Source organism: Bradyrhizobium sp. Bra78, from assembly GCF_024519855.1.
Taxonomy (GTDB): Bacteria; Pseudomonadota; Alphaproteobacteria; order Rhizobiales; family Xanthobacteraceae; genus Bradyrhizobium; species Bradyrhizobium japonicum_G.
This window is the reverse complement of sequence record NZ_JALJRE010000020.1, coordinates 55853-110094: the sequence shown is the minus strand read 5'-3', so window position 1 is coordinate 110094 and position 54242 is coordinate 55853. Positions and strand designations below refer to the sequence as shown.

The window sequence follows — 54242 nt, the reverse complement described above, 5'->3', positions numbered from 1 at the left end:
GCTCCGGACACCAGTCCCACATAGCCCGTTCCGATCATCGCGATTCGCATGAAAATCCCTGTTCTGGCTTGGTTAACGAAACCCCAATTCGGGGCGGTTTAGCATTTTCCCGGTGCAAGGGAACCGTCTGCCCGGAAAAACCGGCACACGAATTGTACCGGTAAAGAAATCGTAAGCCGCAAGCCGCCAAACTGCCCCGCAGCCACACAGAGCCGGGCGGAACACGCCTCGAAAAGGGACACCATGGCACCATCAGGCACATTCGCGAGCGGAGGCATCGAGGCTTCCACTGCCGCACGTGTCGACTGGGTCGACTATGCCAAGGGCATCTGCATCGTCATGGTCGTGATGATGCATTCGGTATTGGGGGTCGAGCTCGCCGCCGGCGAGACCGGTTTCATGCATGTCGCCGTAGCCTTCGCAAAGCCGTTCCGGATGCCGGATTTCTTCCTGATTTCGGGCCTGTTCCTGCCATTGGTGATCGACCGCGAATGGCGAACCTATCTCGACCGCAAGGTGGTGCATTTCGCCTATTTCTATGTCGTCTGGGTGACAATCCAGTTCGGCTTCAAGGCCCCGGCCTTCGCGGCGGAAACAGGCTGGCGCGATGTCGGCCTCATGTACCTGGAATCCTTCGTCGAGCCGTTCGGCACGCTCTGGTTCATCTACCTTCTGCCGATCTTCTTCGTCGTCACAAAATTGACACGGGGAATCCCGTCGCCTGCGATCTGGCTCGTCGCTGCTGCGCTGGAGACGGCGCGTATCTCGACCGGCTGGACTGCGATCGACGAGTTCTGCGCGCGCTTCGTCTATTTCTATTCCGGTTATCTGTTCGCGCCCTACGTGTTCGCGTTGTCGGACCGCGCGCGCAGCCATCCCGCATGGGCGCTCGCAACGCTCACGACCTGGGCGCTGGTCAATGCCGGCCTGGTCGCGTGTGGGGCCAGCGAGTGGAAGATCATCTCACTCGTGCTCGGCTTTGCCGGTGCCTGCGCCATCATCACGATGGGCACGCTGCTCGCGCGAGCGCAGCGGCTGAATGTCTTCCGCTTCTGCGGCGAGCATTCGATCGTGATCTATCTCGCCTTCTTCCTGCCGATGGCCGCCACGCGAACGCTGCTGCTGCGCACGGGAATCATACCGGATATCGGCACGGTGTCGCTGATCGTCACCATCGTCGGCGTGGTCGGGGCGCTCGCGATCTGGCAGCTCGCGTTGCGGCTCGGCGGCAATTTCCTGTTCGAGCGGCCCGATGCATTCTGGATCGCGCCGAAGAAGGCCGGACCCGTGTTGCAGGCGGCTGAATAGCGGGGAATCACAGCGGGGGATAGTCGCGCCAACAGCCCAAAAATCGCCCTCCCAAGGCTGTCAAAGCCCGCAAAAATTCATACATTGCGGCCATGCCCAAGACATCCTCGAAGACCGCCGCCAAAGCCGACACCAAGCCCGCTGCTGACAAGCCCGCTGCCAAACCGGCCGCAGCCAAAGCGGCCGGCAAGGGCGACCACATCTTTCTGGTCGACGGCTCCGGCTACATCTTCCGCGCCTATCACGCGCTGCCGCCGCTCAACCGCAAGTCCGACGGCTTGCAGGTCAACGCCGTGCTCGGCTTCTGCAACATGCTGTGGAAGCTCTTGCGCGACATGCCCGCCGACAACCGGCCGACGCATCTGGCGATTGTCTTCGACAAGTCGGAAGTCACGTTCCGCAACAAGATCTATCCCGAGTACAAGGCGCATCGGCCGCTGGCGCCGGATGATCTGATCCCGCAATTTTCGCTGATCCGTGAAGCCGTGCGCGCCTTCGACCTGCCCTGCCTGGAACAGGGCGGCTTCGAGGCCGACGATCTGATCGCGACCTATGCGCGGCAGGCATCCGACCGCGGCGCGACCACGACGATCGTCTCGTCAGACAAGGATCTGATGCAGCTCGTCACCGACAAGGTCGTCATGTACGACACCATGAAGGATCGCCGCATCGGAATTCCCGAGGTGATCGAGAAATTCGGCGTGCCGCCTGAGAAGGTGGTCGAGGTGCAGGCACTGGCCGGCGATTCCACCGACAATGTGCCCGGTGTGCCCGGCATCGGCATCAAGACCGCCGCGCAACTGATCGTCGAATATGGCGACCTCGAGCAGCTGCTGTTCCGCGCCGGCGAGATCAAGCAACCGAAGCGGCGCGAGGCGCTGATCGAGAATGCCGAGAAGGCGCGGATCTCGCGGCAACTCGTGCTGCTCGACGACAAGGTCGAGCTGGAGGTGCCGCTGGACGACCTCGCCGTGCACGAGCCCGATGCGCGCAAGCTGATCGCCTTCCTGAAGGCGATGGAATTCACGACGCTGACGCGCCGCGTCGCCGACTATTCGCAGATCGATCCTTCCAATGTGGATGCCGACACGGCGAATAGCAGCGAAGCACGCGGCGGGACCTCCGACGGCGCCGACAGGACTAAATCGCCTGAGGCCTCCGGCGATCTCTTCGCCAGTCCTGCGGCAACTGCCAAAGGCGGCGACAAGGGTGACAAGGGAGCGAGCCTCAAGGGCGCGCCGATCTCGCTCGCCGCTGCGCGCGAGGAAGCTTTGCGCAAGCTCCCGATCGACCGCGGCAAATACCAGGCGGTCAAGTCGCTCAAGGAGCTCAACGCCTTCATCGCGCGCATCTACGATGCCGGCCAGGTTGCGGTCGAGATCCGCGCCAACTCCATCGACCCGATGCAGGCCGATTTTTGCGGCATCGCACTGGCGCTGGCGTCGAACGATGCCTGCTATGTGCCGCTCGCGCACAAACAGTCCGGCGGCGGCGCCGGCCTGTTCGATGCAGGCCTTGCGCCGGATCAGGTCAAGCATGACGACGCGATCGAGGCGCTGCGGCCGGTGCTGGAATCGACGGGCATCCTCAAGATCGGCTTCGACGTCAAATTCACCGCCGTCATGCTGGCGCAGCACGGCATCACCTTGCGCAACACCGACGACGCGCAACTGATCTCCTACGTGCTCGACGCCGGCCGCGGCTCGCACGGGCTGGAATCGCTCGCCGAGCGCTGGTTCGGACACGCCATGCTGAAGGAGGGCGAGCTGCTCGGCAGCGGCAAGGGCAAGATCACCTTCGACCAGGTGCCGATCGACAAGGCGGCGCCGCTGTCGGCGGAGGGCGCCGACATGACCTTGCGGGTGTGGCGCGTGCTCAAGCCACGCCTCGTCGCCGAGCACATGACCACGGTCTATGAGACCCTGGAGCGGCCGCTAGTCGCGGTGCTCGCGCGCATGGAACGGCGCGGCATCTCGATCGATCGCCAGGTGCTGTCGCGACTGTCAGGCGACTTTGCCCAGACCGCAGCCCGCGTCGAGGCCGAGATCCAGGAGATCGCGGGCGAGCCGATCAATGTCGGCAGCCCGAAGCAGATCGGCGACATCCTGTTCGGCAAGATGAGCCTGCCGGGCGGCACCAAGACCAAGACCGGTGCGTGGTCGACCACCGCCCAGGTGCTGGACGAGCTCGCCGAGCAGGGCCACGATCTTCCGAGGAAGATTCTGGAGTGGCGCCAGGTCTCGAAGCTGAAGTCGACCTATACCGACGCGCTGCCGACCTATGTCAATCCGCAGACCCATCGCGTGCACACCACCTACGCGCTGGCCGCGACCACGACGGGCCGGCTGTCCTCGAACGAGCCGAATCTGCAGAACATCCCGGTGCGCACCGAGGACGGCCGCAAGATCCGCCGCGCGTTCATCGCGACGCCCGGACACAAGCTGGTCTCCGCCGACTATTCGCAGATCGAGCTGCGGCTGCTGGCGGAGATCGCCGATATTCCCGTGCTGAAGCAGGCGTTTCGCGATGGGCTCGACATTCACGCGATGACGGCCTCGGAAATGTTCGGCGTGCCGATCAAGGGCATGCCGAGCGAGATCCGCCGCCGCGCCAAGGCGATCAATTTCGGCATCATCTACGGCATCTCGGCGTTCGGCCTCGCCAATCAGCTCGGCATCGCACGCGAGGAAGCGTCCGCCTACATCAAGAAATATTTCGAGCGCTTTCCCGGCATCCGCGCCTACATGGACGAGACGCGGGGCTTCTGCCGGAGCCACGGCTACGTCACTACGCTGTTCGGCCGCAAATGCCACTATCCCGACATCAAGGCCTCGAACGCCTCGGTGCGTGCCTTCAACGAGCGCGCCGCGATCAACGCGCGGCTCCAGGGCACCGCCGCCGACATTATCCGCCGCGCCATGACGCGGGTGGAGGACGCGCTCGCCGAGAAGAGGCTGTCGGCGCAGATGCTGCTCCAGGTGCATGACGAACTGATCTTCGAGGTACCCGACGCGGAGGTCGAGGCGACGCTGCCCGTGGTCCAGCACGTGATGCAGGACGCGCCGTTCCCGGCCGTGCTGCTTTCGGTGCCGCTTCACGTCGACGCGCGCGCTGCGAATAATTGGGACGAGGCGCACTGACCACCGCATTGTGCGCTGCGTAAGTATCTATCTCCCCTGCTCCACGCCCCTAGGTTGCTGCCGCCCTGATTCAATGGAATGATGCAGTCATTCCAGGGGGGGGCCACCGATGCGTGCCGCGATTTGCGCCGTAACATTTGTCATTCTCGGGCTGGTTGGATTCGTTGCGACACCAAACCTTTTCAAGGTCATCAATCCAGAATACCTGCTGGCGCTACATCAATATGGCCGGCCGCTCGCCGCGCTGTCCGAGGACGCAAGCAACACCGACATAAAACTCGCAGAACTTCGGACGAAGATATCGAAGCAAGAGCGCAGCATGAAGGAGTTGTCGGCAACGTTGACGGCGAAGCAAGCCAACATGAAGATCGCCGGTGCCCTTGCCGAGGACATTGCAAAGGTTGGGATCGAGGCTGCGACCAGGATGGTTGAGCTGAGCAGCGAATTGGATCAGCTCAATGGCGAATATGGGGATTTGAAGGACAAGAAAGCCTTCGTTGTTTCCAACCAGCTGGACATCCGAAAGAAGCTTGAAACTGCTGCGGCTGATACTTCGAATATCTATGTGGTGGCACGCGCGTTGTCGCTTGGCGCGATTGGAGCGTTGATGTCGATCATCGCAAAGTTCCTTGCCAGCCCGACGAAGCGGGGATTGCTCGAAGATAGCAATTTCATTGGACGAATGTGGGCTTCCATGGCGTTTGGAGGCGTCGCGTCCGTTGTCGTCATTGGGCTCTTCTTCACCGGCTTCATTTCAATATTCGCCAATTCAACCCAGGGCGGCGGCGAAACCGATTTCTGGAAAGTGACAATTCTTTGCCTGCTCGCCGGCGCGTTCTCCGATCGCCTGTTCCAGGCCGCGTCGGGACGAATGGACGCTTATCTCGGAGCCGATCAATCCGCCAGGCAGAAGAGCCGCACAAGCGCGGTCAAGGCGGCGCCGGCGGGCCCAGGGGAATAGGCGCTCCGGGGCCTGTGCTGCGCCAGCGCGGAATCGAATTGTCCTCCGAGCAATTGCGCGATGGCCCAACCGTCCCGCTCATAATAAAACCGTGCCATCCCCCGCACCGGTTCGATCATGCCCCATACCTCCGCCCTGCTCGGTTTCGCTCTCGTCTCTCTCGGTCTCGTGCTCACGCCGGGGCCGAACATGATCTACCTGATCTCGCGCTCGATCACGCAGGGGCCGGCGGCCGGCATCGTCTCGCTCGGCGGCGTGGCGCTGGGCTTCGTGTTCTACATGCTATGTGCGGCCTTTGGCATCACGGCGCTCCTGCTCGCAATTCCCTTTGCCTATGACGCGCTGCGCTTTGCCGGCGCCGGATATCTGCTGTGGCTCGCCTGGCAGGCGGTTAAGCCGGGCGGACGCTCACCGTTCCAGGTCAAGACGCTTGCTATCGACAGCCCGCGCAAATTGTTCGCGATGGGCTTCGTCACCAATCTGCTCAACCCGAAGATCGCGATGCTGTATCTGGCGCTGCTGCCGCAGTTCATCGATCCCGCCGCCGGCAGCGTGCTGACGCAATCGGTGGTGCTGGGCGCAATCCAGATCGCGATCAGCGTCAGCGTCAATGCGATGATCGCGCTCGCGGCAGGATCGATCGCGCTGTTCCTGGCAAACCGGCCGAGCTGGATGCTGGTGCAGCGCTGGCTGATGGGCACGGTATTGGCCGGGCTTGCGGTGCGAATGGTGGTCGAAGCGAAGAAGGTGTGATGGGGGACGCTGTCCCCCGGCTTGACCGGGGCATCCAGCACGCCGCAGCTTCTCGGCTCTAACTCAACCGTCTCTGGAGTACTGGATCGCCCGCCCCAGTGCGCAAGTGCGCGCAAGGCGGGCGATGACGCCGTCAGCTCAATCCAGCTTTGCTTCCATGCCCCGCTTCACCGCAGGCCGCGCCATCAGCGCCTCATACCAGCGCTTGACGTTGGGAAAATCGGCCAGGTCAACCTTGTGGCGAGGATGGCGCCATGCCCAGCCCAGGATGGCAAAATCGGCAACCGAGAGGTCGCCGGCGACGAAGTCACGGCCGTCGAGCCGGCGGTCCAGCACGCCGTAGAGCCGCCGGGTCTCGGCCATGTAGCGCTTCAGGCCGTAGGTGCGGTCCTGCTCGTTCTCGAGCGCGATGAAATGGTGCACCTGGCCGGGCATGGGGCCGAAGCCGCCCATCTGCCACATCAGCCATTCGTAGACCGGGATGCGCCCTGAAAGCGATTTCGGCAGGAATTTGCTGGTCTTTTCGCCGAGATAAAGCAGGATCGCGCCGGACTCGAAGATGCTGACGGGCTTGCCGTCCGGCCCCTCGGGGTCGAGGATCGCGGGGATCTTGTTGTTGGGAGAGAGCTTGAGGAACTCCGGCGCCATCTGCTCGCCCTTGCTGATATTCACCGGGATCACCTTGTAGGGCAGCCCCATTTCCTCCAGCGCGACCGAGATCTTGCGGCCGTTCGGCGTGTTCCAGGTGTGCAGCTCGATGGTCATTTCCACGTTTCCTTGCCGGTTTTCTTGCTCAGTTCTCTTGCCCAGTTTTCTTGCCCGAGACATCCGGCATCCACCTACTCCAGAAGGTTGCACCCCCACAACCGGCGGACCGGGATGGCCGATCCCTGTTGACGGGGGACGCCCCCTCTGGAATGTCCCGGCTGTCGCGGATAAATTCCGCCACTTCCAAAAACGCTCCCGAGGGACCGCCGTGTCGAAATCAGCCTCCCGCGCCCGCCTGTTCGAAATCATCCGCCGGCGCTCCTTCGGCCGCGGCGATGTCACGCTCGCGTCGGGCCGCAAGAGCGATTTCTACTTCAACCTCAAGCCGACCATGCTCGACCCGGAGGGCGCGACCCTGCTCGCCGAGCTCACCTATGAGACGCTGAAGGATGACCAGCTCGATTTCATCGGCGGGCTGGAGATGGGCGCGGTGCCGCTGGCCGGCGCGCTGGCGCAGATCTCCTGGATCAAGGGCCATCCGATCGCGGCGTTCTTCGTGCGCAAGAAGCCGAAGGAGCACGGCGCCAAGCTTGCCATCGAAGGCCTGCCCAAGGGCGAGACGCTTGCCGGCAAGCGCGTCGTGATCGTCGAGGACGTCACCACCACCGGCGGCTCGGCGATGAAGGCGGTGGAATCCGTGCGCGAAACCGGCGCCGAAGTCGTGCTCGTGCTGACCATGGTCGACCGCGAGGAAGGCGCCACCGACACGCTCGGTGCGGCCGGCCTGCCGTTCCGCTCGCTCTACAAGGCGTCGGAATTTTTGAAGGCCTGACGTCTGTCGCGTTGCGGGTGCAACGCAGCGTCCGGGGTCACGAAACCGGCCTCCTCAACCGCTCATTTACCATCCCGCTTTATGGTGAATCCGGTGCCGAGACCTGATGGTCCCGGCCGGTTCGGTAGCGTCCGGTGGAGTAAGCGTTGCGTACAGTCATGTCCCATTCGCGCCGGCGGCGTCGCGCGATGCTTGTGGCCGCCACACTGGCAGCACCGCTGCTTGCGGCTCCGGCCCCGGTTTCGGCCGAAGGCCTGTTCGACTTCTTCTTCGGCGGAATGCAGCAGCAGCGGCCGCAGCGTGAGGTGCCGCAGCAGGCGAACTCCTACGCCGACCCCTTCACCGGCCAGCAGAATGCCCCGCAATACGTCCCGCCGACGCGTTCGGCCGCGGCCGGCGGCTCGGGACCCGCATTCTGCGTGCGCAGCTGCGACGGCAAATATTTTCCGCTGATGCGCGGCCTCGCCTCGCCCGCACAGATGTGTCAGGCATTCTGTCCTGCCACCGCGACGAAGGTCTATTTCGGCTCCTCGATCGACGGCGCCGCATCGCAGACCGGCGAGCGCTACGCCGACAGCGAGAATGCGTTCGCCTACCGCAAGGCGCTGCGCGCCGACTGCACCTGCAACGGCCGCGAGCCGGTCGGCCTCGCTCCGGTCGATCTGGCGCTGGACTCCTCGCTCAAAGCCGGCGACGTGATCGCGACCACCGACGGCCTCGTTGCCTATACCGGCATCCGCGTCGGCAACGACCAGGCTGCGGACTTCACCCCGGTCGCCTCCTATCCCGGCCTCACCGCGCAGGTCCGTGCCCGCCTCGGCGAGATGAAGGTGGCGCCGGTGCGCGCAGAGACGGTCGCCGGGGATGCGCCGGCCACGGAGATCGTGCGCGAGACGCTGCCTGACGTGACGGTGCCGAAGACGCAGAAGCCGGCTAAGAGAGCGGCATTGGATTAAGGCGCGTCTGCAACAAAGCTGTCATTGCGAGGAGCACTTGCGACGAAGCAATCCAGAATCCCTCCGCGGAAGGACTCAGGATTGCTTCGCTACGCTCGCAATGGCGGAGGATGGTGGGTCACCTGCCGATGATCACCCCGATCACGTTCGGCGCCGCCAGATATTTTTCCTCGATCGCCGCGCGCGCGGCAGCGCGGTTTTCCTGAGTCAGCAGGCCGCGCTTCTCTGCCAAAATCATCCAGCAGAACCCCCACCAGTCGGTGAGCATGCCCGTCTCATCGACGAGATCGTAGCCCTGCTCTGCCGCAAAGATGCGCGCTTGCGCTTCGTCCAGCGTGTCGAGGAACAGATGGTCTTCGGCCGCGAACAGATCGTCGCTGATGTCGTCGATGGTGTAGCCCCAGATCGACTGGCACACCGCGTTGAACTCGCGGTCGAACTGGTCGTCATCGACGGCATGGCGCCGCGCCGCCTGATGCAGCCGCGACAACGACCGCGCGAAATCGGCGATCCTGGTAAGGGCAAACTGATCGAAGGCAATGGTGGACATGTAGTCCTCGCGAAGTCTGACAGACCCTAGATATTGTGTCGGCAACGCGCCGAATCACAATGATATATCAAAGACTTGCTAAAGTGTTCTTAATTTGTTCCGATGAACTGGTGACTCTCGCCTCTCAGTAGAGGCAAGGGACAGGAGATCGAGGAATGAGACTGCAAGATGCGATCCGGAAGGCGATCGAGCTTGGTCATCGGACAGGAGCCGTAACCTTTGATCAGCTCAACGAATTGTTGCCGTCAGCGACGACTGAGCCTGAGGACATCGAAGTCGTAATGCAGGCATTGAGCGATGAAGGCATAAACCTCATTGAGGACGATCAATCGTAGCAAGGCAACTGCGCGGATCCGACAGCCCGTCGTCGCGTCGCCAATTTGGCGCGACCTTTCTCTCAATTCGCTGCCGACATCAGCCTATCCCCACACGCGCTCGCATAAAACTTCCCACCGCACTGGCGCTTGATGGCGGCGCAGCGCGCGGCGGGAGATGCATTTTGCGGGACGGCAAAGCCGCAGCTCAGGCCGTCGGCGCTGCGGCCCTGCTTGCCGGCGGCTAAGGCAGCGCTGGGGGCGGCGATGCAGACGACGAGCAGGGCCGCGGCGGCGATTTCGATCGGCAGTCGCATCAGAAGTCTCATGGGACGTCTCCTCCACACTGATGGCTGAATTTGCCGCTAATCTAGCAGCAAATCCTCGTTTCTCCGTGCTCCTCCGGGTTCCCAAATCGGCCCGTTCCTTGCATAATTTTACGCCAGCGCAGTGCACGGCCGCATCAGCGATGGTTCCGGGGCACGGCCAAGATGCGTAGGGTGAGTAGTAGTCTTCGACCAGGAAGTGACGGCTTTGCAAGATTCATCGTTCCAGCCCAATTTCCCCGCCCCCGGGCAGCCCATCGACGAACTCGCGTTGGCTGAGATCAAGGGCGCGATCCTGGCGAAGCTCCGCCTTGCCATCGGCAAGGACGCGGGCATGGCGACCAAGCACGACTGGTACCAGGCCGCAGCGCTGGCACTGCGCGACCGCATCGTGCATCGCTGGCTGTCCGCGGAGAAGCGCAGCTACGATGCCGGACGCAAGCGCGTCTACTACCTCTCGCTTGAATTCCTGATCGGCCGTCTCTTCACCGACGCGCTGAACAACATGGGGCTCCTGAAGATCTTCGAGGTCGCGCTCGGCGATCTCGGCGTGTCGCTCCCTGAGCTGCGCAAATGCGAGCCGGATGCGGCGCTCGGCAATGGCGGCCTCGGTCGGCTTGCCGCCTGCTTCATGGAAAGCATGGCGACGCTGTCGATCCCCGCGATCGGCTACGGCATCCGCTACGATTTCGGCCTGTTTCGCCAGATCATCAATCAGGGCTGGCAGCAGGAATATCCGGACGAATGGCTCGGCTTCGGCAACCCTTGGGAATTGCAGCGGCCGGAAGTCATCTACGACATTAATTTCGGCGGCGGCGTCGAGCATGTCGACGACAAGGGCCGCGACCGCGCGATCTGGCATCCGGCCGAGACCGTGCAGGCGCTCGCCTATGACACGCCGATCGTCGGCTGGCGCGGCCAGCACGTCAACGCGCTCAGGCTTTGGTCGGCGCGCTCGCCCGATCCCTTGAAGCTCGACGCCTTCAACAAGGGCGACTATGTCAGCGCCAGCGCCGAGCAGTCGCGCGCCGAAGCGATCTGCAAATTCCTCTATCCGAACGATGAGAGCCCCGCTGGGCGCGAGCTGCGGCTGCGCCAGGAATATTTCTTCGTCTCCGCTTCGCTTCAGGATCTGATCAAGCGGCATTTGTCCTCCGACGGCCAGCTCCGCAGCCTGTCGTCGAAGGTCGCAGTGCAGCTCAACGACACGCATCCGAGTCTTGCCGTCACCGAGCTGATGCGGATTCTGATCGACCTGCACAATTTCCGCTGGGACGAGGCCTGGAAGATCACGGTCGCCACGCTGTCCTACACCAACCACACGCTGCTGCCCGAGGCGCTGGAGACTTGGCCGGTCGAGCTGTTCGAGCGGCTGCTGCCGCGGCATCTCGAGATCATCTACCGCATCAACGTGCAGCATCTGGCGCTGGCCGAAGCGCGCGCGCCCGGCGACATCGACTTCCGCGCCTCGGTCTCGCTGATCGACGAGAGGAGCGGACGCCGCGTACGCATGGGCCAGCTCGCCTTCGTCGGCTCGCACCGCATCAACGGCGTTTCCGCCATGCATTCCGACCTGATGCGCGAGACTGTGTTCCACGATCTCAACCATCTCTATCCCGGCCGCATCACCAACAAGACCAATGGCATCACCTTCCGCCGCTGGCTGATGCTGGCCAACCCGAAGCTGACCGATTTGTTGCGTGAGACCTGCGGCGAGGCCGTGCTCGACGATCCGACCCAGCTCAGCCTGATCGAGGCGCGTGCCAGCGACGTCGAATTCCAGAAGAAGTTCCGCAGCGTCAAGCTTCACAACAAGACAGCACTCGCGCGCCTGATCGGCGAACGACTCGGCATCAAGGTCGATCCGAGCTCGCTGTTCGACGTGCAGATCAAGCGCATTCACGAATACAAGCGGCAGCTCCTCAACGTCATCGAGACGGTCGCGCTGTACCAGGCGATCAAGGACGATCCCAACGGCAATTGGGTGCCGCGGGTGAAGATCTTCGCCGGCAAGGCGGCGGCAAGCTACCGCTACGCCAAGCTGATCATCAAGCTGATCAACGACGTCGCGGAAGTCGTCAACAACGATCCCGCGATCGGCGGCAAGCTCAAGGTCGTGTTCCTGCCCGACTACAATGTCAGCCTTGCCGAAATCATCATTCCCGCAGCCGATCTGTCCGAGCAGATCTCGACGGCCGGCATGGAAGCCTCCGGCACCGGCAATATGAAGCTGTCGCTGAACGGCGCCCTCACCATCGGCACGCTCGACGGCGCCAACATCGAGATCCGCGACCATGTCGGCGCAGAGAACATCGCGATCTTCGGCATGGAAGCCGGCGACGTGATGATCCGGCGCAAGCAGGGGCTGGATGCCTCCGACACGATCCGCAATTCGCCGAAGCTCCAGCGCGCCATCAATGCGATCGGCGCCGGCGAGTTCTCGCCCGGCGATCCCGGCCGCTTCGAATCCATCGCGCATGCGCTGCGCTATCTCGACCACTACATGGTCAGCGCCGATTTCGATTCCTATTACGAGGCGCAGCGCAATGTCGATGCGCGCTGGCAGGTGCCGCCGGCCTGGACGCGCGCCTCCATCCTCAACGTCGCGCGCATGGCGTGGTTCTCCTCCGACCGCACAATTCGCGAATATGCCGAGGAGATCTGGAACGTGCCGGTCAATCCGACCACGCCGTTGCTGCCCGATCTGCGCGACATCGCGGGCTGAATTTCCGCGGCGTGAAACCGGTTACCCCAGAGGTAATTGCACAAGCCGGCGCCGGACGTGATATGACGTCCGTCATTGGAAGCCGGATGGAAAAATGCACGCCAAGCTCCCGCACCCTTTCGACGACGCCACCCGCGTCACCGCCGGTGACTCCAGCTGGCAGGGGCACACCAGCGACGACTACTGGGCCTTTGTCGGCCCGTTCGGCGGCGCCACCGCCGCGACCATTTTGCGCGCGCTGATCGACCATCCGCAAGCCGCCGGCGATCCGCTGGCCGTGACCGTCAACTACTGCGCGCCGATCGCCAAGGGCCCGTTCGATCTCGACGTGCGGCTGGTGAAGGCCAACCGCTCCAGCCAGCACTGGAGCGTCGAACTGTCGCAGGGCGGCGGCGAGGTCGCGACGCTCGCCACCGCGGTGTTCGCCGAGCGCCGGCCATCCTGGGAGCACAGGGTCGCGCGATATCCGGATACAAAGCCGTTCGAAGAGACGCTGCCGTTCCCCAAGATTTCTGCGTCCTGGGCCAACCAGTATGAATTCCGCTTCGTCGAGGGCGAGATGCGGATCGGTCCGCCGCAGGCCGAGCTCGCCAGCACCTATTCGAAAATCTGGATCAGCGACCGCACGCCGCGCAAGCTCGACATACTGTCGCTGATGTCGATGTCGGACGCCTTCTTCGGCCGCATCTTCCACGCCCGCCGCGAGCTGGTGCCGTTCGGCACGGTGTCACTGACGACGTATTTCCACACCGACGCCGAAGAGCTCGCCACCGAGGACATCACGCGCGTGCTCGCGACCGCCGATTCGAAGATCATGCACAAGAGCTACGCCGACCAGAACGCAGAGCTGTGGTCGCCAAACGGAAGGCTGCTCGCGACGAGCACGCAGATCGCGTATTTCAAGGCCTGAGTGCTTCCACAAACTCGTCATTGCGAGCGCAGCGAAGCAATCCAGGCTGTCACTGCGAAGGGATTCTGGATTGCTTCGCTGCGCTCGCAATGACGGCGGAAAGATATCGCAAGAAACAAAAAAGGGCAGCCTTTCGGCCGCCCTTTCGCATTTCAAGCAGCGCGACCTTACTCAGCGGCGAGCTTCACGTCCGGCGCGGCGGCGCGGACCTCGGCGTCGACCTGGGCTTCGAACTTGGCAAAGTTCTTCTGGAACATGCCGACCAGCGCGCGGGCGGTCTTGTCGAACTCGTCCTTGTCCTTCCAGGTGTTGACCGGGTTGAGGATCTCGGAGGGAACGCCCGGCAGGGCGGTCGGAACCGCGAAGCCGAAATATTTGTCGGTGCGGAATTCGACGTTGCGCAAGGAGCCATCGAGCGCGGCGGTGAGCAGAGCGCGCGTCACCTTGATCGGCATGCGCGAGCCGGTGCCATACTTGCCGCCGGTCCAACCGGTGTTGACCAACCAGCAGTCGACATTGTGCTGGGCGATCAGGTCGCGCAGCATGTTGCCGTAGACGGATGGATCGAGGGGGAGGAACGGCGAGCCGAAGCAGGTGGAAAATTCCGGCTGCGGCTCGTTGCCGAGGCCGCGCTCGGTGCCCGCGACCTTGGCGGTGTAACCGGAGAGGAAGTGGTACATCGCCTGCGCAGGCGACAGTTTGGCGATCGGCGGCAGCACGCCGAAGGCGTCCGCGGCGAGCATCACCACGTTCTTCGGCTGCGGCGCGCGGCCGGTGCGCGAAGCGTTCGGGATGAAGTCGAGCGGGTAGGCCGAGCGGGTGTTCTCGGTCTTGGAGCCGTCGTCGAAGTCCACCACGCGGGTGTCCTCGTCGAGCACGCAGTTCTCGAGCACCGCGCCGAAGCGGGTCGATGCCGCATAGATCTCGGGCTCGGCTTCCTGCGACAGCTTGATGCACTTGGCATAGCAGCCGCCTTCGAAGTTGAAGACGCCGTTCGGGCCCCAGCCGTGCTCGTCGTCACCGATCAGCGTGCGGTTCGGATCGGCCGACAGCGTGGTCTTGCCGGTGCCTGAAAGCCCGAAGAAGATCGCGGCATCGCCCTTGGCGCCGACATTGGCCGAGCAGTGCATCGGCATCACGCCGCGCTCGGGCAGATAGTAGTTCAGCGTGGTGAAGACCGACTTCTTCATCTCGCCGGCATAATAGGAGCCGCCGATCAACACGATCTTGCGGGCGAAGTCGATCGCAACGACGTTCTCCGACTTGCAGCCATGGCGCTTCGGATCGGCGCGGAAGCTCGGCATGTCGATGATGGTGAGCTCGGGCGTGAAGGTCGACAGCTCGATCGCCTCGGGGCGGATCAAAAGCGTGCGGATGAACAGCGAATGCCAGGCGAGCTCGGTGAAGACGCGGGTCTTGATCCGGTAGGCCGGATCTGCGCCGCCATACAGGTCCTGCGCGAACAGCGACTTGCCTTCGGCGTGCTTGAGGAAGTCCTGGTACAGCGTCTCGAACTGCTCAGCGGTGATCGATTGGTTGCCGGCCCACCACATCTTCTTGTCGGTGGTGGCGTCGCGGACCGTGAACTTGTCCTTCGGGCTACGGCCGGTGAATTCACCGGTGTCGGCGCAGAGCGCGCCGTCGGCCGAGAGCACCGCCTCGCCCGCGGAGAGCGAATATTGGTAAAGCTGCGGTGCGCCGAGGTTCCAGTGAACCTGTTTGAGATTCTTTAAGCCGAATTTGTCGGCACCGAAGGCACCGTTGCGCACGCCCGTCTCTTGCACGAAAAATCCTCCTAGAACCCGCGACACTCAGCGCGATCATGCTTTGGCGCCGCCGCGGTCACCGTGAATAGTAGGCCGTCCGGCCTCGGTTGGACGACCTAATACTGATGAACGCTTGCGTTGCCAAGCTGATCCCGCAGGATTTGGTTTATTCAAGGACCGCGCCAAACGTCGCGCATGACAGCTCTGAGCAGGCGCATCAAAAAATTGCGAATGGTCGCGCAACCAAACGCTTGTTTCGGCGTTTCCGAGGGTTATTGCGACGCACAATCGGAGACTAATGCCGGGCCGTTCTATCGTACCTCGCCCTCGCCGATGAGCGCGAACGGCCCCCACATCGCGGGATAGGCGTTGCGCGGCGACGATGCGTCATCAACATACGTCAACATCGCGCGGCGCAAGGCTTCGGCACGGCCGATTTTTGGTTCGTTTTTGAGCAGCTCGAAAGTCGACGTGGTCAAGCGGGTGGCAGCTTCCGAATCCACTGCCCAATGCGAGACCAGGAGTGCGCGGGCGCCGGCATAGAAGAATGAGCGCGCCAGTCCCGACAGGGCCTCGGCGCCGGGCTTGTCGCCTGCGATGGTGTTGCAGGCCGACAGCACAACCCAATCCGCATTGAGCTTGAGCTGGGCGACTTCGCTCGCGGTCAGCAGACCGTCGTCGAGCTCCGTGGGTTGATCGGGAATGGAGAGCGCGAGCGAGGGCTCGCCCAATCCCTTGACATCGCCGGCAACGAGGCCGTGGGTGGCGAAGTAGATGATGCTGTATTGAGCAAGCGCTGCACGCTTGAGTGTCGTTTCGCTGGCGTCGCGGCCGAGATGGATGTCGGCCTCGGCCGCGCCGACGTCCCTCGCCACCGCGTTCAGCTCGTCGGCGGTGTCAGGCAGTTGCGGCAGCGCCTGGGCCAGCCGCGCGCGGTCGACGCCGGCACCGCGCCAGAAATCGGTATAGGCAATCGTCGCGATGCTGCGCGCAGCGACCTTGCCGCTCGCCGCACGACGGTCGGCGGGCGCTTCGAGCGCAGGGTTGAAGACCGGATCGCCAAAGCCGGTCATCGGCTTTATACTCTGGTCCTTGCGCGCAAACGCGCGCAGCGATTTCAGGCTGACCACCGACGGAAGCACCGAGACGGCCTGACGCCGCAACAGCCAGGCGGCGCCGCGATAGCCTTCGAGCGTGTCCGGGATCGCAGCCTGCGGCGTCTCCGTGACCAGCAGATGAAACGGCAATGCGGTCAGCGCAGCCGAGGGCACCACCAGCAGGCTGCGCTTGTCCTTGATCAACGCCTCGACCGGACCGAGCAGCGCGACATAGAGCTCGTGGGCGAGCCCGAGATCGAACAATCCGGATTTGCCGGACGCATCACGCGCCTTGCCGACGTCGAGTCCCTTGCGGAATGAAGTCACCTTCTGCGTCAGCGCATCCGCGCCGAGTGGAATCGCCTTCCAGTCGACGCCCTCGCGCGTGATCGCCATGACATAGCTCTGCTTGTCCACGACGGCGTAGAGCACCATCGCCTCGTCGGCCGACAGCAGAGGCTGAACCTCCTTTACCGTGAGCGGCAGGGGATTGGACAGCGAGGCGTAGTCGGGAAACTCGACCGCGAGCCTCTTCTGCAAGCCCGCGCGCTCGTTCGCGATCGCCGCAATGCGCGCGCGGTTGCGCTGCTCCGATGCGACGTCGCGTTGGGCCGATTGCTTCGAAACCGCGGTCATGATCGCCTTGTCGAGCGCCTCGGACTCGGCCGCGAGATCCTGGTCCCGGCGCACCAGCTCCGCGAGAAGGTCACTGCCGGCAGCGAGGCGCACCGCAAGCTTGTTGACGGCGGAAGCGGCGGAGGATTGCGTGCCGCGCTGGATCGCGGCGAGGGCCTCGTCAAGCGCCGTGTCGCCGGCCAGGAGCGATTGCTGCCGCGCTGCGAACAGGACCGGCAACACGACGCGCAACTGCGCGCGATCGCCCCGAAGCGTCTTTTCCGCTAGCGGCAGCGCGTCCGCGTTCCGCCCGGAGACGTGGAGGAAATAGGCCAGATTGCTGGTCGAGGTCGCGACGTCGGGATGATCGGGACCGAGTGCACGCTCGCGGATGACGAGCGCGCGGCGATAAAGCGGCTCTGCATCGGCGTAGCGCTGCTGATGCTCGTAAAGGCCGGCGAGATTGTTCAGCGAGCGCGCGACGTCGGGATGATCCGGTCCCAGCACCTTCTCGCGGATTGCGAGCGAGCGCCTGATCGGCGCCTCGGCGTCCGCATCCCGGTTGAGGTCGCGATAGACCTGGCCGACGTTGTTCAGGACGGTTGCCACCGCCGGATGCTCGGGGCCAGCGGCCTTTTGGTAGATCGCGAGCGCCCGCTGAAACAGCGGCTCGGCGTCCGCATAGTGCTGCTGTTTCACATAGAGCGTGGCGAGATTGTTGAGGGACTGGCCGACATCGGGATGTTCGCGCGACAGCCCCTTCTCGCGAACCGCGAGCGCGCGCTTGAACAGTGGCTCGGCTTCGGCATAACGACTCTGCCGCTGATCGAGCGCGGCGAGATTCGTCAGCAGGGGCGCGATCTCGACGCTATCGAGACCTGTCCCCTTCTCCATCAGCGCAATGGCGCGCTTGTAGAGCGGTTCGGCTTGGTCGTCGCGTCCCTGATCTGCGTGGATCTGCCCGAGATTGTTGAGCGCGGCCGCGAGATCGCGGATGTTGCTGGTCTTCTCCACGCTCGCGACCATGGCCTGCGCCAGCGGTAGCGCCTCCGAATATTTGCCGGCACTTCTCAGCGCGTTGATCCGCGCGCTCTGCGTGGACAGATCGCCCTTCTGGGCATAGCCTGGCGTGGCCAGCGATGCAGCGATCGCGAGCGCCAAACCCGCAATCAGCGTCAAACGACGGCGTGTCATGAACCCTCTCGCTGCCGACCTCGAACCATTACGGATTTGGGTCGCGGCGATGGGCGGCAGCGTTCAAATTATCGCTAGCCTGTCTTGGCGCGCGCCTCGCCGGCGAGGCGGACCAGCATTTTGCGCAGCGCCGTGCCATCGGTCACCCGCTCCGGGAAGTCCAGCCGCAATGCGGTCTGGCCGTCCTGCATGTCGAGGCCTTCGGGGTCACACCCGGTGCAGCGCCAGTCGCCTTCGGCCGCGCCGAGCAGTTTTGTGGCATAGAGGCCCATGGCGTCGCGGTGATCGGCATTCATGTGCGCGACCGCCCCCTCCTCTGCCGCCAGCAGGTCCTCGGCGCCGATGAGGTCCGTGAGGAACTGCTCCGGCTTGAGATCGACGATGCGGCCGAAGCCGGCGACCAGATGGGTTCCCGTCGGCCGGATCCGGAAGAATGAGAAATCTTTAAAGGAAACAAAGGCTTCCGCCGACGGATGGGCACTGAGATACCGTCGCTGGAGCAGATCCTTGTCGGCATCGGCCTGCTCGGCGTGGCCGGACAGCATGATCCGGGCACCTTCAAGGGGATCGCCCGCCGCCCGTTCGTCCAGCATCAGGGAGACCCGGCTGTCGGCGAGGATGTTCCTGGTGTGCACGGCCAATCCCGAGATCAGCAGGATGGGCGAGCCGTCCGGATGGCTCGCCAGATTGACCAGGGAACAATAGGGATCACCACTGGCCACCATCAACGTTGCGAGAGCGCCCTGCCGCGACCGCCTGAGCAGCGATCTGGCGAGCTTTCCGGGGTCGAAATCGGGGGTTGGTTGCATCGGCTTTCTCGGGTCAGGTGGTTGCAAGGAGGGCCTTTTTTCGAGTAAACCGGGGCCCGGTTATGGGTCGAGATGCGGCGAATCTGCTGCCTTTCGTGGAACTTCGTCACACTTCAGCCCAGCTTGCATTGCTCGGTGACAAGGTTCGAAGGCCAATTCGGCACCCATGTATGCGGCGCATCAGTGGATTGCTCGCCGTTTCAAGCCACGACCCAAACGGAAAGCAGAAAGCAGAGGCTCATGCCCACAATCGCTTTGGTCGACGACGACCGCAACATTCTCACATCCGTCTCGATCGCGCTGGAGGCCGAAGGCTATCGCATCATGACCTACACCGACGGCGCCTCCGCGCTTGACGGTTTCCGCACCACCCAACCCGATCTCGCCATCCTCGACATCAAGATGCCGCGCATGGACGGCATGGAGACGCTGCGCCGTCTGCGGCAGAAATCCGACCTGCCGGTGATCTTCCTGACCTCCAAGGACGAAGAGATCGACGAGCTGTTCGGCCTCAAGATGGGCGCCGACGACTTCATCCGCAAACCGTTCTCGCAGCGCCTGCTGGTCGAACGCGTCAAGGCGGTGTTGCGCCGCTCGGCGCCGAAGGACCCGACCGTCACGCCGAAGGAGAACGACGCCAAGGCGCTCGACCGCGGCCTGCTGCGCATGGATCCAGAACGGCATACCTGCACCTGGAAGAACGAGCCGGTGACGCTGACCGTCACCGAATTCCTGATCCTGCAGGCGCTCGCGACCCGGCCCGGCGTGGTGAAGAGCCGCAACGCGCTGATGGACGCCGCCTATGACGACCAGGTCTATGTCGACGACCGCACCATCGACAGCCACATCAAGCGGCTGCGCAAGAAGTTCAAGGTGGTCGACAACGAGTTCGAGATGATCGAGACGCTCTACGGCGTCGGCTACCGCTTCAAGGAAGCCTGAGGCGCGACGCGCCTTCACGAACGTCGAGAGCGTCTCCGGTTCTCGTTCCATCGGGACCGGGATAGCTCTAGGATGCGGGGACCTTCGCACGAGCTGTCCTAACGCGGGCATGAGCATTGCTTGACCGAACGCAGCCTGACGAGAACCAGAACGCCGGGGATGTCGCATCCGACGGCGTTTCGGAGCACGTCGCCGAAGACAAGCCGCAAGGCTGGCGCCCACTGAACTGGCTGAAGCGCGCCGGGCAATTCTTCTTCGCGCTGTCTTTCTCGAGCCTTACGCGCCGTATCGTCTCGCTCAACCTCGCCGGCCTCGTCGCGCTGGTCGCGAGCATCCTTTATCTGTCGCAGTTCCGCGCCGGCCTGATCGACGCGCGCGCGCAGAGCCTCTTGGTGCAGGCCGAGATCATCGCCGGCGCGATCGCGGCCTCCGCGACGGTGCAGACCAACGCCATCACGATCGATCCCGACCGGCTGCTCGACCTCAAGCCGGGCGAGACCTATGGCGGGTCGGACGACTATTCGCCACTGGATTTTCCTATCAATCCGGAGCGCGTCGCGCCGGTCCTGCGCACGCTGATCTCGCCAACCAAGACGCGCGCCCGCATCTACGATCCGAACGGCAGCCTGCTGCTCGACAGCCGCAACCTCGAGAACGTGTTGCGGTTCCCGCTTCCACCCCTGTCCGCCGAGAAGCCCGGCGTGGTCGAGCGCGGCATGGTCGCGGTGCGCACCTGGCTGAACCGCGGCGACCTGCCGCTCTACCGCGAGCTCGGGCCCGAAAACGGCAATGGCTATGCTGAAGTGAGCGATGCGCTGCAGGGCCAGAAACGCTCGATGGTCCGCGTCAATGCGCGCGGCGAGGTGATCGTCTCGGTCGCGGTCCCCGTGCTGCGCTCGCGCGCCATCCACGGCGCGCTGATGCTGTCGACGCAGGGCGACGACATCGACCAGATGGTCACCGCCGAGCGCCTCGCCATCCTCAAAGTGGGCGGCGTCGCCGCCGCGGTCATGATCATGCTGTCGCTGTTGCTGGCCAGCACGATCGCGGGCCCCGTGCGCCGGCTGGCCGACAGCGCCGAGAGCGTCCGCCGCCGCATCAAGGCCCGCATAGAGATTCCCGACTTCACGCGCCGCCGCGACGAGATCGGGCATCTTTCCGGCGCGCTGCGCGACATGACCAGCGCGCTCTACAGCCGCATCGAGGCGATCGAGATGTTCGCCGCCGATGTGGCGCACGAATTGAAGAACCCGCTGACCTCGCTGCGCTCCGCGGTCGAGACGTTGCCGCTGGCGCGCAACGAGACCAGCCGCGCGCGCCTGCTCGAGGTGATCGAGCACGATGTCAAGCGGCTCGACCGGCTGATCTCGGACATCTCCGACGCCAGCCGTCTCGATGCCGAGTTGCAGCGTCAGGATGCGATCGCGGTCGACCTGCGCCGCCTGCTGACGACGCTCGTCTCCGTCGCCAATGAAACCAAGCTCGGCCATGATGTCGCGGTCGAGACGCGCTTCGAGGGCCGCAGCCCGACCGACGCCTTCGCCGTGACCGGCCACGATTCGCGGCTTGGGCAGGTGGTCTCGAACTTGCTCTCCAACGCACAGTCGTTCTCCGAGCCCGGCAGCAAGGTCCGCCTCACCTGCCGCCGCGTCCGCTCGGAGATCGAGATCGTCGTCGACGACGACGGACCCGGCATCCGCGACGACGCGCTGGAGCGCATCTTCGAGCGCTTCTACACCGACCGTCCACATCAGGGCTTTGGCCAGAATTCGGGCCTCGGGCTGTCGATCTCCAAGCAGATCGTCGACGCCCATGGCGGACGCATCTGGGCCGAGAACCGCGCCGGCCCGGCGGACGAGGACGGAGCGCCTACCGTCGTCGGCGCGCGCTTCGTGGTGAGGCTGCCGGCGCTATGAGCGACGGCGGCCCCAGCGTTCATGCCTCCGCGGTCAGGGTCGGGACTTTGGCGGTGCTGATCCGCGGGCCCTCCGGCTCCGGCAAGTCGCGCCTTGCCTTCGATTTGATCATGGCGGGACGCACCGGCGTGGTCGAAAGGGCCGTTCTGGTCGGTGATGACCGTGTCCATCTGGCGACAGTCGGCCGCGAAATTGAAGTCCGCCCCGCACCGATACTGGCCGGCCTGATCGAGATCCGGGGACTGGGAATCCGCAGCTGCGACTTCGTGGAGCATGCGACCGTCGGCCTCGTGGTCGATCTGGACGCGGCGGACGCGGAGCGGCTGCCGCCGGCCGAATCCCTGAAAACAAGCATTTTAGGTGTCGAAATACCGCGAATCCCGGTCGGCCGCGACTATTCGCCCCTCCCACTGGTTGTTGCGGCCTTGACCACTACCAAGAGTTCATCTTCGGTTAACCCCTCAGGCGATTGTTTGAAGGGAAATGGTAACCATATGAACCCCACTATCGCGACCGAATAGATCGGCGCAGCTCCCCTCATCCATCCGTCTAGATTCAGGGAGATACGCAACATCCCCTCTTGCGCAGGGGCTCTGGATGGTCAAAGTGGCGCGTTCGTGCGGTGCACCAAAAGCGCCCGCGAGGAGTTTTCCGATGATAGGTCTAGTACTTGTGACCCACGGGCGCCTTGCCGACGAATTCAAGGCAGCGCTTGAGCATGTCATGGGCCCACAAAAGCAAATCGAAGCGATCACGATCGGCGCCGAAGATGATTCCGATCTGTGCCGAAGCGACATCATCGAGGCGGTCAACCGCGTCGATTCCGGCGACGGCGTCGCGATCCTCACCGACATGTTCGGCGGCACGCCATCCAACCTGGCAATATCCTGCATGAGCCGGCCGAAGGTCGAAGTCCTCGCGGGCATCAACCTTCCCATGCTCGTGAAGCTTGCCAAGGTGCGCGAGGAGCGTCCGCTGCCCGACGCGATCGCAATGGCGCAGGAAGCGGGCCGTAAATACGTCACCATCGCCAGCCGCGTGCTCGCCGGCAAATGAGCGAGGAGGCGCCGCAAGCCGGGACGGGCGTGCCCGCGGGCGCGATCTCCAAAGAGCTCCTCATCATCAACAAGCGCGGCCTTCATGCCCGCGCCTCGGCGAAGTTCGTCCAGATGGTCGAGCGCTTCAATGCGCAGATCTGGGTGACGCGCGGCGGCGAGACCGTCGGCGGCACCTCGATCATGGGCCTGATGATGCTCGCGGCCGGTCCCGGCACGACGATCACGGTCGCGGCTGCGGGCGATGATGCTGACGCTGCGCTCGCGGCGATCACCGAGCTCATTGAAAGCAAGTTCAACGAGGAAGGGATTTAGCGCTTCGCAGCGCTCGCTCACTTCCCCGGCGCAGCGATGTAGATGTTCCAGCTCATCGACGGGCCGGGCCTGCCGTGGGTGAAGCGGCGCGTCGTCATCACGATGCGCTCGGCGTTCGGTGCGACCTCGGCCACCCATTTCTCGAACGCAGGCAAACGGCCGTCGGTCGGATCGAACACGCCGATGAAGCCGTATCGCTTGACGTCCTCGCGCGAGGTCAGTCCGGAATCCCAGGCTTCGATCGGCACCAGCGCGGCCGGATGATCCGGGCTGTAGAACACCATCGGCTGGATCGATTCCATGGTGCCGGCGACGACCGCCCAGCGCGAGGCAAAACGCGCGTGCCAGACCTGCGTCAGTTCGCGCGCCAGCTCCGAGCGCGCGCCATAGGTCGCCGTGTTGCCGGCATTGGCCGCCATCTCGCGCGCGGCGATCCAGGGCGAGGCCATGAGCGTCGCGACGCTGAGCACGAGCCAGATCGCCGCGATGTTGAACAGGGCCGCACTCTGCACCCGCAACGCGGGGATCGCGACCAGCACCAAAGGCACTAGGAAGAACAGCGAGATGCCCCAATCCGTCTTCATGTAGATGCTGAAGATCAGCGCACCGAGCGGCGGTCCGACCGCGACGATGATCTGGATCATCCAGACGTTCAGCGCCTGCGAAACATTGACGCCCGGATTGGGACCACGCGCCCAGGCGCGCGTGACGAGGCGCAAGGGGGCGCGCGTGAGCAGCGGCAGCCAATGCGGCACCAGCGCCATTGCGAGCGCGGCCAGCGCCACCGGCAGCGCCAGCAGCGCAACATTATGCAGGACATAGCCGGTCACGAGTTCATGCACCTGGCCGCTGTCCTCGAGGCTGTAGGTATCGCCCGCATAGGTCAGCGGCATGAAATGCGCCTGCGCCAGCCAGACGACGTGCGGGATCATCGCAACGATCATCGTCGCGATCGCCGCCCACGGCGCCGGCGACAGCAGGAATCTCATCCGCTCCGGATGGATCAGCGCGGCGAGGCCGATGGCGCCGATCATGGTCAGCACCCAATATTTGGTCATCAGCGCCAGCGCGCCGGCAAGGCCAAGCAGGATTCCGGACTGCCAGCTCCGCTTCTCGAACGCGTTGAGATAAGCGAGCACGACGAGCGGCAGCGTGACCAGCTGGAGCAGGTCGGGGTTGTATTTGAAACCCTTGAAATTGAAGATCGGGTAGAGCGCGATCATCACCACGACCAGGAACGCGCGCCGTGCGTCCACCACGCGCAAGGCAACCAGCCAGCAGATCACCATGCCGACGCCGACGGTCGCCATCGCCAGCGCATAGGTCGCCCAGTCCGTCGCCGGGAATGCCATGAACCAGACCCCGGCCACCCAGCCCGACAGCGGCGGATGCTTGCCATAGCCGAGCAGGAATTTCTGGCCCCAGCCCCAGGCTTCTGCGACGTCCATGTGAACGTCCTGCGCCGCCTTCAGATTGATCAGGATGAAGGTCCAGAGCACCGCATGCAGGATGGCGAACTGGATCACCAGCCACAGGCGGGCCTCCGGGCGGGTCGCGCAGGCGACCAGCCAGGCCCGGAAGCGGCCAAAGCTCACCCGGGTTTTCGCGCGCGCCCTGGCGGACGGGATTGAGGTCGTGGACATCAGGCGTTGCGTAGCGCGTTTTGGACCCGCGTGGAATCAGCTTGGCGTGAAGAAAGCCCCTGAAAATACAGCAATATGGTTGCCGCACGGGGATGTGAGTGGTATCCCGCGCCCATGACGACCGTCCCCATTTCCAACATCCGCAATTTCTCCATCGTCGCCCATATCGACCATGGCAAATCGACGCTGGCCGACCGCCTGATCCAGATGACCGGTGGGCTCACCGACCGCGAAATGGCCGGCAAGGAGCAGGTGCTCGATTCCATGGACATCGAGCGCGAGCGCGGCATCACCATCAAGGCGCAGACGGTGCGGCTCGCCTACCACGCCAAGGACGGCAAGGACTACATCTTCAACCTGATGGACACGCCCGGCCATGTCGACTTCGCCTACGAAGTCTCGCGGTCGCTGGCGGCCTGCGAGGGTTCCCTGCTGGTGGTCGACGCCAGCCAGGGCGTCGAAGCGCAGACGCTCGCCAACGTCTACCACGCGCTCGACGCGGGTCATGAGATCGTTCCGGTCCTGAACAAGGTCGACCTTCCTGCGGCCGAACCCGAGAAGGTGAAGCAGCAGATCGAGGACGTCATCGGCATCGACGCGTCAGACGCCGTGATGATCTCGGCCAAGACCGGCCTCGGCGTTCCCGACGTGCTCGAAGCCATCGTCACCCGCCTGCCGCCGCCGAAGGGCGATCGCGACGCGACGCTGAAGGCGCTGCTGGTCGACAGCTGGTACGACGTCTATCTCGGCGTCGTCGTGCTGATCCGCGTCGTCGACGGCGTCATGAAGAAGGGCAGCCGGGTCCGCATGATGGGCACGGGCGCGGCCTATGACATCGAGCGCGTGGGTTTCTTCACGCCGAAGATGACCCAGGTCGACGAGCTCGGTCCCGGCGAGATCGGCTTCATTACCGCCGCAATCAAGGAAGTCGCCGACACCCGCGTCGGCGACACCATCACCGACGACAGGAAGCCTGTCACCGAGATGCTGCCGGGCTTCAAGCCGGCCATCCCCGTGGTGTTCTGCGGCCTGTTCCCTGCCGACGCCGATGACTTCGAGACCTTGCGCGCGGCGATGGGCAAGCTGCGCCTGAACGATGCCAGCTTCTCCTACGAGATGGAGACGTCGGCCGCACTCGGCTTCGGCTTCCGCTGCGGCTTCCTCGGGCTGCTGCATCTGGAGATCATCCAGGAACGTCTGTCGCGCGAGTTCGATCTCAACCTGATCGCGACCGCGCCCAGCGTGATCTACAAGATGAGCCTGACCGACGGTCAGGAAATTTCGATTCACAACCCCGTCGACATGCCCGACGTGGTCAAGATCGCGGAGATCCAGGAGCCCTGGATCGAGGCGACGATCCTCACCCCCGACGAATATCTCGGCAGCGTACTGAAGCTGTGCCAGGACCGCCGCGGCGTGCAGAAAGAGCTGACCTATGTCGGCTCCCGCGCCATGGTGAAATACGATCTGCCGCTCAACGAAGTGGTGTTCGACTTCTACGACCGCCTGAAATCGGTCTCCAAGGGCTACGCCTCGTTCGACTATCATCTGACCGACTACAAGCCGGCGGATCTAGTCAAGATGCAGATCCTGGTCAACAACGAGCCGGTCGACGCGCTCTCGATGCTGGTGCATCGGACCCGCGCCGAAGGCCGCGGCCGCGCCATGGTCGAGAAGATGAAGGACCTGATCCCGCCGCACATGTTCCAGATCCCGATCCAGGCGGCGATCGGCGGCAAGGTGATCGCACGCGAAACCGTCCGCGCGCTGCGCAAGGACGTCACCGCAAAGTGCTACGGCGGCGACATCACACGTAAGCGCAAACTTCTGGAGAAGCAGAAGGAAGGCAAGAAGAAAATGCGGCAGTTCGGCAAGGTCGACATCCCGCAGGAAGCCTTCATTGCCGCGCTGAAGGTGGATAGCTGAGGCATCACCGCGAGCCTCGCTCCGGCCGCGCAGGCCTCGGCTCGAACAAGAAATGCGAAAACAACCCCATGCACAGTAGCGAGGGGCTTGTCCGCATTACGTTTTTCGATTTTACGAAATCGCACTTGAAGCGTCGGGCAAAACACTGGCATAGTGGCATCATGGCAGCGGTCGGCAGGCGGCGATGAAAACCACCCCAGTCACGCTCGTGCTCATCCCCCGAATCCCCGCAGAGGGTGTCGCGGACTTTCGCGCCTACGAGGATGCGGTTCTGCCGCTCTTGCCCGAGTTCAACGGATATCTGGAGCGGCGGCTTCGAAATCTCGACGGCACCATCGAGATGCATATCGTCAGCTTCGCATCCGATGCGGACTTTCAAAGCTATCGGAATGATCCTCGGCGTGCGGCGCACGCCGGGCTGCTGGAAAAATCATCCGCGAAGCTGGAGCTGCTTCCGATGGCGGACGCTCCCAAGAGCGACTGAGATCTTGCAGTGCCGCAGCATGCCGCACGGGTTCTAAATGCCGCGACGCGCAACCCCGCCGCCGGCAGCCTTGCCCTCTGCCGGCAGATGGGTCACCATCCCCGCGCGCACCATCAACAATACAAAAAGCGCTGAGGAAACGCATGAGCAAGCCATCAGGCTTCGACTATGGCTGGGTCGTTGTCGCCGCGGGCGCGCTGATGACCTGTGTCGGCTTCGGCACCATGCTGTCGCTTGCGGTCTTCCTGCAGCCGATCTCGGAATCGATGGGCTGGTCGCGCGCCGGCGTGTCCGCGGCGGCGACGCTGGATTTCCTCTGCATGGGCATTGCCGCGTTCTTCTGGGGCACGCTGTCGGACCGGTACGGCACCCGCATCGTGGTCCTTGCTGGAAGTATTTTGCTGGGCCTTGGTCTCGTGGCCGCGAGCCAGGCGGCAAGCTTGTGGCAGTTCCAGCTTTTCTTTGGCACGCTGATAGGGATTGCCGCCGGCAGCTTCTACGCGCCGATGATGGCGCTCGCGAGCGCGTGGATCGAGAAGAACCGCAGTCTCGCAGTGGCACTTGTCTCCGCCGGCATGGGCGTGTCGCCGGTGACGATCGCCCCAACCGCAAGCTGGCTGATCACGGCCTATGACTGGCGCACCGCGATGCTGGTGATCGGCGTCGCCGCATGGGCGCTGCTGATCCCGGCCTGCTTCCTGGTGCGTCCGGCGCCCGCCACGGCCGGCCCCGCAACTGCGGACACGGCACCGGACGTCGAGTTGACCGCGGCGCAGGCGCTGCGCACGCCGCAGTTCATCACGCTCGCGGCGGCGCATTTCGCCTGCTGCGCCGCGCATTCCGGCCCGATCTTCCACATGGTGTCCTATGCGATGGTGTGCGGCATCGCTCCGCTCACGGCGGTGACGGTCTACAGCGTCGCCGGCGTCGCCGGCCTCGGCGGGCGCCTGCTGCTGGGCGCTGCTGCCGACCGCATCGGCGCAAAACCGGTACTGGTCAGCGGCCTGTTCGTGCAGGCGATGTGCATCGCGACCTATCTCGCCGTGGCCCAGCTCGGGGAATTCTACGCGCTCTCGGTCGTCTTCGGCCTCGCCTATGGCGGGGTGATGCCGCTCTATGCGGTGCTGGTCCGCGAATTCTTCGGTGCACGCATCATGGGCACCGTGTTCGGCGCTGTGTCAGCCTTTGCCAGCCTCGGCATGGCGTTCGGGCCATGGGCCGGTGGACTCGTGTTCGACAATTTCCAGCGCTACACATGGCTGCACGCCGGCTCCTTCGCGATCGGACTTGCCGCCGTCGCTGTGGCGCTGAGCTTCCCGACCAAACGCGGGCAATCGCTCGACCTGGGCCGCGCCGCGGTCTGACGGGGCAAAACACCGGCATGATGTCATCATCGCGGGGCGTGACCGGTCGGTCGTTGCCGTATCTATCGAACCAACTGCAATCAGGCCTCTCCGGGCTGGCTCGGCATGAGTTGCTTTGGGCCGGTCAGGATAGGCAGATCGAGCAGGAAACGAGTCCCCTTTCGATCTCTTGAAAGCGTGAGGTGGCCCTGAAGCTGCTTCACCATGCCCGTGACCACCTTGAAACCCAGGCTTGCCCGCGGCTGATCGATATCGAACGCTTCCGGAAGGCCAACACCATGGTCGGAGACTTCGACGTGTAAATATCCATTTATGTCCCGGGCCGAGACTTCGATGTCGCCGCCTCCTTCCGGATAAGCGTATTTGACCGCGTTGGTGACCAGTTCGTTGATTAAAAGCCCCAGGGGAATTGCGTGATCGGCCGCGAGCAGCATTGGATCGGCGTGGCAGTGCAGCGTGTGCCTTTCGATGTTGCCCCGCAGCTTCTTGCAGAGTTCGGTCATGAAGTCCGCAAGTTCGACATAGCCGATGTGCGAACTGCGCCAAAGATGATCGTGCACCTCGGCTATGGTGGAGACCCGCAAGCTGGCATCTTCGAGCGCATTTTTGACGTCCTTGGATGGCGCGCTGCGCGCCTGGACTCGGAGCAGGCCCACGACTGACGTGAGGCTGTTCTTGACACGGTGGCTCATCTCCCGGGTCAGCAAAGCCTGGTGCTTGAGCGCCTCTTGAAGTCTGGCGTCGGCCTGCTGACGTTCGATTGCGATGCCGAGCAGGCCGGCAAAGCCGGCAAGAAAATTGGCGTCGTCCTGATTGAACTGGCCGGGATCCGCACTATCGACTTCGAGCACGCCGAAGAAGGCGTTACCTTCTCCGCCCTTTTCTATCAGTACGTTGATGGCGCGCCTGATGCCGTGGTCCGCCAACAGCCGGGGCGTGCGGAAGCGGGCATCTGATTCCAGTTGGTTCGAAATGACGGTCATTCCGGTCTGGTAGGCGTAGCCCGCCGGCGATCCAACGTCGGCGGCGAGTGAGACGGCATCGATGGTGCCCGGCGCCCAGCCGACCCCCGCGCGCACCATCAGACGCTTTTCATCCGGTTCATATTCCAGAACCTTGGCGAACGGAGACTGCAATCCGATTGCGCACAGTTCGGTGGCGCGTTGCAGGATTTCCCGGAAGTCGCGGGTCTGCATGGCGGTGCGACCGAATTCGCCGAGCAGCGACTGTTGCCGCAGCCGATAGCCAAGTTCGTCCCGGCTGAGCCGGGAAGGAGTTTCAATCGGCTCCGGGACCGATATGAAAACCTCATGCATAACGGATGCTCCGAACACGGTCGCGCCCGGCAATGAAGCCAGAAGCCCGCAATGCGCTCCGGTGGAACTGTGGCCGCTTTTCTTCGGAGAAGCTGAGCAAAATTGCTCACCTGCCGGGTTCCAATCGGTCCTTGCCCGTACGGCTTGGGCTCTGTGGTCTGGACCACCGACAACGGCAACATCGGCGTGCGACCACTCACCTCCGGTTTCGGAGGTCGATGCACACCATGCCTGATTCGGAAAACGATAGTAAATTGGAGCTTGAGTGCCTGCGCCTGGCTTCGGACCTCATGCAACTCGCCAAGGAAACACTCGACCCGGATTTGAAGGAACTTTGCCTGCGGATGGCGAAGCATTGGTCTGGCGAGGTGGATGAGCCAGCCACGGACGATACCGGGGTCGATGACGCTTCAGATCAATGACGAGCATCATCACGGCCTGTCGTCCTTGTCGTTGAGGATGAACCGGATGGTCGACCCATCTCAATCGAGCGCGGTGATCCAACACCGGCAAGTGAGCGCTTTTGCTCAGACTCACCCGCAGAATGAGTACAAAAGTGATGATCCCGATCCTACCCGCTCCCATCGACATGCCCGTTGTCCGGATTGCGCAGGAAGCGGAACCGGAACGACATGCTGTCATGGCGAAGGTGCAGACGGACCGTGATCTGCGGAGCAATCGGCTGCTGGGCGCGTTGGAGCCCGCCAGCCGCAGGCGGTTAGATCCTCATCTGGAACCCGTCGATTTCAAGCTTGGCGACATGGTCTGCGACGCGGGAGGCCTGCTCAAGCACGCCTATTTTCCCCGAGGCTCCGTGCTGTCGTTGTTGACCGTGCTGGAAAATGGCGCGGCGATCGAGACCGCGAATATCGGCCGCGAAGGCGCGTTCGGTCTGTTCGCCGCCATGTATAGTCGTGTCTCCTTCAACCGTTGCATCGTTCAACTCGAGGGGCATACGGTCCGCTGTCCCATCCAGCTGTTGCAGCATGAATTCAAGAGCAGCGAGCACGTGCGCGATCTGTTCGTGAGCTATTCGGAAACGCTGCTGTCGCAGGTCCAGCAGACCGTCGCATGCAACGCGATGCATTCGACGGAAGAGCGGATGTGCCGCTGGCTCCTGATGATGCACGACAGGGCCGAGGGAGAAGCTCTTCCCTACACCCACGAATTTCTATCTCAGATCCTCGGTGCCAACCGGAAATCCGTGACGCTTGCCGCGCAGTCGATGCAGGCCGCGGGTCTTATCAGCTATCGGCGGGGGACGATTCAGGTGCTGGATCGTCCAGGCCTGGAGAAGGCGTCGTGCGAATGCTACGCGATCGTGCAAGAACGCTTCGACGCGTTTCTCACGCCGCCGTCGACCGCGGTCCCGGGCCACAACAGAAGCCGAAGCGACCAGTACGAAAAGGACTGAGTATGCCTGCCCTGTTCGGCACGATGCATTCCGCATGGTCCCCATCAACAGCTATGCCCCCATTCGAAGTGTTTGCGAGCCCCGCGAGAATTTACTTCTCTCGAACGGCGATCGAGACCGGTCCGTGCCGACATGGTCGTGTCGTGAATGTCCAGAAAAAGCAAACCCGTCACACTGAAGAGCGAGCAAATTTGCGGTCATGAGGTCCAAGGCATTGTCAGATCATTTCCCGAGCTGTTCCAGCACGGCGGACCACAACGCAAGCGGCTCCCTGAGGGCTCCCGGTTCGGACGGCTTCTGGCGAACGGCGGTGTGCACCATGACGAGCTTCGAGGCCGGATCGACCAGGATGACCTGACCGCGGATGCCGAGCAGGGCAAATCTGCGCTGCTCGCCAGGGAGGAGCCACACCTGATAGCCGTAGCCGAAATAGGGTGTTGCCACTCGCGGAGCGAGATGACTATCGCCTGGTCTGACGGTCGTGGCATCCAACAGCCATTGCCGGGGGATCAACTGACGACCTTCCCAGGCGCCGTCATGTGCGAGCAGCCGTGCGAGGCGGGCATAGTCGCGCAAGACTGCGTTGAAGCAGCAAAAGGCAATCTCCTGCCCGCTGCCGTCGATCGCCCATGAGGCATCCGCTTCGGTGCCGATAGCATCCCAGATCCGGTCGTGGAGATAGTCGGCAACCGGCGTGCCCGTCGCGGAGCGCAGGACCAGGCCCAGGATCTCGGTTTCCACACTGGCATAGTGCCATCGGGTCCCCGACGGTGCGGTTCTTGTATTGAATTGTGCGACGACGACGGCGGGATCTTTCGGCTCTTCAACGAACAAGGCTCGCCCAAGCCGGGCTATGTCGTCGTGCCCGTCATAGACCTCGGAAAATTCGACGCCCGACGACATGTTCAGCAGGGCCCGGATGGAGGTGTTTCCATATTCCGTTCCCGCAAGGCCGGAAACGTAGGTCGAGACCGGGTCGTCGATCGACTTGATCCGTCGCTCCGAGACCGCGATCCCGACCAGCATGGCCACCAGCGTCTTGGCCATGGACTGCGAGAGAAAGCGGTCGTGGTCGGTCCGCGCGTATTGATAGTGCTCGTACAGGATCGTGTCGTCCCTGGCGATCAGGAGTCCCGTCACCGGGTTGCGTTTGAGGTAATCCGCGATGCTCAACCGTTCCGTACCGAAACTGTAGGCGATCGCCGGCTCCGGCGCGCGCTTGAAGTGCCAGGACGTCGTCGCCCGACCGATCGGGCGCGAGGGAAAGATCTCGCCGAAATGGCTGTAGACCCCGACGAGCTTGTCGAGCTGGGTGGTGGTCCCCCGCGTGCCGACCGGATAGCCGGACGCCGCGCCGTAGAGCTCGGCATTGGGGCCGCTCTCCGAAAAGACCGGTCCTGCCTCGCTGGGCGAGCTTCGGACGTCCTGTGCGCAGGCCAGGGACGTCCAGAGTGCGGAGACAAGAAGGACAGGCAAGAAAAGTCCCCGGCAACCGCGGGGCTTGCTGAGAGCTCCCCAATTCATTGCACCTGCCTCCTCTCACGCTCTGGCGGGTGCTTTTATGAGAACAATCCCGCAAGGCGCTAATGAGAGGAATGCTATCATTACGGGTAGAGGGTGTCAGCATGTGGCCGATCGCCGACGTCGGCCGAATTCCGCGCTTCAGATGACGGACCTCTCGCGCCACCGAGACATCCATCATCCGATCGCGAAATCAGCCGCCGTCTCGGCGTGGATCGCAGTCGTGTCGAACGTCTCGACTGTCGTGTCGCCCTGCCCGACCAGCATCGTGATCTCGGTGCAGCCGAGGATGATGCACTCGGCGCCGGCGACGACGAGGGCAGCCATCACGTCCCGATAGCGGCCACGGGAGGAAGCGGAGACGATTCCGAGGCACAGCTCGTCGTAGATGATGCGATTCACGTCGGTCCGCGGCTCGGCGGGAGGAACCAGGACGTCGAGATCATGCGCGCGCAGCCGGTCGATGTAGAAGTCTTCCTCCATCGTGAACCTGGTCCCAAGGAGCCCGACCCGCCGATAGCCTTTCGACCGAATGCGCTCTGCCGTTGCGTCGCCGATGTGAATGAAGGGAACGGTGACGTTCGCCATGATGGCGGGTGCCAGTTTGTGCATCGTGTTCGTGCACAGCACGATCGCACGCGCGCCGGCGCCTTCAAGACGCCGCGCGATCTCCGACAGGCTGGCCCCCGCCTCGTCCCAGCGGCCGCCATATTGCATCTCCTTGATCTCCTGAAAGTCGTAGGAATACATCAACAACGGAGCCGAATGCAGCTTGCCCATGCGGTCGCGGACGCGCTCGTTGATGAGCTTGTAGTAGAGCGCGGTGCTCTCCCAGCTCATGCCCCCAATCAGGCCAATCGTCTGCATCGCGTCGCTCCACGGATAGCTCGACCGGATCGTAGACGAAGACATCGAGGCTTGCCATCACGATGCGGAACGAATGGCTTGAGAAGCATCGTTGCTGCGATTGAACCAACGGCAAACCCGGCTACACCAAACCAGGTCGCGCCAATGCAATGGCCGTCGTATCGCGCCGACAGATACGCGCTACGACGAAACGGATGCCTACATGCGGTTTTTCCTTTGCGAGGTCGTCGCCCGAATCGTCGCGATCTATCTGTGCGTCGACTGCGGCCGCATGCTGTGGGATGGCTACAACGAGAGGAAAATCAGGGCCTTCAGCCCTGACCTCGTGGTCTGGCTGCTGGACTGGTCGAGGCAGGTTTTTCAGCGGGACACTGCGCCGGTCCGGTACTGGATGGAAATGGGCCATCAAGTCATCTGCCTGGTGGCGTGCCTCGCCGTTGCGATATTCGGATGGTGGCTGCCGAACGGCTGAGCATTCGGCGATGGCGCTCCGGACCTTGCCATGGACCTGCAAGCGAGCTATCGCGCCAGCTGCAAGAGATCCCAGCGATTTCCATAGAGATCGTCAAAGACCGCAACGGTTCCGTACGGCTCAACGCGCGGCTCCTCCCGAAACAGCACGCCTCTTGAGCGGTAGGCTTCGTAGTCGCGCCAGAAATCGTCTGTGTGCAGGAAGAGGAACACCCGCCCGCCGGTTTGATCGCCGATGCGTTGCGTTTGCTCCACCGTGACCGCTTTCGCCAGGAGGATACGGGTCTCCAGGGAGCCCCATGGAGCAACCAGGACCCACCTTTTACCGTTGCCGAGTTCTGTGTCCTCAACCAACTCAAAGCCCAGCCGCCCGATGAAATAGGCGATGGCTTCATCGTAGTCGCGGACCAGAAGAGAAAGGTATCCAATGTGCTGCGGCATGTCCGGGTCAGTCTACGCCGCCGGTTTTGGTCTGCAACGGGTTGCGGCGTGAGATTCCGCGTTTCGACACTGACGTCTCGCCCCCGCAATGACGACCGCACCACCTTGATCCTGTCCACCAAATAGATCACCATTGCTTCTCTTACCGCTCACACCAAGAATGAGCGAGGAAACGCGCATGAACGCAACTCCAGCAGTTGGCCTGGTCGAACGTGCCGGCGCACTGGCACCGCTGATTGCGGGCGAGGCGGATGGCATCGAGCGAAGCCGGCGGCTGACGCCGGCCGTCGTCTCTGCGCTGATCGACAACGGGCTCTACCGGGCGCTGCTGCCGCAGAGCCTGGGCGGCGCCGAGGCCCCCATCGAAATCTTCATGCAGATGCAGGAGGAGATCGCGAAGGCCGATGCGTCGACCGCCTGGTGTCTCGGCCAAAACAGCGTCTGCGCCATGATCGCGGCTTCACTCGACCACGACACTGCGAATGAAATCTTCAACGCAGCCCCCGGCATCCTCTCCTGGGGCGCGGTGGCGCACGAGGCGCGTGCGGTCGAGGGCGGCTATCGCGTCACGGCGCGCTGGGATTTCGCCTCGGGCTCGCGGCAGGCGAGCTGGCTCGGGGCGCATGTCCGCATCGTCGGTTCCGACGGAGCGCCGCGCAAGAATGCGGACGGATCGCCGGAGCTGCGCACCATCCTGTTTCCGGTCGCGAGCGCGACCCTGCATGACGTCTGGCAGGCGATCGGGCTCGCCGGGACCGGCACCGATTCCTACGAGGTGAGCGACCTCTTCGTCCCCGAACGCTTCACAACATTTCGTGACGTGCCGTCCGCGCTGCGCGAGAAGGGGCCGCTCTACAAAATCGGCACCGGCTCGACCTTCAGCCTCGGCTTTGCCGCGGTATCGCTCGGCGTCGCGCGCGCCACGCTGGACGCCGCGATTGCACTGGCGCGTGGAAAGCATCAGTCGCTGGCGGCAGGCGCCATGCGCGACAACCAGGCGGTTCAGGGCATGATCGGCCGCACCGAAGGCGATCTGCGCGCTGCGCGCGCGTATCTCTATGCGACCGCAAGCGCGATGTGGCGAGACCTGTCTGCGACCGGCGCGTTCAGCGCGGTGCATCGCAGCGCTGTCAGGCTCGCCGCGACCTGGACCATCCACCAATCAGCGCGCGTGGTCGACACCGCCTATCGCATGGCCGGCGCGACCGCGGTATTCCGCAGCAATCCGTTCGAGCGGCGCTTTCGCGACATGCACGCCATCGCCCAGCAGATCCAGGCGCGCGACACGCATTACGAGGACGTCGGCAGGATGATCCTTTCAGGGGACCGCTGACGTCGACCCGTTGCGAAAGTGCATCCACGCTGACCTATGTCGAGTTCGCCATCCGGCGCCTCCGTCGATGAACCATCTTGGCTTTTCCCGGACCAATTTCTATAGTCACCGGAACGACAGCTTTTCCGCTGTCAACCGAGCCGACCATAGTGAATTGATCGTTCAAAATTGTTTTTAGCGCGCTGCATGCGCGCAAGAGAGGTCCGTTATGGGCCGAACGGCTGGCGAGAAAGTCAGTTGCGATGCCGTGCGGCGTCATTCGCCGGGATGGCACCATGGTGGCACTCTCATTATTGTGATGCTCTGCACCGCATGCACGCTCCTGTTCGCGAGCGAAGCCCTGGCTCAATGCTCGGCGCGAGATGTCCTGCGGAATCACCTGACGCTCAAGCAAGCTCCCTCTGACAGGCCGCAAATCCCAATCAGATTCGCCGTCGATGTCCCCGCGTGGAAGACGGTCAAAATCGGGACGTTCGCAAATTTCTTCGCTCTCAGTAACGCATTGGATGCGGCAGGTTGCAGCATCGGAAACTCGGCTGGGGAAATTCTCGCGCGACCGACCTTTACCCTTAGCGCCACGAAAACAAGCGTCGAGCTCTTTGCGGTGTCGGCGGCCGAACTTGGCTTTCAGACCGATACAGCGTTGCTGGCGGACATTTATGCGCGCGCCAAGCAGCTGGGTTTCGGCCTGGCGGCGGCTGAAGTCGGACCACAACTGAGGCTTCAATATTTTGACCAGCCGGTCGGCGAATTTCTCATCATCGGAATGGAGCCGATCAGGACCTGGCAGGGCGCCCCCGTCATCCTGAACGTGGCCAATGGCGGAGCGGGACTCATTCTCATCGGCCAGGATGGCAGCGCCGACGCACAGATCCCCGTGGCATCCCGGTTTGTATTCGTGCGGTCCAATGAAACCGCTGCTGCCGAGGGGCATAAGGCCGTATCGCTTGTCCGTCACTGAACTTTCGACCGTGCGCAACTCAAGACGCAAGCCGACATCCGCGCGCCCTAGGCCACCAGCGCGTCATCCTCGTCGTCCCCGTCGATGCCACGCTGCGCCGCCAGCAGGCTGATGATCTCGGCATTGGGCCGGGCCTTGCTGAACAGGAAGCCCTGGCCCTCGTCGCAGCCTTCGGCGCGCAGGCAGCTCAGCTCAGACTCGGTCTCGACGCCCTCGGCGGTGATGGTGACGCCTAGCCCTTTGCCGAGGCTGACGATGGAGCGGATGATCGCCTGGGCCTCGCGGTTGGCGCCGAGATCGCGCACGAAGGACTGGTCGATCTTGATCTTGTCGAACGGGAAGCTGCGCAGATAGGAGAGGCTGGAATATCCGGTGCCGAAATCGTCCATGGAGACGCGCACGCCGAGCGCGCGCAGCGCATGCAGCGTCGCCAGCACCTGCGCGCTCTTCTCCAGGAGCAGCGTCTCGGTGATCTCGAGCTCGAGCCGCCGGGCCGGCAGGCCGGCATGCTTCAGCGCGTCCGTCACCACCGAAAGCAGATTGCCGCTGCGGAACTGAAGCGGCGACAGATTGACGGCGACGCGGACGTCGTCCGGCCAGGTCGCGGCGTCGAGGCAGGCCCGGCGCAGCATCAGGCCGCCGAGCGGGTTGATCAGCCCGGTGTCTTCGGCGACCGGGATGAACTCGGCCGGCGAGACCATGCCGCGCTCGGCATGCGGCCAGCGCACCAGCGCCTCGAAGCCGGTGATGCGGCCGCTGGAAAGATCGACCAGCGGCTGGTAGTAGGGCCGCAGCACGTCGTTCTGGATCGCGTCGCGCAGCTCGACCTCGATCTTGCGGCGGCTCTGCGCCTTGGCATCGAGCGCGGCCTCGAAGAACGCAAACGTGCCGCGCGCATCCAGCTTGGCGCGCGACAGCGCCATGTCGGCGCTCTTGAGCAGCTTTTCGGAATCATCGCCGTCGCCGGGCGCCATCGCGATGCCGATGGAGGCGCCGATCACCACGGAATGGCCGTCGAGCAGATAGGGATCGGCAATCGCCTCCAGCAGGCGCTTTGCCAGCAACACCGCGTCCTCGGGACGCGTCAGACCGCTCTGCACGATGGCGAATTCATCGGAATTGAGCCGCGCCAGCGCGTCGTCCTCGCGCAAGGTCGAACGCAGCCGCTTGGCGACACCGCGCAGCAGCTTGTCGCCGACCGCATGCCCGAGCGTGTCGTTGACCGCCTTGAAATTGTCGAGCCCGAGCATCAGCAGCGCAACCCTGTCGGAGCTGCGCCTCGTGTGCAGCAGCATCTCGTCGACCTGCTGGCGCAGGAGGTTGCGGTTGGGCAGGCCGGTGAGCCCGTCGTGCTGGGCCATGAAGGCGAGCCGCGCCTCGGCGCGCTTGCGCTCGGTGATGTCCATCAGCGCCAGCAGCACCGCGGGCCGCGCGGCATAGGTCAGCTCGCGCGAATAGATCGCAAGGTCGATCAGCGCGCCGTCGGCCTTGACGTGCTTCCAGGTACGCCCGGCCTGCTCCTCGCCGGTCGGATCGGTCGTCCAGGGCGGCTCGCTGTCGAAGGCCTGCAGCGAGCGGATCTTCAGCTTCTCGAACTCGGCGCGGCTGTAGCCGTAATGCGCGATCGCGGCGTCGTTGACGCCGAGGATGCGCTCGTCGTCGAGGGCGCAGACGATCATGGGGACGGGATTGCCGTCGAACAGCAGGCGGAACGAGGCCTCGCGCTGCTTCAATTCGGTGATGTCGACGCGCAGGCCGACCACGCCGCCGTCGTCGGTGAGCCGCTCGTCGATCAGGATGACGCGGCCGTCCGCCAGCTTCTGCTCGTGGCGCGCGCCGGGCTGATAGAGCTTTTGCAGCCGCTCGGCGATCCATTCTTCCTCGTGGCCGGCAGCCTCCGGATAGTCGCCGCGGGCGACACCGATGCGCAGCGTGTCTTCGAGACGCGCGCCTTCTTCGAACAGATCGGCGGTCTTGCTGTAGATCTCGGAATATTGCTTGTTCCAGAGGACGTAGCGGCCCTCGGCATCGAGAAACACGATGCCTTGCGGCAGGATCTCGATGGCCTGGCGCAGGCGCTCATGGGCCTTGCGCGCTTCCGCGATCGCGGCTTCCGCCTCGGCGCGGCTGCGCAGAACTTCGTCGCGTTCGGACAGAAGATGAGGCGCGCGCGCGAAGCGCGGCTTGCGTGGCCGTTGGCCGGCCCTGGCAAACACGCTGTGCTTTCGCTTTTTTGGTTTTCGAGACCCCAAACTCAACTTCACTCGTCCCAGTCGCGCCCGGCGGCCGCAAGTTTTGGAGCAAGTGTCTGAAAAAAAAGTAATCCTGGTGCCGCCGCGGCCGGGCGCAACGTCCTCAACACGGGCCTTTTTGCCTTTTTACGAGGCGCGGCCGGCATCCGCGGGCGCGCCGAGACCATCCCGTCGTCGCAATCGAAGAGGAATGTGGCGCAAAATTGCGCGTGCTTTTGAATCGTTTCCGAATTCACCAGGGATTGCATGCCGGCCGTCCGCATTACTCACTGCGCGCACGAATTTTGGTCAACGCGGAACAGGGTTATCGCGCACTTAAAGACCGGCCGGCAGGGATGCGACTTTGGGATGACGAGATGGACATCGACATGGAAATGGGGATGGTCGCATGGGGACTCGCATAGCCCTGGCATTGCCGAGGGCCGGATCCTTAACCCTGACGCGGGGTTGGGCTATAAGGATGTCAGCATGAGTCCCCGCCGCCTTGTCTCTCTGCTGCTCGTCATGACGCTCCTGGCCGCCGGCGACGCGCTGGCCCAGGACAAGGGCAGCATGAATCCGAAGCCGCTGCCGCCGCTTGCCAATCCCAACGATCCCACCATCGGCGCCAAGGAGCTGTTCGCGCGAAAGCTGCTGCCCTCGAAGGGACCGGCGCATGTCATCGGCTCCTACACCAGGGGCTGCATCGGCGGCGCCGATCAGATGCCGGTCAACGGCGACAATTGGCAGGTGATGCGGCTGTCGCGCAATCGCAGCTACGGCCACCCCCAGATGATCGCGCTGATCAAGCGGCTCGCGGCCAGGGCGCACAAGGACGCGGGATGGCCGGGCATCCTGGTCGGCGACATCGCCCAGCCGCGCGGCGGCCCGGCGCTGTCCGGCCATGCCAGCCACCAGATCGGCCTCGATGCCGACATCTGGCTGACGCCGATGCCGGACCATCGGCTCTCGCGCGAGGAACGCGAGGAGATGTCGGCGGTTATGATGGTGCGGCAGGACCGGCTCGACATCGATCCGAAAGTTTTCACGCCGGGCCATGTGCTGGTGCTGCGCGACGCGGCGCAGGAGCCCGCGGTGCAGCGCATCTTCGTCAATGCCGCGATCAAGAAGGCACTGTGCCGCGAGGCCAGGGGCGACCGCTCCTGGCTGTCGAAGATCCGGCCTTGGTGGGGCCACGACTATCACTTCCACATCCGCATGCGCTGCCCGGCGGGCGCCGGCGAATGCGAGGGCCAGCCGTCGCAATCCGCGGACGAAGGCTGCAAGCCTGCCGATCTTGCCTATTGGTTCTCCGACGCGGTGCTGCATCCCAAGCCGCCGCCGGAGCCGCCAAAACCCAAGCCGCCGATGACGCTGGCGCAGATGCCCGCGGCCTGCAAGGTGGTGCTGCGCGCGGGCGATGCGAAGCCGTAAACATTGTCGTCCCGGCAGAGGCCTTCTCTTGAGTGTTGCACTCGTTTGTGAACTCAGGGGACCTATTGCTCCAGGGAGCAGTTGTTGGGCGAAGTGGTAACTCCGCGTCTTCGTAAAACACATCCCTGTGGTTATGGGTCCTGGATCAGCGCTTCGCGTGTCCAGGACGACGCTTGTGCGTAAGGCGACGGCTGGTTCGCACCCCCAAATGCGCTAGGATTGCCTGCCGCCGCCGGGTCGTAACCCGCGCGGCATCCCGGGATCTCGATCGCGATCCTGCCCAGCGAGTAGACCGGGCGGGACCAAAGGTCTCCTTTGACCTCAAAGGTCAGCTTTGACCTCAAAGGTCAGCTTTGACCTGTTCCGCCAGCCTGTTATGGTCTCCCCGGCGATATCCCGACGGACCGTAAGTCGGTCGGGCTTGTCGGAACAGCGCTTCCGCCGGTCGCAATCCTTACTCAACCAACGCCGTCTTGCGTGCGCCATTGGCGCGCGTATGCGCGCATGGAGCGCTCCCGATGTCCCGCCTTTCCGTGCTTTTTTCCGCCATCATCGTCTTGCTCGCGGCCCTTTCGCCTGCCGCCGCCGAGGACAAGACCATCACCGTGTTCGCGGCCGCCTCGATGAAGAACGCGCTCGACGAGGTCGACGCCGCCTACACCGCCAAGACCGGCGTCAAGTTCAGCGTCAGCTATGCCGCAAGCTCCGTGCTCGCCAAGCAGATCGAGCAGGGCGCGCCGGCCGACGTATTCGTCTCCGCCGACACCGACTGGATGGACTATGCGACCTCCAAGAAGACCATCGACGAGCCGAGCCGCGTCAACCTGCTCGGCAACAGCATCGTGCTGATCGCGCCGAAGGATTCAGGGATCGACAACGTCGCCATCGCGCAAGGTTTCGACCTCGCAAAACTCGCCGGCGACGGCAGGATCGCGACCGGCGACGTCAAGTCCGTTCCCGTTGGGAAATACGCCAAGGCCGCGCTGGAGAAGCTCGGTGCCTGGCAGGCCGCCGAGCCGAAATTCGCCATGGCCGAGAGCGTGCGCGCCGCGCTGACACTGGTGGCCCGCGGCGAGGCGGCGCTCGGCATCGTCTATTCCACCGACGCCAAGGTCGAGCCCGGCGTTAAGATCGTCGGCACCTTCCCGGCGGATTCCCACCCCGCGATCATCTATCCGGTCGCCGCGACCACCACCGCGAAGGGCGAGACCAGCGACTATCTCGCCTTCCTGCGCTCGACCGCGGCCAAGACCATTCTGGAAAAATATGGTTTCAAATTCCTCGTCAGTCCGACAACCTGATTTTTGCGACCTGATGTTCACGACTTGATGCTCGACATCTCTCCCGCCGAATGGACGGCGATCCTGCTCTCGCTCAGGGTCGCCGTCATCGCGACGCTGGTGGCAACGCCGTTCGGCATTGCGCTGGCATGGCTGCTTGCGCGCCGCGATTTCTGGGGCAAGCCGGTGCTCGACGCACTGGTGCATCTGCCGCTGGTGCTGCCGCCGGTCGTGACCGGTTATCTGCTGCTGTTGACGTTTGGCCGCCGCGGCCTCGTCGGCGCTTTCCTCGCCGATCATCTCGGCATCGTCTTCGCATTCCGCTGGACCGGCGCGGCGCTGGCCTGCGGCGTGATGTCGTTTCCGCTGCTGGTCCGCCCGATGCGGCTGTCGATCGAGGCGGTCGACCGCCGGCTCGAGCAGGCTGCCGAGACGCTTGGCGCGGCTCCTTTCAAGGTGTTCTTCACGGTGACACTGCCGCTGGCGCTGCCCGGCGTGCTCGCCGGCATGGTGCTCGGCTTTGCGAAAGCGATCGGCGAGTTCGGCGCGACCATCACCTTCGTCTCCAACATTCCCGGCGAGACCCAGACGATCTCCTCGGCAATCTATTCGCTGATCCAGACCCCGGATGGCGACGCCGCCGCGGGCCGGCTCGTGATCGTCTCGGTGATCCTGGCGCTGGGCGCGCTGATTGCCGCCGAATGGTTCGCCCGCCGCGCGACGCAGCGCCTGCACGGGAACTGACCATGCTGCGCGTCGACATCGAAAAGCAGCTCGGCGAATTCTCGCTGTCCGCGTCCTTCGCCAGCGAAGGCCGTGTCATCGGCCTGTTCGGCGCTTCGGGCGCCGGCAAGAGCTCGCTGGTCAACATGATCGCCGGCCTGCTGCGGCCCGACCGCGGCACCATCGTGATCGACGGCGAGACCGTGGACGATACGGCGGCCGGCATCCACGTCCCGACCTGGCGCCGCCGCATCGGCTACGTGTTCCAGGATGCGCGGCTGTTTCCGCACCTCAACGTCGCGCAGAATCTCGACTATGGAAGGCGGATGAACCGCCTGGCGCCCGATCCAGCGCAGCACAAGCGCGTCATCGACCTGCTCGACATCGGTGCGCTGCAGGGCCGCCGCCCCGGAAAACTTTCCGGCGGCGAACGCCAGCGCGTCGCGCTCGGCCGCGCGCTGCTGTCGAAACCGCGCCTCTTGCTCCTCGACGAGCCGCTCGGCGCGCTCGACGAAGGCCGCAAGCTCGAGATCCTGCCCTATCTGGTGCGGCTGCGGGACGAGGCCAACGTCCCCATGGTCTATGTCAGCCACGACGTCGCCGAGCTGCGCCAGCTCGCAACGCAGATCGTGATGCTGAAGCAGGGCCGCGTGACGTCGTTCGGCGGGGTCAAGGTGCTGACGTGAGAAGGTCCGTAGCCCATCCTCGCCATTGGAAGCGCAGTGAAGCAATCCAGAGTCTTTCCGCGGCGGCAGACTGGATTGCTTCGCTGCGATCGCAATGACGTGTGGAGAGTTCAGCGCTTTCGCCGCTTCGGCTTGACTGCACTGAATACGCTTTCCAAATCCTCGCTCGCCGGCGCCGCATCGTCGTCGAGATGCAGCCGGCTCTCCACATGCAAAAAATGCTCGCGCGACACCGCGATGGCGCGGGCCACATCGCGGGCGCGCAGCGCTTCGACGATGGCGCCGTGCTCGTCCACCGCGCAGATCGAATCGGTGGCGGGCTCATAGACCGAGACCATCACCGAGGAGCGGCTGAGCAGGTCGGCGAGGAAGCGCGTGAGCTCGGCATTGCCGAGCGCCTCGACCAGATGGACGTGGAATGCGCCCGACAGCCGCACCGAGGCAGCGCGGTCGCCGCGCGTGGCGGCGGCGCGTTCCTCGGCAAGATGTGCGGTCAGCCTGTCGATCAAGGCGTCGTCGATATGGCGCACGAGCTGCGTCAGCACGCCGGCTTCGAGCACGCGGTGCGCCTCGTAGACGCTGCGGACGTCGTCGAGCGTCGGGCGTGGCACGCGGGCGCCGCGATTGGGGATCATCTCCAGCCGCCGCTCCGCACCCAGCCGGTGCAGCACCTTGCGGATGCGCTCACGCGAGACGCCAAAAATGTCGGCAAGCGGCGGCTCGGCGAGCTTCACGCCCGCCTTCAGCTTCCCCTCCAGGAGCGCGTGCAGGATAGCCTGATAGACCGCCTCGTCCTCGGCCGGATTGGCCTTGCCGTTTGCCTTGCCGTCTCGCCTGCGCTGCGTCGCCATGGCGATAGCTAGGCCCAAAGGATGCGCAGCGTCACCTCCAAAAAATGTGCACATTTGTCGCGCCGCTGTGCAGGCGGCAATCCATGCCTGGATTCAGACCATTGATTTCATTATAGAACTCAAAAATGTGCACATTTGGCATGGTGCTTGCTGCTGTCTCGGAGCAAGCTTTACGCACAACAAACGGGACATGCCCATGCACACCCCCTCCCGACGCAGTGTTTTGAAGTCCGGCGCGGCCCTTGCCGCGATCATCGCAGCTCCAGCGCGGCTGCGCGCCGCGCCCAAGGAAATCGTCATCGGCGGCCCCGCAGGCGCCGCAAAGTATTTCAACGCCGATCTGTTTCCGGTGCTGGAGAAGAAGCTCGACTGCAAGGTGCTCTACGAGGGCACCAACTCGCTGACCAATCTCCAGAAGATGCAGGCCGACAAGGCCGCGCCGAAAATCTCCGTGGTCATCATGGACGATCCGGTGATGCTGCCGGCAGCCAGCGACGGCCTGATCACGAAGATGTCGGCCTCGTCCATCGCCAATCTCGGCAAGCTCGTGGACGGCTCGGTGCATCAGGACGGCATGTGGGCGAACTACCAGCGGCCCTGGGCCGGCATCGCCTACTCGACCAAGCGCATGAAGACGGCGCCCGCCAAATGGTCGGACCTGTGGGACGCGAAATATGCCTCGAGGGTGATCGTGCCGTCGCTGTCGAACACCGAAGGGTTCTGGACTCTGCTCGCGGCCGCGCGCCTTGAAACCGGCAAGCCCTACAAGGACGCGCAATACGAGATCGACGCCGCCTTCAAGAAGGTGAAGGAGCTGAAGGCGAACCTGCTCAACGTCTATACCAACGCGCCGCAGGCCATCAATCTGATGGAGCAGGGCGAGGCCTGGATGATCGGCGGACAGTTTTCCGCCTACACACTGATCCGTAAGGCGGAAGGCTCGCCGGTCGATCTCGCCGTGCCACAGGATGGCGGCTTTGCCATGCCCTCAGGCATTGCCAAGGTGGCTGGCGCACCGGCCGGCGATCTCGCCGATGCCGTGATCGACTTCTTCCTGAGCCCGGAGGCACAGACCATCCTCGCCGACAAGGCCTTCGTCGCGCCAACCAACAAGGGCACGCCGACGCCGGCCGGCTTCCCGGATCCCGCCTCGCTGTTCGCGCCTGACTGGGCGTTCGTCGCCAAGAACCGCGCCGCGTGGGTCGACCGCTGGAGCAAGGAGATGACATGAGCGAGAGCAGCCCGCATCTCGTCGTCCGCGGCGTCTCCAAGCGCTACGGGCCGACGACGGTTCTGGACCACATCGACCTCACCATCCGGCGCGGCGAGCTGGTGACGCTGCTCGGCCCCTCCGGCTGCGGCAAGACCACGCTGCTGCGCGCTATCGCCGGCCTCGTACAGCCCGACACCGGCAAGGTCGAGCTCGCCGGGCGAGACATCACCAACGTGCCGCCGCACAAGCGCAATGTCGGCGTGGTGTTCCAGAGTTACGCGCTGTTTCCGCATCTCACCGTCGCCGGCAATGTCGCGTTCGGATTGAAAGTGCGCGGCATGGCCAGGCGCGAGATCGACATCGCGGTCGAGCGCGCGCTGGCGCTGGTCAAGCTCGGCCATCTCTCCGGACGGCGCATCTCGGCGCTGTCGGGCGGGCAGCAGCAGCGCGTGGCGCTGGCGCGCGCCATCGCGGTCGAGCCTGATGTGCTGCTGTTCGACGAGGCACTCTCCGCGCTCGATCGCAAGCTGCGCGAGGAAATGCAGGTCGAGCTGCGCCGCCTGCTCCAGGACGTGAAGGCAACCGCGATCTTCGTGACCCACGATCAGGACGAGGCGCTGACCATGTCCGACCGCGTCGCCGTCATGAACAAGGGGCGGATCGAGCAGCTCGCCGAGCCGCGCGAACTGTATTTGCGGCCCGCGAGCCTGTTCGCGCTCAACTTCGTCGGGCTGTCGACGCGGATTGCGGGCACCGTCCTGGCGGCAGGCAACGGCAAAGTCGATGTCGAGACCAGGGTCGGCCGCCTGTCGGCGCTCGGCAATTTCCAGGCAGGCTCCCCCGTCATCGTCGCTGCGCGCCCCGAGCAGCTTCGCTTGGGCGAACAGGGCGAAGCCAACTCCGCGGCGGGGCGTGTTCGCTCCGTGGTGTTCCAGGGCTCGCGTACGCTGGTCGAGGTCGATGCCGGCGCCGGCGAAAGCCTGCTTGCCGAGCTCTCGGGGCGTGACGGCGCGATCCCGCGCCTGCATGACGAGATTCGCCTGAGCTGGCCTGTGGCCGAGACCTTCGCGTTTCCGATGGAGGCGCAGGCATGACCGAGGCGGCCCTTCCCGCGCCGGTGTCGGCGCCCGCGGTTGACCGCGAGCGGCTCGCCGCAGTTGGATTCGTGCTGCCGTCCTTCGTCATCATCGCCGGCGTGTTCGCGCTGCCGCTGGTGCTGCTGCTGGGCGTCAGCATCGTCGACGCCAACGGGCTGACCTTTGCGCATTACAAGCGCCTGCTCGGCACGCCCTATTATCTCGGCGTGATCTGGAATTCGTTGCGGCTCGGCCTTTTGACCACGCTGATCGCCTTCCTGATCAGCTACCCCGCCGCCTTCGCGCTGGCGCGCGCCCGCGGGCCTTTGCGCTCGGTGCTGCTGGCGACGCTGTTCCTGCCGCTCGCGGCCAGCGTCATCGTCAAGGCCTTTGCCTGGACGATCCTGCTGCGCAGCGACGGCATCGTCAACGAGACGCTGATGGCGCTCGGCATCATCGAAGACCCGATCCGGATGATCTTCACCGAAACCGCGCTGATCGTCGGCGCCGTCAACATCTTCCTGCCCTTCATGATCCTGCCGATCTACGCGATCGTCGCACAGCTCGATCCGCGTTATGCGGAAGCAGCCTCCACGCTCGGCGCCTCGCCGGTCGTGACGTTCTTTCGCGTGATCCTGCCGCTGACCTTGCCCGGCATCATCGCGGGCGTGGCGCTGGTGTTCTCGCTCTCGGTCTCCGCCTATGTGGTGCCGACGCTGCTGATCGGCGAGAAATACCCGACGCTCGCGACCACGATCGCAAAAGCCTATCTGCTGGCGCGTGAACCCGGCTTCGGCGCTGCGGCGGGCGTCGTGCTGCTGGCGATCGCGATCGCAATCGTCGCGCTGAGCGCGCGCCTGTCGCGGGAGCCGAAATGATGACGCGAACCGCAATCATCGTCTGCTGGGTGATGGCGATCGGGCTGGCGCTGTTCCTGGTCGTCCCGCTGCTGGTCATCGCCGCCGCGAGCTTCTCGCCGACGCCGGTATTTGATTTGCCGCTGACGGGCGCATCGACGCGATGGTATGGTCGGATCGCGCGGCTCGACGGCTTCTGGCCGTCGCTGCTGCTGTCGCTGCAGATCGCGCTGTTCTCGACGGCGATCTCGCTGGTCTGCGGCACGCTCGCGGCGATCGCGATCGCACGGGGAAAGCTGCCGGGCGCCGGCATCTTCGCGACCGCGCTGGTGTCGCCGCTGATGATGCCGGGCCTCGTGCTCGGCATCGCGCTGCTGCAGGGCTTTCGCGCCGTCGGGTTCACCGCACCCTGGGCGACGCTGCTGGTGGCTCATCTCGTCATCACGCTGCCTTACGTCGCCCGCACCATGATCGCGGGGCTTGCGCGGTTCGACTTCACGCTGATCGAGGCGGCGCGCACGCTCGGCTGCACCTATCCCGGCAGCGTGCTGCGGGTGATGGTGCCGGCGCTGGCGCCGTCATTCCTGATCGCGGGAATCTTCTCTTTCCTGGCCTCGTTCGACAACTATCCGGTGTCGATCTTCCTCGCCGACGTCCGCACCAAGACGCTGCCGATCCGGATGCTGCAATATATCGAGGAGGCGCCCGACCCGACGCTGGCGGCGCTGTCCACCCTCATCCTCGCGGGCACAGTGATCCTGCTGGTCGTCAGCGACCGCGTCGTCGGCCTGCACCGCATGGCCGGAACCTCGGACTGATCCCATGAGCGAAGCAGAGCATCCTCTCTCACGACGCGACTTCGCCGGATACCGCGGCACGCCGCCGAATCCGCGCTGGCCGAACGGCGCGCGCGTCGCGGTGTCGCTGGTGGTGAATTTCGAGGAGGGATCGGAGTTCTCCGTCAACGACGGCGACGCCGGCAACGAGGCGATCTACGAGGTCGTGCATCGGCTCGACGGCCCGGATTCCTGCATCGACAGCCATTTCGAATACGGCACGCGTGCCGCGTGGTGGCGCATCATGGACCTGTTCGACGCGCACGGGGTCAAGGTCACCGTGAGCTCCTGCGGCCGTGCGGTCGAGCGCTTGCCGGAGCTGGCGCGCGACGCCGTCGCGCGCGGCCACGAAGTCTCCGCGCATGGCTGGCGCTGGCAGAGCCACGCCGGGATGGATGAAGCGGACGAACGCGAAGTCATTGCGAGGACGGTCGCGACGATCGAACGCGTCACCGGACAACGCCCGGTCGGCTGGCACACGCGCTCGGCGACCTCGCCGAACACGCGCCGCCTGCTGGTCGAGGATGGCGGCTTCCTCTACGACAGCGACGCCTATAATGACGACCTGCCCTATTACAAAGAGATCTCCGGCAAGCAGCACCTCGTGCTGCCCTACGCCTTCGACACCAACGACATGCAGTATTACAACGCCTCGCGCTTCAACGGCGCGGATTTCGCCGATTACGTCATCGACGCCTTCGAATGGCTTCGCCGCGAGGGCGAGACGGCGCCAAAGATGATGTCGATCGGCCTGCATCTGCGCATGATCGGCCGCCCCGGCCGTATCGGCGCGCTGGAGCGGATTCTCACGCATATCACCGGAAGCGGCGCAGCGTGGATCGCGCCGCGCGCGGCGATCGCGCGGCATTGGAAGGAAGTGGTGCCGGCTGGGGTGTGAGTCGTGCCGCATTGGCGGCTCTTACCCTCCCCGGAGGGGGAGGGTGAAGACGGCGCTAAACCCCCGCTACCGAGGTCCACAAATCCGCCAGCTTGCGCCGCAGGGCCTGTGTGCGAGACAGCGGCGCCGGCGTCTCTTCTTCCTCCGGCAGGCGGAGGCCGACGACGCTGACGCGGCCGCCGGAGATGCTGCGTGCGACCAGCACGATCTCGTCCAGCGCAAGCTCAGCGCCCTCTTTCGGCGCGCGGTCGAGATGGACGTCGAAATAGTCGGCGAGCGTCAGCTTGCCGTCGTCCTCGCCGACTTTCACGCCGTAGATTTCGGCAAGCTCGGCGAGCGTGTGCTCGCCGGAGACCATGAAGTCGCCGAGCAGATGCGGATCGGGTGTCGAGCTCGGCTGCATATCGACGAAGAAGCGGTCGAGCGACTCGGCCTTTTCCGGCGGCGCCAGCAGATAGATGTAGTCTCCGGGCGCGATCGGATCGGCCTCCAGCGGCGTCAGGATGTTCTCGTTGCGGATCACCAGCGTCGGCTTGGACCAGGACGGGATCAGGCCGCGGCGGAAATACAGGCTCTTGGGCCGGACCGGATAGCCGACGAGCTGCTGCTCGAGCTGGCCGGGCAAGTCCAATTCGACACGCCGCGGGCCGCGCTCGGCGCGCGGCAAGGCGACGTGCAGCTTGCGCGCGGCGGGCGCCAGCGTCCAGCCCTGCAGCAACAGTGAGATGATGACGACGACGAAGGCCACGTCGAAATAGAGATAGGCTTTCGACAGGCCGACCAGCATCGGGATCGACGCCAGGAAGATCGCGACGGCGCCGCGCAGGCCGGTCCAGGCGATGAAGATCTTTTCACGCCAGTTGAAGCGGAACGGCGAAAGGCACACGAACACCGCGATCGGCCGCGCCACCAGCATCAGCACGAATGCGACACCGACCGCCGGCAGCACGCTGGTGCCGAGCCGGCTCGGCGACACCAGCAGGCCGAGCAGCACGAACATCACGATCTGCGCCAGCCAGGTCGCCGCATCCAGGAAAGCCACCACCGAATTATGCGCGCGCGTCGGCCGGTTGCCGATGATGATGCCGGCGAGATAGACCGCGAGGAATCCCGAGGCGTGCATGATCTGCGAGCCGCCGAAGATCACGAGCGCGGCCGTGGTCACGAACGGCGCATGCAGGCCTTGCGGCAGCGCGACCTTGTTGAGCGCGATGACGACGAGACGTCCGCCAAGAAAGCCGACGATGGCGCCCAGCACCGCCTCCTGGATGAACTCCATCGCCACATGCCCGGCCGAGCTCGACCCCAGCGAGATGTATTCGACCAGCATGAGCGTGAGGAAGATCGCGAAGGGGTCGTTGGTGCCGGATTCAGCCTCCAGCGTCGCGCCGACGCGCGGGCGCAGGCGCAGGCCCTGGGTGTGCACCAGCAGGAACACGGCGGCAGCATCGGTCGAGGCCACCACGGCACCGACCAGCAGCGACTCGGTCCAGTTGAGGTCGAGCGCGTATTTCGCGAACGGGGCCGTGATCAGCGCGGTCAGGAGCACGCCGACCGTCGCCAGCACCACGGACGGCGCGAGCACGGTGCGGATGCTGGCAAAGCGTGTCCGCAGGCCGCCGTCGAACAGGATCAGGGCGAGCGCCACCGAGCCGACCAGATAGGTGGTGCGGACGTCGTCGAACTGGACCTGCCCGGGACCGGAATCACCGGCGAGCATGCCGATCGCAAGGAAGACGAGCAGCAAGGGCGCGCCGAAGCGCAGTGCAAGCAGGCTCGACAGGATGCCCGCCATGACGAGGACGGCGCCGAGCAATATGGCGATGCTGACGGAGTCGAGGGAAGCCATCCACCTTCCGGGTAAAAATCGCTGGAATTGCATCCTTATCGTCGCCACACCGGCGCGCCAACCCATTTTCTCCCGCGCGCGGCAATCTGCCCGTATTTTGCGGCCTTAACGCACTTCACTTAGCAGTGTATCGGTGGCCGGGCCGCTGCCTTTGTGGGATTCTGCGGCTCCCTCGAATCAATTCCTTCCGCCCGCTTCCCCGACGAGACCGATGGACATGGACCTCAAAGACTTCATGGAGTTCGTGCAGACCACCGCGCGCAGCGTCGGCGCCGAAATCTCCTCACCCTGGTTCTACCTGCAATTCGGCCTCATTCTGGCCGCGGTCGGCATCGCCTATGCCACGGAAGCCGCCGTTCGCAGCCGCGTCGACATTACGTCGCTGGCCATGCGCTGGCCGCTGCCGCTCCGGCACTTCGTCCGGGTGATGGTCTCCAGCGCCTCGACCGCGGTGTTCACCCTGCTCGTGATCGTCTCGCGCGTGGTGATGTACCACGCGACCTGGCCGAGCCGGAGCTATCTCCTGATGGTCGCCGCCAAGCTCGGCTTCGCCTGGCTCGCGATCCGGCTGCTGACCTCGGTGCTGCGCAACGCCTTCATCGTCAAGCTGGTGTCGATCACCGCGTGGTTCATCGCGGCGCTCTCCATCGTCGGCCAGCTCGATGCGACGGTCGACCTGCTCGATTCCGTCGCGATCGTGCTCGGCGGCCTGCGGCTGACACCCCTGCTCGTGATCAAGGCCGGCGCGCTGCTGCTCATCGCACTCTGGCTCACCAACATCGCCAGCAATTTCGCCGAGAGCCGGATCAATTCGACCACCGATCTGACGCCGTCGGTGCAGGTGCTGCTGGTCAAGATCATCCGCATCGGACTTCTGGCCATCGCGATTGTCATTGCGCTCGGCGCGGTCGGCATCGACCTGTCGGCACTCGCGGTGTTCTCCGGCGCGGTCGGCGTGGGCATCGGCATCGGCCTGCAGAAGATCGTCGCCAATTTCATCTCGGGGATCATCCTGCTCGCCGACAAATCGGTGAAGCCGGGCGACCTCGTCACCATCGGCGACAATACCGGGCGGATCAGCGCGATGAAGACGCGTTATATTTCCGTCGCCGCCGGCGACGGCCGCGAATTCCTGGTGCCGAACGAGGATCTGGTGACGCAGAAGGTCGTCAACTGGACCTATACCGACAAGAACACGCTGGTGAAGATCGCCTTCGGCACCAATTACGATGCCGACCCCAGACTGGTCTGCAAGCTCGCCGCAGAGACCGCCGCCGCCCATCCGCGCGCGCAGAAGGGCAAGCCGCCGAATTCCATCCTGACCGAGTTCGCGGAAGCCGGGATGAAGTTCTCGCTGACCTTCTGGATCGCCGATCCCGACGGCATGGACGGCGTCAAGAGCGACGTCATGCTGGCGCTGTGGGACGCCTTCAAGCGCGAGGGCATCCGGGTTCCCTATCCCGTCCGCGAAATCCGCATCCGCGGCGGCGCACTGCCGGTGGAAACCACCGTAGAAGTCCCGAATTGAGCCCGCTTTCGGGCACAGGGCGGCGAACCTTGGCTTGCGCGAAAGCCCGCAATCATTAGATTGGGGCCTGAATTCAAGCCTTTCCGCCGACATCGAGACCAGCCCCGCATGAGCTACGTCGAAGCCTCCGATACCTCCCTGCGCAAGACCGGACAGATCAAGCTGCATGGGCCGAGCGCCTTTGCCGGCATGCGCAAGGCCGGCGCGCTAGTGGCGAAGTGCCTCGACGAGCTCACCGACATCGTCGGGCCCGGCGTGCCGACCGAGCGCATCGACCAGTTCGTCCGCGACTTCGCCTTCAGCCACAATGCCTATCCGGCGACGCTGATGTATCGCGGCTACCGCTACTCCACCTGCACCTCGCTCAACCACGTGGTCTGCCACGGCATGCCCGGCGACCGTCCACTGAAGGAGGGCGACATCGTCAATATCGACGTCACCTTCATCGTCGACGGCTGGTATGGCGATTCCAGCCGGATGTATGCGATCGGCCCGATCGCGCGCAAGGCCGAGCGGCTGATCGAAGTCACGTATGAAGCGATGATGCGCGGCATCGCCGCGGTGAAGCCCGGCGCCACCACCGGCGACATCGGCCACGCCATCCAGAGTTTTGTCGAGCCGCAGGGCATGAGCGTGGTGCGCGATTTTTGCGGCCACGGCCTCGGCCGCATGTTCCACGACGAGCCGAACATCATCCATATCGGCCGGCCCGGCGAAGGCGTGCAGCTCAAGCCCGGCATGTTCTTCACCATCGAGCCGATGATCAATCTCGGCAAGCCGCATGTGAAGATCCTGTCCGACGGCTGGACCGCGGTGACCCGCGACCGCTCGCTGTCGGCGCAGTTCGAGCATTCGGTGGGCGTGACCGCCACCGGCGTCGAGATCTTCACGCTGTCGGAACGGCACGGCGAGAAACAGATCGGGTGAGCCTGCAAAGGCTCGCCGGCGGGACGTGAACCAGACTTGCCCCCCGCAATTGACGGTTGCAAAAACGATAGTCCCCGGCAATGCTGGCGGCCGATGCCCGCCAAAACCGACCACGACAAGAGCAAGCCTGAGGACGCGCCGCACTATCTCGGCCATCGCGAGCGGCTGCGCGAGCGCTTCTACAGCGCCGGTGCGGACGCGCTCAGCGACTACGAATTGCTGGAGATGGCGTTGTTTCCGGCCCTGCCGCGGCGCGACACCAAGCCGCTGGCGAAGATGCTGATCAAGACCTTCGGCTCCTTCGCGGAAGTCGTTCATGCGCCGGTCGCGCGCTTGCGCGAGGTTGACGGCATCGGCGAATCCGCGATCCACCAGCTCAAGTTGATCGCCGCGGCGGCGCACCGCGTCGCCAAGGGCGAGGTCAACAGCCGCAACGCGCTGTCGTCCTGGAACGAGGTGATCGACTATTGCCGCTCCAGCATGGCGTTCGCCGACAAGGAGCAGTTTCGCCTGCTCTTCCTCGACAAGCGCAACCAGCTCATCGCCGACGAGGTGCAGCAGACCGGCACGGTCGACCACACCCCGGTCTATCCGCGCGAGGTGATCAAGCGCGCGCTCGAGCTTTCGGCAACCGCGCTGATCCTGGTGCACAACCACCCCTCAGGCGATCCTTCGCCCTCGCAGGCCGACATCCAGATGACCAAGGCCATCATCGACATCGCCAAGCCGCTGGGGATTGCCGTGCATGACCATATCATCGTCGGCAGAAGCGGCCACGCCAGCTTGCGCGGGATGCGGTTGATCTAGATCGTCGAATCACATGACAAGAACAGCATGAGCGACTGGCTGCACAATCTGCCGCTGCCGTTGATGGCGCTGGTCATCTTCGGCTTCACCTATCTTCTGGGCGCGGCCATCTT

50 protein-coding genes (1 of these 50 cut by a window edge) are annotated in these 54242 nt (G+C 64.2%); 35 read left to right on the top strand and 15 right to left on the bottom strand.

The window, feature by feature from the left end:
* The first annotated feature begins 243 nt into the window (after positions 1-243).
* From OC450_RS32020 to OC450_RS32005, 4 genes are all read left to right on the top strand, one after another.
* A complete protein-coding gene (locus tag OC450_RS32020; RefSeq protein WP_256805552.1) occupies positions 244-1308 on the top strand; it encodes an acyltransferase family protein in 1065 nt (354 codons plus the stop codon).
* A 92-nt stretch (positions 1309-1400) separates the two neighbouring features.
* A complete protein-coding gene (polA, locus tag OC450_RS32015; protein ID WP_262049344.1) occupies positions 1401-4448 on the top strand; it encodes a DNA polymerase I in 3048 nt (1015 codons plus the stop codon).
* A gap of 109 nt (positions 4449-4557) precedes the next feature.
* Positions 4558-5409 carry a hypothetical protein gene (locus OC450_RS32010; RefSeq protein WP_262049343.1) on the top strand — a complete coding sequence of 284 codons (852 nt, stop codon included), beginning with the start codon at positions 4558-4560 and terminating at the stop codon, positions 5407-5409.
* Positions 5410-5526: 117 nt separating this feature from the next.
* The gene (locus tag OC450_RS32005) at positions 5527-6162 is read left to right on the top strand and encodes a LysE family translocator (RefSeq protein ID WP_211386286.1); all 636 of its coding nucleotides are present in this window, start codon (positions 5527-5529) and stop codon (positions 6160-6162) included.
* A 138-nt stretch (positions 6163-6300) separates the two neighbouring features.
* Here OC450_RS32005 and OC450_RS32000 read toward each other — a convergent pair whose 3' ends face one another.
* On the bottom strand, positions 6301-6927 hold the full coding sequence (locus OC450_RS32000) for a glutathione S-transferase family protein (protein ID WP_262049342.1): 627 nt from the start codon (positions 6925-6927) through the stop codon (positions 6301-6303).
* Positions 6928-7138: 211 nt separating this feature from the next.
* Here OC450_RS32000 and pyrE point away from each other — a divergent pair, with 211 nt between their 5' ends.
* Together pyrE and OC450_RS31990 are read left to right on the top strand one after the other, a co-directional pair.
* On the top strand, positions 7139-7702 hold the full coding sequence (gene pyrE, locus OC450_RS31995; RefSeq protein WP_262049341.1) for an orotate phosphoribosyltransferase: 564 nt from the start codon (positions 7139-7141) through the stop codon (positions 7700-7702).
* Between the two features lie 188 nt (positions 7703-7890).
* A complete protein-coding gene (locus OC450_RS31990; RefSeq protein ID WP_211386283.1) occupies positions 7891-8658 on the top strand; it encodes a DUF2865 domain-containing protein in 768 nt (255 codons plus the stop codon).
* Between the two features lie 118 nt (positions 8659-8776).
* Here OC450_RS31990 and OC450_RS31985 read toward each other — a convergent pair whose 3' ends face one another.
* Positions 8777-9208: a hypothetical protein gene (locus OC450_RS31985; protein WP_211386282.1), complete on the bottom strand. Its 432-nt coding sequence runs from the start codon at positions 9206-9208 to the stop codon at positions 8777-8779.
* 155 nt (positions 9209-9363) lie between these two features.
* Between OC450_RS31985 and OC450_RS31980 the strand changes: the two genes are divergently transcribed.
* The gene (locus OC450_RS31980) at positions 9364-9543 is read left to right on the top strand and encodes an RNA polymerase sigma factor region1.1 domain-containing protein (RefSeq protein ID WP_211386281.1); all 180 of its coding nucleotides are present in this window, start codon (positions 9364-9366) and stop codon (positions 9541-9543) included.
* 62 nt (positions 9544-9605) lie between these two features.
* On the opposite strand, the gene OC450_RS31975 is transcribed toward OC450_RS31980, so the two are convergent.
* Positions 9606-9851, bottom strand: coding sequence for a hypothetical protein (locus OC450_RS31975; RefSeq protein WP_256805549.1), 246 nt, complete (start codon positions 9849-9851; stop codon positions 9606-9608).
* Positions 9852-10056: 205 nt separating this feature from the next.
* On the opposite strand from OC450_RS31975, the gene OC450_RS31970 reads away from it, so the two are divergent.
* Positions 10057-12573, top strand: coding sequence for a glycogen/starch/alpha-glucan phosphorylase (locus tag OC450_RS31970; RefSeq protein ID WP_262049340.1), 2517 nt, complete (start codon positions 10057-10059; stop codon positions 12571-12573).
* Between the two features lie 94 nt (positions 12574-12667).
* A complete protein-coding gene (locus OC450_RS31965) occupies positions 12668-13483 on the top strand; it encodes an acyl-CoA thioesterase (protein WP_256805547.1) in 816 nt (271 codons plus the stop codon).
* 167 nt (positions 13484-13650) lie between these two features.
* On the opposite strand, the gene OC450_RS31960 is transcribed toward OC450_RS31965, so the two are convergent.
* From OC450_RS31960 to OC450_RS31950, 3 genes are all read right to left on the bottom strand, one after another.
* Positions 13651-15267, bottom strand: coding sequence for a phosphoenolpyruvate carboxykinase (locus tag OC450_RS31960; RefSeq protein ID WP_211386277.1), 1617 nt, complete (start codon positions 15265-15267; stop codon positions 13651-13653).
* Positions 15268-15560: 293 nt separating this feature from the next.
* Positions 15561-18155 carry a CHAT domain-containing tetratricopeptide repeat protein gene (locus OC450_RS31955; RefSeq protein WP_262049339.1) on the bottom strand — a complete coding sequence of 865 codons (2595 nt, stop codon included), beginning with the start codon at positions 18153-18155 and terminating at the stop codon, positions 15561-15563.
* A 74-nt stretch (positions 18156-18229) separates the two neighbouring features.
* On the bottom strand, positions 18230-18964 hold the full coding sequence (locus OC450_RS31950) for a HugZ family protein (protein WP_262049338.1): 735 nt from the start codon (positions 18962-18964) through the stop codon (positions 18230-18232).
* A 240-nt stretch (positions 18965-19204) separates the two neighbouring features.
* Between OC450_RS31950 and OC450_RS31945 the strand changes: the two genes are divergently transcribed.
* From OC450_RS31945 to OC450_RS31925, 5 genes are all read left to right on the top strand, one after another.
* The gene (locus tag OC450_RS31945) at positions 19205-19906 is read left to right on the top strand and encodes a response regulator transcription factor (protein ID WP_007597749.1); all 702 of its coding nucleotides are present in this window, start codon (positions 19205-19207) and stop codon (positions 19904-19906) included.
* Between the two features lie 116 nt (positions 19907-20022).
* Positions 20023-21822, top strand: coding sequence for a sensor histidine kinase (locus OC450_RS31940; protein ID WP_211386274.1), 1800 nt, complete (start codon positions 20023-20025; stop codon positions 21820-21822).
* Positions 21819-22343 carry an HPr kinase/phosphorylase gene (locus OC450_RS31935; protein WP_211386273.1) on the top strand — a complete coding sequence of 175 codons (525 nt, stop codon included), beginning with the start codon at positions 21819-21821 and terminating at the stop codon, positions 22341-22343. The genes OC450_RS31940 and OC450_RS31935 overlap by 4 nt, the downstream gene beginning before the upstream one ends.
* Before the next feature lie 133 nt (positions 22344-22476).
* The gene (locus OC450_RS31930; protein WP_007597752.1) at positions 22477-22878 is read left to right on the top strand and encodes a PTS sugar transporter subunit IIA; all 402 of its coding nucleotides are present in this window, start codon (positions 22477-22479) and stop codon (positions 22876-22878) included.
* Entirely contained in the window at positions 22875-23192 is a 318-nt protein-coding gene (locus OC450_RS31925; RefSeq protein ID WP_211386272.1) for an HPr family phosphocarrier protein, read from the top strand. The genes OC450_RS31930 and OC450_RS31925 overlap by 4 nt, the downstream gene beginning before the upstream one ends.
* Positions 23193-23209: 17 nt before the next feature.
* Here the strand turns inward: OC450_RS31925 and OC450_RS31920 are convergent, their stop codons facing one another.
* Entirely contained in the window at positions 23210-24835 is a 1626-nt protein-coding gene (locus tag OC450_RS31920; RefSeq protein ID WP_262049337.1) for a glycosyltransferase family 39 protein, read from the bottom strand.
* 114 nt (positions 24836-24949) lie between these two features.
* Here OC450_RS31920 and lepA point away from each other — a divergent pair, with 114 nt between their 5' ends.
* The 3 genes from lepA (at position 24950) to OC450_RS31905 (ending at position 28609) form a co-directional block, all read left to right on the top strand.
* Positions 24950-26761, top strand: a complete 1812-nt coding sequence (gene lepA, locus OC450_RS31915) for a translation elongation factor 4 (RefSeq protein ID WP_211386270.1) — start codon at positions 24950-24952, stop codon at positions 26759-26761.
* 184 nt (positions 26762-26945) lie between these two features.
* Entirely contained in the window at positions 26946-27245 is a 300-nt protein-coding gene (locus OC450_RS31910) for an antibiotic biosynthesis monooxygenase family protein (protein WP_211386269.1), read from the top strand.
* A 143-nt stretch (positions 27246-27388) separates the two neighbouring features.
* Positions 27389-28609 (top strand): MFS transporter, encoded by a 1221-nt coding sequence (locus tag OC450_RS31905; protein ID WP_262049336.1) that lies wholly within the window; start codon positions 27389-27391, stop codon positions 28607-28609.
* 80 nt (positions 28610-28689) lie between these two features.
* Here the strand turns inward: OC450_RS31905 and OC450_RS31900 are convergent, their stop codons facing one another.
* Positions 28690-29925, bottom strand: coding sequence for a sensor histidine kinase (locus OC450_RS31900; RefSeq protein ID WP_262049335.1), 1236 nt, complete (start codon positions 29923-29925; stop codon positions 28690-28692).
* 227 nt (positions 29926-30152) lie between these two features.
* On the opposite strand from OC450_RS31900, the gene OC450_RS31895 reads away from it, so the two are divergent.
* The gene (locus tag OC450_RS31895) at positions 30153-30347 is read left to right on the top strand and encodes a hypothetical protein (RefSeq protein WP_211386266.1); all 195 of its coding nucleotides are present in this window, start codon (positions 30153-30155) and stop codon (positions 30345-30347) included.
* A gap of 218 nt (positions 30348-30565) precedes the next feature.
* On the top strand, positions 30566-31339 hold the full coding sequence (locus tag OC450_RS31890; RefSeq protein WP_211386298.1) for a Crp/Fnr family transcriptional regulator: 774 nt from the start codon (positions 30566-30568) through the stop codon (positions 31337-31339).
* A gap of 222 nt (positions 31340-31561) precedes the next feature.
* On the opposite strand, the gene OC450_RS31885 is transcribed toward OC450_RS31890, so the two are convergent.
* Together OC450_RS31885 and OC450_RS31880 are read right to left on the bottom strand one after the other, a co-directional pair.
* Positions 31562-32815, bottom strand: coding sequence for a serine hydrolase domain-containing protein (locus tag OC450_RS31885; RefSeq protein ID WP_249129467.1), 1254 nt, complete (start codon positions 32813-32815; stop codon positions 31562-31564).
* 222 nt (positions 32816-33037) lie between these two features.
* Complete coding sequence (locus tag OC450_RS31880; protein WP_262049334.1) at positions 33038-33727, bottom strand: aspartate/glutamate racemase family protein; 690 nt, start codon at positions 33725-33727, stop codon at positions 33038-33040.
* A gap of 202 nt (positions 33728-33929) precedes the next feature.
* Here OC450_RS31880 and OC450_RS31875 point away from each other — a divergent pair, with 202 nt between their 5' ends.
* Positions 33930-34199 carry a hypothetical protein gene (locus tag OC450_RS31875; RefSeq protein WP_262049333.1) on the top strand — a complete coding sequence of 90 codons (270 nt, stop codon included), beginning with the start codon at positions 33930-33932 and terminating at the stop codon, positions 34197-34199.
* A gap of 47 nt (positions 34200-34246) precedes the next feature.
* Here OC450_RS31875 and OC450_RS31870 read toward each other — a convergent pair whose 3' ends face one another.
* A complete protein-coding gene (locus OC450_RS31870) occupies positions 34247-34639 on the bottom strand; it encodes a VOC family protein (RefSeq protein ID WP_262049332.1) in 393 nt (130 codons plus the stop codon).
* A 178-nt stretch (positions 34640-34817) separates the two neighbouring features.
* On the opposite strand from OC450_RS31870, the gene OC450_RS31865 reads away from it, so the two are divergent.
* Together OC450_RS31865 and OC450_RS31860 are read left to right on the top strand one after the other, a co-directional pair.
* Positions 34818-35972: an acyl-CoA dehydrogenase family protein gene (locus OC450_RS31865; RefSeq protein WP_262049331.1), complete on the top strand. Its 1155-nt coding sequence runs from the start codon at positions 34818-34820 to the stop codon at positions 35970-35972.
* Between the two features lie 208 nt (positions 35973-36180).
* Complete coding sequence (locus OC450_RS31860) at positions 36181-36933, top strand: hypothetical protein (RefSeq protein WP_211386260.1); 753 nt, start codon at positions 36181-36183, stop codon at positions 36931-36933.
* Positions 36934-36980: 47 nt separating this feature from the next.
* Here the strand turns inward: OC450_RS31860 and OC450_RS31855 are convergent, their stop codons facing one another.
* Positions 36981-39149 carry a putative bifunctional diguanylate cyclase/phosphodiesterase gene (locus OC450_RS31855; protein ID WP_262049330.1) on the bottom strand — a complete coding sequence of 723 codons (2169 nt, stop codon included), beginning with the start codon at positions 39147-39149 and terminating at the stop codon, positions 36981-36983.
* A gap of 44 nt (positions 39150-39193) precedes the next feature.
* Entirely contained in the window at positions 39194-39433 is a 240-nt protein-coding gene (locus tag OC450_RS31850; RefSeq protein WP_256805536.1) for a hypothetical protein, read from the bottom strand.
* Positions 39434-39653: 220 nt separating this feature from the next.
* Here OC450_RS31850 and mepA point away from each other — a divergent pair, with 220 nt between their 5' ends.
* The 4 genes from mepA (at position 39654) to modC (ending at position 43287) form a co-directional block, all read left to right on the top strand.
* Complete coding sequence (mepA, locus tag OC450_RS31845) at positions 39654-40598, top strand: penicillin-insensitive murein endopeptidase (protein ID WP_211386257.1); 945 nt, start codon at positions 39654-39656, stop codon at positions 40596-40598.
* Between the two features lie 518 nt (positions 40599-41116).
* On the top strand, positions 41117-41899 hold the full coding sequence (gene modA, locus OC450_RS31840; RefSeq protein ID WP_256805535.1) for a molybdate ABC transporter substrate-binding protein: 783 nt from the start codon (positions 41117-41119) through the stop codon (positions 41897-41899).
* Positions 41900-41926: 27 nt separating this feature from the next.
* A complete protein-coding gene (modB, locus tag OC450_RS31835; RefSeq protein WP_211386255.1) occupies positions 41927-42622 on the top strand; it encodes a molybdate ABC transporter permease subunit in 696 nt (231 codons plus the stop codon).
* Between the two features lie 2 nt (positions 42623-42624).
* A complete protein-coding gene (gene modC, locus OC450_RS31830; RefSeq protein WP_211386254.1) occupies positions 42625-43287 on the top strand; it encodes a molybdenum ABC transporter ATP-binding protein in 663 nt (220 codons plus the stop codon).
* Positions 43288-43397: 110 nt separating this feature from the next.
* Here modC and OC450_RS31825 read toward each other — a convergent pair whose 3' ends face one another.
* Entirely contained in the window at positions 43398-44144 is a 747-nt protein-coding gene (locus OC450_RS31825) for a GntR family transcriptional regulator (protein ID WP_410050529.1), read from the bottom strand.
* Between the two features lie 190 nt (positions 44145-44334).
* On the opposite strand from OC450_RS31825, the gene OC450_RS31820 reads away from it, so the two are divergent.
* From OC450_RS31820 to OC450_RS31800, 5 genes are read left to right on the top strand one after another with little or no spacing between them, the layout of a single operon-like run.
* Positions 44335-45369, top strand: a complete 1035-nt coding sequence (locus tag OC450_RS31820) for an extracellular solute-binding protein (protein WP_211386252.1) — start codon at positions 44335-44337, stop codon at positions 45367-45369.
* Positions 45366-46445 (top strand): ABC transporter ATP-binding protein, encoded by a 1080-nt coding sequence (locus tag OC450_RS31815; RefSeq protein ID WP_262049329.1) that lies wholly within the window; start codon positions 45366-45368, stop codon positions 46443-46445. Before OC450_RS31820 ends, OC450_RS31815 begins: the two co-directional genes overlap by 4 nt.
* Positions 46442-47305 carry an ABC transporter permease gene (locus OC450_RS31810; RefSeq protein WP_211386250.1) on the top strand — a complete coding sequence of 288 codons (864 nt, stop codon included), beginning with the start codon at positions 46442-46444 and terminating at the stop codon, positions 47303-47305. Before OC450_RS31815 ends, OC450_RS31810 begins: the two co-directional genes overlap by 4 nt.
* Positions 47305-48102: an ABC transporter permease gene (locus OC450_RS31805; protein WP_211386249.1), complete on the top strand. Its 798-nt coding sequence runs from the start codon at positions 47305-47307 to the stop codon at positions 48100-48102. The genes OC450_RS31810 and OC450_RS31805 overlap by 1 nt, the downstream gene beginning before the upstream one ends.
* Positions 48103-48106: 4 nt before the next feature.
* Positions 48107-49018 carry a polysaccharide deacetylase family protein gene (locus tag OC450_RS31800; RefSeq protein ID WP_211386248.1) on the top strand — a complete coding sequence of 304 codons (912 nt, stop codon included), beginning with the start codon at positions 48107-48109 and terminating at the stop codon, positions 49016-49018.
* Between the two features lie 55 nt (positions 49019-49073).
* On the opposite strand, the gene OC450_RS31795 is transcribed toward OC450_RS31800, so the two are convergent.
* Complete coding sequence (locus tag OC450_RS31795) at positions 49074-50867, bottom strand: potassium/proton antiporter (RefSeq protein WP_256805529.1); 1794 nt, start codon at positions 50865-50867, stop codon at positions 49074-49076.
* 211 nt (positions 50868-51078) lie between these two features.
* On the opposite strand from OC450_RS31795, the gene OC450_RS31790 reads away from it, so the two are divergent.
* The 4 genes from OC450_RS31790 to OC450_RS31775 form a co-directional block, all read left to right on the top strand.
* Positions 51079-52395 carry a mechanosensitive ion channel family protein gene (locus OC450_RS31790; RefSeq protein WP_256805528.1) on the top strand — a complete coding sequence of 439 codons (1317 nt, stop codon included), beginning with the start codon at positions 51079-51081 and terminating at the stop codon, positions 52393-52395.
* Positions 52396-52503: 108 nt separating this feature from the next.
* Complete coding sequence (map, locus tag OC450_RS31785; protein ID WP_211386245.1) at positions 52504-53322, top strand: type I methionyl aminopeptidase; 819 nt, start codon at positions 52504-52506, stop codon at positions 53320-53322.
* Between the two features lie 93 nt (positions 53323-53415).
* The gene (gene radC / locus OC450_RS31780; protein ID WP_211386244.1) at positions 53416-54129 is read left to right on the top strand and encodes a RadC family protein; all 714 of its coding nucleotides are present in this window, start codon (positions 53416-53418) and stop codon (positions 54127-54129) included.
* A gap of 27 nt (positions 54130-54156) precedes the next feature.
* Positions 54157-54242, top strand: the 5' end (the start) of a protein-coding gene (locus tag OC450_RS31775) for a DUF4239 domain-containing protein (protein ID WP_211386243.1). It continues 703 nt past the right edge of the window; 86 of the gene's 789 nt are visible here — the first part of the coding sequence; its start codon is at positions 54157-54159; its stop codon lies off the right edge, out of view.

Bases quoted from the DNA above. Each gene is read 5' to 3' on its own strand.
- OC450_RS32020 (WP_256805552.1), top strand. From the start codon at position 244: ATGGCACCATCAGGCACATTCGCGAGCGGAGGCATCGAGGCTTCCACT.
- polA (WP_262049344.1), top strand. From the start codon at position 1,401: ATGCCCAAGACATCCTCGAAGACCGCCGCCAAAGCCGACACCAAGCCC.
- OC450_RS32010 (WP_262049343.1), top strand. From the start codon at position 4,558: ATGCGTGCCGCGATTTGCGCCGTAACATTTGTCATTCTCGGGCTGGTT.
- OC450_RS32005 (WP_211386286.1), top strand. From the start codon at position 5,527: ATGCCCCATACCTCCGCCCTGCTCGGTTTCGCTCTCGTCTCTCTCGGT.
- OC450_RS32000 (WP_262049342.1), bottom strand. From the start codon at position 6,927: ATGACCATCGAGCTGCACACCTGGAACACGCCGAACGGCCGCAAGATC.
- OC450_RS31990 (WP_211386283.1), top strand. From the start codon at position 7,891: ATGCTTGTGGCCGCCACACTGGCAGCACCGCTGCTTGCGGCTCCGGCC.
- OC450_RS31985 (WP_211386282.1), bottom strand. From the start codon at position 9,208: ATGTCCACCATTGCCTTCGATCAGTTTGCCCTTACCAGGATCGCCGAT.
- OC450_RS31980 (WP_211386281.1), top strand. From the start codon at position 9,364: ATGAGACTGCAAGATGCGATCCGGAAGGCGATCGAGCTTGGTCATCGG.
- OC450_RS31975 (WP_256805549.1), bottom strand. From the start codon at position 9,851: ATGAGACTTCTGATGCGACTGCCGATCGAAATCGCCGCCGCGGCCCTG.
- OC450_RS31965 (WP_256805547.1), top strand. From the start codon at position 12,668: ATGCACGCCAAGCTCCCGCACCCTTTCGACGACGCCACCCGCGTCACC.
- OC450_RS31955 (WP_262049339.1), bottom strand. From the start codon at position 18,155: ATGACACGCCGTCGTTTGACGCTGATTGCGGGTTTGGCGCTCGCGATC.
- OC450_RS31950 (WP_262049338.1), bottom strand. From the start codon at position 18,964: ATGCAACCAACCCCCGATTTCGACCCCGGAAAGCTCGCCAGATCGCTG.
- OC450_RS31945 (WP_007597749.1), top strand. From the start codon at position 19,205: ATGCCCACAATCGCTTTGGTCGACGACGACCGCAACATTCTCACATCC.
- OC450_RS31935 (WP_211386273.1), top strand. From the start codon at position 21,819: ATGAGCGACGGCGGCCCCAGCGTTCATGCCTCCGCGGTCAGGGTCGGG.
- OC450_RS31930 (WP_007597752.1), top strand. From the start codon at position 22,477: ATGATAGGTCTAGTACTTGTGACCCACGGGCGCCTTGCCGACGAATTC.
- OC450_RS31925 (WP_211386272.1), top strand. From the start codon at position 22,875: ATGAGCGAGGAGGCGCCGCAAGCCGGGACGGGCGTGCCCGCGGGCGCG.
- OC450_RS31920 (WP_262049337.1), bottom strand. From the start codon at position 24,835: ATGTCCACGACCTCAATCCCGTCCGCCAGGGCGCGCGCGAAAACCCGG.
- lepA (WP_211386270.1), top strand. From the start codon at position 24,950: ATGACGACCGTCCCCATTTCCAACATCCGCAATTTCTCCATCGTCGCC.
- OC450_RS31910 (WP_211386269.1), top strand. From the start codon at position 26,946: ATGAAAACCACCCCAGTCACGCTCGTGCTCATCCCCCGAATCCCCGCA.
- OC450_RS31905 (WP_262049336.1), top strand. From the start codon at position 27,389: ATGAGCAAGCCATCAGGCTTCGACTATGGCTGGGTCGTTGTCGCCGCG.
- OC450_RS31900 (WP_262049335.1), bottom strand. From the start codon at position 29,925: ATGCATGAGGTTTTCATATCGGTCCCGGAGCCGATTGAAACTCCTTCC.
- OC450_RS31895 (WP_211386266.1), top strand. From the start codon at position 30,153: ATGCCTGATTCGGAAAACGATAGTAAATTGGAGCTTGAGTGCCTGCGC.
- OC450_RS31890 (WP_211386298.1), top strand. From the start codon at position 30,566: ATGGCGAAGGTGCAGACGGACCGTGATCTGCGGAGCAATCGGCTGCTG.
- OC450_RS31880 (WP_262049334.1), bottom strand. From the start codon at position 33,727: ATGCAGACGATTGGCCTGATTGGGGGCATGAGCTGGGAGAGCACCGCG.
- OC450_RS31875 (WP_262049333.1), top strand. From the start codon at position 33,930: ATGCGGTTTTTCCTTTGCGAGGTCGTCGCCCGAATCGTCGCGATCTAT.
- OC450_RS31870 (WP_262049332.1), bottom strand. From the start codon at position 34,639: ATGCCGCAGCACATTGGATACCTTTCTCTTCTGGTCCGCGACTACGAT.
- OC450_RS31865 (WP_262049331.1), top strand. From the start codon at position 34,818: ATGAACGCAACTCCAGCAGTTGGCCTGGTCGAACGTGCCGGCGCACTG.
- OC450_RS31860 (WP_211386260.1), top strand. From the start codon at position 36,181: ATGGGCCGAACGGCTGGCGAGAAAGTCAGTTGCGATGCCGTGCGGCGT.
- OC450_RS31850 (WP_256805536.1), bottom strand. From the start codon at position 39,433: ATGCAATCCCTGGTGAATTCGGAAACGATTCAAAAGCACGCGCAATTT.
- mepA (WP_211386257.1), top strand. From the start codon at position 39,654: ATGAGTCCCCGCCGCCTTGTCTCTCTGCTGCTCGTCATGACGCTCCTG.
- modA (WP_256805535.1), top strand. From the start codon at position 41,117: ATGTCCCGCCTTTCCGTGCTTTTTTCCGCCATCATCGTCTTGCTCGCG.
- modB (WP_211386255.1), top strand. From the start codon at position 41,927: ATGCTCGACATCTCTCCCGCCGAATGGACGGCGATCCTGCTCTCGCTC.
- modC (WP_211386254.1), top strand. From the start codon at position 42,625: ATGCTGCGCGTCGACATCGAAAAGCAGCTCGGCGAATTCTCGCTGTCC.
- OC450_RS31820 (WP_211386252.1), top strand. From the start codon at position 44,335: ATGCACACCCCCTCCCGACGCAGTGTTTTGAAGTCCGGCGCGGCCCTT.
- OC450_RS31815 (WP_262049329.1), top strand. From the start codon at position 45,366: ATGAGCGAGAGCAGCCCGCATCTCGTCGTCCGCGGCGTCTCCAAGCGC.
- OC450_RS31810 (WP_211386250.1), top strand. From the start codon at position 46,442: ATGACCGAGGCGGCCCTTCCCGCGCCGGTGTCGGCGCCCGCGGTTGAC.
- OC450_RS31805 (WP_211386249.1), top strand. From the start codon at position 47,305: ATGACGCGAACCGCAATCATCGTCTGCTGGGTGATGGCGATCGGGCTG.
- OC450_RS31800 (WP_211386248.1), top strand. From the start codon at position 48,107: ATGAGCGAAGCAGAGCATCCTCTCTCACGACGCGACTTCGCCGGATAC.
- OC450_RS31795 (WP_256805529.1), bottom strand. From the start codon at position 50,867: ATGGCTTCCCTCGACTCCGTCAGCATCGCCATATTGCTCGGCGCCGTC.
- OC450_RS31790 (WP_256805528.1), top strand. From the start codon at position 51,079: ATGGACATGGACCTCAAAGACTTCATGGAGTTCGTGCAGACCACCGCG.
- map (WP_211386245.1), top strand. From the start codon at position 52,504: ATGAGCTACGTCGAAGCCTCCGATACCTCCCTGCGCAAGACCGGACAG.
- radC (WP_211386244.1), top strand. From the start codon at position 53,416: ATGCCCGCCAAAACCGACCACGACAAGAGCAAGCCTGAGGACGCGCCG.